The following is a 57,311-nucleotide window of genomic DNA, read 5'->3' on the forward strand; positions in this document are numbered from 1 at the left end:
TGTCAAGTGATTATTTTCAGAAGTTTTCGAAGAATTCTTCAACAACTTCAACCACTTGCGCTTCCGATCTCTCGTTAGCGGGAGGCGAATTCTACAGCGTTAATCGCTGCTGTCAACACCTCTTTTTCCCCGCTTTCGACCGAGAAGATCGAACCGTTAAAAGAGCTACACATCACTGCTCTTTCAACTCCTTCCAGGCTTCGATAATCTGAAGCAAGCCGCTGTCGAAAACCGCGTAACTCTTTGAATCTCAAGGAGTTTTCCGTTTCGACTGCGCCGGAAGTGGGGCGAATTATAGACCTCTGGAATCTGCCGTCAACCGTTAATTTCGCTTTTCTTGCAGATTCTGCTTTTTAGCCATTAAACGCGGGATTCGCCTCATCACCGGCGGCACACGAAGCAGCAAGAGCACAGCGCCTATAAAGGCATAAATCGCCCACTCCTCTAGATCGGCCCGCACGATCCAGAGCATATGCAGCAAACCCAGCCCAAGTATCACGTAAACCAAGCGATGCAGCTTCTTCCAGCGAGCACCCAAACGACGCTGACTATAACGATTCGACGTCACTGCCAGTATCAGCAATCCGAGAAAGCCGAGTGCACCGACAATGATGTAAGGCCGCTTGCGTAGCTCGACGCCCAACTGTGACCAGTCAAACCCGAGGATAAACGCCATATAGCTGAACAGATGTAGCGCTACATAAGCAAAACACCAAAGCCCCAACTGCCTGCGCACCGCGATCCACCCCGCCCAGCCGCTCAGCTTTTGCAACGGCGTCATGCTCAGCGTAATCAACAGAAACACCAGCGTGCCAAGCCCGAGACGATCAACCAGCACCTTGCCCGGATCAGGCCCGAGCAGATCGGCGAACGCCTGATAGAACCACAGCAATGGCCAGATCGCTGCCGCAATGAACACGCCCACTCGCCAGAACGGATAACGCATCAGTAGTTCTTCCGCAGATCGAGCCCTGTATATAAAGAAGCGACTTCATCCGAGTAGCCGTTGAACATCTGGGTATCGCGCACATTCGGTTTGAACAGACTGTTCGGCAGGCGCCGCTCGCGCGCCTGGGTCCAGCGCGGATGATCGACCGTAGGGTTCACGTTCGCATAAAAGCCATACTCATCGGCAGCAATGCTTTGCCAAGTGGTCTTCGGCTGCTCGCTGACCAGACTGATGCGCACAATGGATTTCACGCTTTTGAAGCCGTACTTCCACGGCACCACCAGACGCAAAGGCGCGCCGTTCTGGTTCGGCAGTTCGCGTCCATACATGCCCACCGCCAGAATCGCCAAAGGATTCATCGCCTCATCCAGACGCAAGCCTTCGACGTACGGCCAGTCGATCAAGGCAAAACCGGAGCGCTGGCCGGGCATGCTCTTGGGATCCTGCAGGGTTTCAAAGCGGATGTACTTGGCCTTGGAAGTCGGCTCGACCTGTTTGAGCAAGGCCGAGATGGGAAAGCCGATCCAGGGAATGACCATCGACCACGCCTCGACGCAGCGCAGACGATAAATACGTTCCTCCAGTTGATACGGCTTCATGAAGTCTTCCAGCGCATAACGCCCCGGCTTACCCACCTCCCCGTCAATGACCACGCTCCAGGGTTCGGTTTTCAGGTCGCCAGCGTTCCTCGCGGGATCGCCCTTGCCGGTACCGAATTCATAAAAGTTGTTGTAGTTCGTAGCGTCTTTATAAGGCGTGATCGCCTCGTCCTTGACATTGACCGCCCCCCATTGAGTAGAAGGAAGCTTTTCGGCAAACCAGGCCGGAGCCTTGCCGGATTCGACGTCAGAGTAGCGAGGGGTATCAGCGGCATTGGCCCAGCGCGGCAGGCTGCTCACGGCAATACCGGCAGCAGTGGCGCCGAGCAATTGGCGACGGGAGAGATAAATGGCTTCAGGCGTGACATCCGACTCATGGCAGTCGGATGCTTTGGGGATCTTGATCAACATGACAACTCCGCAGCTTTGGAGGACAGGTGCACCCATAGACTGCGGAGTATGCGGGAAATTACATCATTCGGCGTTTTTGTGACGACGAAGACGCAACAGATACTGCACCGGACCGGACGCCGCATAGGCGAGAAACACCAGCAGCAGAATGCGCGGCGGATCACTGAACACGACAGCGAATACCAGCACCACCGCGAGAATCGCCACGAACGGCACGCGACCTTTCAGATCCAGCTCCTTGAAGCTGTTGTACTTGATGTTGCTGACCATCAGCATGCCGGCCGCCGCCACCATCAACGCCACCAGGAACGACATCTTCGAACCCTGAATGCCGTAATCGCTGAACGCCCAGACAATGCCGGCCACAACGCCTGCCGCCGCCGGGCTGGCCAGACCGATGAAGTAACGTTTGTCCGCCGTGCCAACCTGGGTGTTGAAACGCGCCAGACGCAACGCCGCACCCGCTACATATATGAAGGCGACCATCCAGCCGACCTTGCCCATGTCTCCCAGCGCCCAGCCGAAGGCCAGCAATGCCGGCGCGACGCCGAAGGCGACCATGTCCGACAGCGAGTCGTACTCGGCGCCGAAGGCACTTTGCGTATTGGTCATGCGCGCCACGCGACCATCAAGACCGTCGAGCACCATCGCGACGAAAATCGCGATCGCAGCGAAGGCGAAGTACTTGCTCGCATTCACCGAGTCGCCGGCGCTCAACGCGGCCTGCGCGCTCATCGAGTTGATGATGGAATAGAAGCCTGCGAACAGGTTGGCGGTGGTGAACAGGTTCGGCAGCAGATAGATACCACGATGCCGGACTTTACGACCTTCGGCGTCGTGCCCTTCTTCGATGTGTTCATCGATGGGCAGCAGGCTTTCGGCGTCGGAAGCCTTGTTCGGCTCTTCGGGACGTTCGCTCATGGACATTACCTTGCAACGGTTTGGAAAAAATTCGACAGAGGCTTGAGGACGACAGTTCGGCCACAAACGATGCAGCTTTATACCAGAAGCACCGGCCCAAACGAAAAAACGCGGCCTAGGCCGCGTTTTTCGTACAAGGGACGACGACTTAGTTTTTGGCTTTGTCGACGATCTTGTTGGCACCGATCCACGGCATCATGGAGCGCAGTTGCTCGCCGATGATTTCGATACCGTGAGCGGCGTTGTTACGACGCTTGGCGGTCATCGAAGGGTAGCCGGTTGCGCCTTCGCTGATGAACATTTTGGCGTATTCGCCGTCCTGAATACGTTTCAGGGCGTTGCGCATGGCCTGACGGGATTCGGCGTTGATCACTTCCGGGCCAGTCACGTACTCGCCGTACTCGGCGTTGTTGGAGATCGAGTAGTTCATGTTGGCGATACCGCCTTCGTACATGAGGTCAACGATCAGCTTCAGTTCGTGCAGGCACTCGAAGTAGGCCATTTCCGGCGCGTAGCCAGCTTCAACCAGGGTTTCGAAACCGGCTTTTACCAGTTCAACGGTACCGCCGCACAGAACGGCTTGTTCGCCGAACAGGTCAGTTTCGGTCTCGTCCTTGAAGGTGGTTTCGATGATGCCGGTACGACCGCCACCGACGCCAGCGGCGTAGGACAGTGCAACGTTTTTGGCGTTGCCCGAGGCGTCCTGGTAGATCGCGATCAGGTCAGGGATACCGCCGCCTTTGACGAACTCGGAACGCACAGTGTGGCCCGGGGCTTTCGGCGCGATCATGATCACGTCGAGGTCGGCACGCGGAACAACCTGGTTGTAGTGAATCGCGAAGCCGTGGGAGAAGGCCAGAGTGGCGCCTTTCTTGATGTTCGGCTCGATTTCGTTCTTGTACAGCGAGGACTGGAACTCGTCCGGGGTCAGGATCATGACCAGGTCGGCAGCGGCAACAGCGGAAGCAACGTCGGTCACTTTCAGGCCGTGAGCTTCGGCTTTGGCAACGGTGGCCGAACCTTTACGCAGACCGACGGTAACGTCGACACCGGAGTCTTTGAGGTTGCACGCCTGAGCGTGGCCCTGGGAGCCGTAACCGATGATGGCAACTTTCTTGCCCTGGATGATCGACAGGTCGCAGTCTTTATCGTAGAAAACTTTCATGAATTTCCCCTTATATCCGGCCGTTCAGGCCATGCGCTAATTTGGTTTAGATGCTGAGAACTTTGTCGCCGCGAGCAATGCCGGTCACGCCGCTACGGACGGTTTCCAGAATCGATGCGGTGCCGATGGACTGAATGAAGCTGTCGAGCTTGTCGCTGGTACCGGTCAACTGAACGGTATACACGCTGGCGCTGACATCGACGATCTGCCCACGGTAGATATCGGTAGTGCGTTTGATCTCGGCGCGCTGGGCGCCAGTGGCCTTGACCTTGACCAGCATCAGTTCACGCTCGATGTGAGCGCTTTCCGACAGGTCCACCAGCTTGACCACTTCGATCAGCTTGTTCAGGTTTTTGGTGATCTGCTCGATGACTTCATCGTGACCCACGGTGGTCAGCGTCAGACGCGACAGGGTCGGGTCTTCGGTCGGCGCCACGGTCAGGCTTTCGATGTTGTAGTTGCGCTGCGAGAACAGGCCGACTACACGAGACAGAGCGCCGGGTTCGTTTTCCAGAAGCAGGGAAATAATGTGCCGCATGATTAAGTACGCTCCGTCTTGCTCAGCCACATATCGCGCATGGAGCCGTCTTTGATCTGCATCGGGTAGACGTGCTCGCTGGTGTCGACCGCAACATCGATGATCACCAGGCGATCCTTCATGGCGAACGCTTCGGCCATCTTCGACTTCAAATCTTTCGATTCGGTGATGCGTACGCCCACATGGCCGTAGGCTTCAGCCAGCTTGATGAAGTCGGGCAGCGATTCCATGTAGGAGTGCGAGTGACGGCTGCCGTAGCTCATGTCCTGCCACTGGCGAACCATGCCCAGCACACCGTTGTTGAGGATGACGATCTTCACCGGCAAGCCGTATTGCAGGCAGGTCGACAGCTCCTGGATGTTCATCTGGATACTGCCTTCGCCGGTGACGCAGGCAACGTCGTCGTCCGGAAAGCTCAGCTTGATGCCCATCGCTGCTGGCAGACCGAAGCCCATCGTGCCCAGACCACCGGAGTTGATCCAGCGGTTAGGCTTGTTGAACGTGTAGTACTGCGCAGCGAACATCTGGTGCTGACCCACGTCGGAGGTCACAAAGGCGTCGCCCTTGGTCACTTCGCAGAGGGTTTCGATCACGGTCTGCGGTTTGATCTTGCTGCCGTCGCCCTTTTCATAAGGGAACAGGCCGCGATCGCCACGCCATTCATCGACCTGCTTCCACCAACTGGCCACGGACTCCTTGTTCGGGGTCTCGCCGATTTCCTTGAGGATCGCGACCATTTCGGTCAGGACGCTCTCGACCGGACCCACGATTGGCACGTCAGCCTTGATGGTCTTGGAGATCGACGCCGGGTCGATGTCGATGTGGATGATCTTGGCGTTCGGGCAGAATTTCGCCGGGCCGTTGATCACCCGATCGTCGAAGCGTGCGCCGACGGCGAGGATCACATCGGCATGGTGCATCGCCAGGTTCGCGGTGTAGCTGCCGTGCATGCCGAGCATGCCGATGAACTGACGGTCAGTGCCAGGGAAAGCGCCCAGACCCATCAAGGTGTTGGTCACCGGCAGGTTGAGCATTTTCGCCAGCTCGGTCAGTTGCGCGGAGCCATTGCCGAGAATCACGCCGCCGCCGGAGTACAGCACCGGGCGCTTGGCCGCCAACAACATTTCTGCTGCTTTGCGGATCTGCCCGGAGTGACCGCGAACGGCCGGGCTGTAGGAGCGCAGCTTGGCTTTCTTCGGGAAAACGTATTCGAATTTCTCGGCCGGATTGGTCATGTCTTTCGGGATGTCGACCACGACCGGGCCCGGACGACCGGACTGCGCCAGGTAGAAGGCCTTCTTCATGACTTCCGGGATTTCCGAAGCGTGCTTGATCATGAAGCTGTGCTTCACGATCGGCCGGGAGATACCGATCATGTCGGTTTCCTGGAACGCGTCGGTGCCGACCATGGTGCTTGGCACCTGACCGGAAATGATCACCATCGGAATCGAGTCCATATAGGCGGTGGCGATACCGGTGATGGCGTTTGTGGCGCCTGGACCGGATGTCACCAATACCACGCCGGCTTTACCGGTGGCACGGGCGTAGCCGTCAGCCATATGGGTAGCCGCTTGTTCGTGACGAACCAGGATGTGGGTCACTTCCGGTTCTTTGAACAGGGCATCGTAAACATGCAGGAGAGCACCACCCGGGTACCCGTAGATATATTTGACGCCTTCGTCACGCAAAAAGCGGACGAGCATCTCACCGCCAGATAAAAGCTCCACGTTGTTCACCTCTAAAACGCCAGAATACCGTCCACAAAAAAGGGGCGGGTCTTAATAGGTTTACTTCTCGGCAGAGCATGAGCGACGGTGGTCGCCGACTACGTCAGCACTGACTGAGCAAGTATTGGGATCGTCCCAAGTGTTGCGGGCCTTTCCCACCCAGCGCGAGGTAACGCGTTGCGGGTGTAACAGGTCGGCGCGGATGTGCGCCTCATGATCTACCGAGTGGGTCTGCTTCTGGCAGTCCCTCTACAGCGGACTTTGGATTCTTCTGTTTCGCCCTCTGCAAGTCAAGTCGTCTGTGGGGTTAATTGTGGGTAAGCACATGAGAACGCAAGAAAAAACCTGAAAAGCGCTACTCTGTTAGCGTCAATTGCGCATTTTTGCCAAGGAATCAGCATGCGAACGCTCCTCCTCACTTTGCTGATCGGTCTCAGCCCATGGTGCTCGGCCGCTCAAATCTACAAATGGGTCGATGCCCAAGGCGTCACACATTTCGATGCACAACCGCCGCAGGGCCAACCGGCGACGACCCTGCAAACGCCCTCCTCACCCGCGCCGAAAGCCGCGCCGCTGCCGGGCGGCGGCGTACTCGGCGATCAGAAAGCCATTGATGCCAAGGTGAAGAAACAGGTCGCCGAGCAGCAGGCGCAGCTCAAGGCCTTTTGCGAACAGGCACGCACGAACCTGGCGCAACTGCAGAACAATCCGCGCTTGCGTGAGGAGGTCGAGGGGGATTTGCGCAGGCTCGATGATACACAGCGTCAGGAACGCATCGTCGAAGCGAAGAAGCAGATTGCCGAGAATTGCTCGTAATCGCGACGTGGGAACTTGTAGGAGCTGACGAGTGCAACGAGGCTGCGATCTTTTGATCCTGCTCGTCTAAAGTCAAAAGATCGCAGCCTTCGGCAGCTCCTACAAAGCTCCTACACAACCGCGCTCAGCGGGAGGCAGTGATCAGCCGGTCAAACTCTTTGAGCAGCACCTGCAACTGCCGATCCTTGCCGCCAAGGTTGCGCTGGGCGAAGACCATTTCCGCCATTTCCTGAATGCCCGAGGCGTTCGGCAAGGGCAGATCCTGTTCGAGGATCATCTTCATGCGCGGCAGGAAGATCCATTGCAGCCATTGCTCGAAGTCCAGCGTGTCGACCGAGAACGGCTCGACACTGCTCAGGGCTTCGACCGACGGCTGAACCTCATCCCACCAGCCCTGGGTGCGCAGCTCGCGTTCAATCAACAACAGCTGATCGGCGATTTTCGGGAAACGCACGTCCATCACAGGGAAACCTTGGCCTTCTGACGGGCCAGCGCGGCGCCGGCGGAATCGCCTTGTTTCTCACGAGATTGAGCGATGATTTCCCACAGGCTGGCTTGCAGATCCGGACGACCGTTGGCCATGGTCAACGCGCGACGGGCAAATTGCTCGGCTTGCGGCGCATCGCCCTGGGCCATGCGCACCTGCGCCAGACGGTAAAGCACTTGTGGCTCCCGGGGGGCGACACGTTGCGCCCGCTCCAGGCTGGAAGAGGCACCGTTGAGGTCGCCGCCGGCCTGCTGCTGTTGCGCGGTGGTCAGCAAGGCGAGTACCGGACCGTCCAGTTGCTCATCCGCCGACAGCCCGCCACCGCTGCTGGCCGAAGGAATGCCACTTGGCGTCGACGGCATGCTGTAGCTGCCGGAGTTGATCGGTGCCGACTCAACCGCCGATGGGTTGTAAGGCCCCGACGTGATACCGCCAGATGCAGGCCCCGGGACGATCGGCGAAGAACTGATCGGTGTTGACACCGCAGCACCGCCGCCCGGCACCATCACCACCACGCCGGTATCGCCTTGCGGAATCGCCTGAGTCTGGCCCTGCGCCGGGCGCTTGACCGTGGTCTGGCGGAAACCGCCATTGGCGCCGATGCGTTCGCTATTGGACACGGCCGTACCCGAATCCACTACCGGAATCGAACCACGCTGTACGGTGGAGCAGCCGCTGAGCAAAGCCACGGCGGTCACCGCTGGAATCAACCACTTGTTCACTTGAAACCCTCTTTGCTTAATTCATCCAGCCCTTGACCCAGTCCATCACCGATTCCGGCGAGGCAGGTGTTTCGCTTGCACACGCGGCGCCGGGTGGCGGCTCGCTGCCGCGAATATACGGCATCTGTACCGCGCCGGGGCAGTTGGCATCGGAACCCTGGCCGGTGCGCGAATCGACCCACGCTTGCACGACGTTGTCCGGCTGCGGCATGTCCAGCGGCAGCGGATCGGCCTTGCGCATGAAACTGGTCCAGACCTGCAGCGCACCGGTGGCCCCGGTGAACGGCGTCTTGCCGTTGTCGTCGCGACCCAGCCAGACCACTGCCAGCAGATCCTGACTGAAACCGGCAAACCAGCTGTCGCGCGAATCGTTACTGGTACCGGTCTTGCCCGCCAGTGTCAGGGTCTTGGGCAGCACGTTATAAACCGAACTGCCTGTACCTTCACGCATCACCCGCTGCATGGCGTTCTGGATCAGGTAAATCGAGGCAGGGTCGAAGCGCTGTTCGATCTGGAACGGATAACGCTTGAGCGGCTCGCCCTCGGCGGTCAGCACGCTGCGAATGCCGCGCATCGGCGTATTGAAACCACCGTTGGCCAGCGTCTGGTACATGGTCGCCACTTCGATCGGCGTCATACCGCCAGCACCGAGCAGCATCGACGGGAACGCCGGGAATTCACGGGTAACTCCCAGACGACCTACGGTCTTGAGCACGTTCGGCACGCCGACTTCCAGGCCCAGGCGCGAGGTCGACAGGTTGTAGGAATGCGCCAGGCCCTGATAGAGGAACACCGTACCGTGGGAGCGGCGATCGTAGTTCTGCGGCTTCCACACCTGACCGTTGGCGCCTTTGACTGACAGCGGATCGTCCGACAGCCAACTGGTCAGCGTGTACTGGCTCGGTTTCTCAAGCGCGGTCAGATACACCGCCGGTTTGATCAGCGAGCCGATCGGGCGTACCGCATCGAGTGCGCGGTTGAAACCGGCGTAACTGGCCTGACGGCTGCCGATCATCGCCTGGACTTCGCCGGTTTCCGGGTTGGTCACGACCATCGCCGCTTCGACGTCATCCGAGCCCTTGCGCCCGGCCAGACGCTTGAATGTGTCGTTGACCGAGGCTTCGGCTTTCATCTGCAGAATCGGGTCGAAACTGGTGAAGATGCGCAGCCCTTCTTCGGTCAAGTCTTCGTCGCGGTAGTCTTCGCGCAACTGGCGTTTGACCAGGTCGATAAAGCCCGGGAACGAGCTGTCGGCGAGCTTGCCGCGAGTCGTCACACCGAGCGGCATTTTCTTCGCCGCCTCGACCTGTTCGGGGGTTGCCACGCCTTGCTGCGCCAGCACGTCGAGGACCAGATTGCGCCGCTCCAGCGCGCGCTCCGGGTTGCGACGCGGGTTGTAGTAGGACGGCCCCTTGACCATGCCGACCAGCAACGCTACCTGATGCAGTTTCAGCTCGGACAATGGCTGGCCGAAGAAGAACTGACTGGCCAGACCAAAACCGTGCACCGCACGCTGACCGTCCTGACCGACGAAGACTTCGTTGAGGTAGGCCTCAAGAATTTCCTTCTTGTCGTAATGCAGTTCCAGCAGCAACGCCATCATCGCTTCGGTGAGCTTGCGGGTCAGGCTGCGTTCGCTGGTCAGGTAGAAGTTCTTCACCAACTGCTGGGTCAGCGTACTGCCGCCCTGGGTCATCTTGCCGCCGGAGGTGTTGATCCACACGGCGCGGGCGATCGATTTCGGCGACACGCCCCAATGGCTGTAGAAGTCGCGGTCTTCGACGGCGATCAGGGTTTCGAGCAGGTACGGCGGCACCTGATCGAGTTTGATCAGGATGCGGTCTTCGAGATTTTTCGGGTAAATGCCGCCGATCATCAGCGGCTCGAGGCGCACCACCGACAGTTTCGAACCGTTGGTCGAGGACAGTTCGGCGACGTAATCGCCGGAGAAGCGCACACGCACCGGCTGCGGCTTTTCCAGACCTTCATAGAACTGGAAGCCACGGGTGTTCAGGTCAACCGTATTGCCGCTGACGGCGGCGGCGCCGGGGCCATTGCTCACGGCTTCGCGGCGATAGCCGAGGGCATCGAGTTCGGTGAGGAAATCGTCCTTGCTGAGCTTCTGTCCGACGAACAGCTCAAGCGGGCGCGCGTACACCTTGGCCGGGATGGTCCAGCGCTTGCCGGAGAACTTCTCCTGCACCACGGCATCGAGGTAAACGGCAAAGCCGGCCAGCACTACAAGGCCGACCAGGCTGAGTTTAATGGCCCAGCTCAACCATGGGCTGAGGCCCTTGGCTGGTGGTTTTTTCTTGGTACGGGGGGATCGGGATCGAGTCATGGCGGCGGATTATACGCACTTTATCGATCCTCAACAGGCACGCGCGGAGGTTTGCGTCAGGCGGGCAAGCAGCCATAATGGCCGCCTCGAATTCCCCCGCCTCTGAAGGATCGCCCGTGAGCCAGTCCCTGATCGCTGCCCTGCAAAACCCGGCCCTCTACCCGCATCCCGTCGAAGGGTTTCAGGTCATCGAAACCCACATCTCGTGGGTGATTCTCACCGGGCCCTTTGCCTATAAAGTGAAGAAGCCGGTGAATTTCGGCTTCCTCGACTTCACCAGCCTCGACGCACGTGCGCATTTCTGCGCTGAAGAGCTGCGGCTGAACCAGCGTCTGACCGATGATTTGTATCTGGACGTGTTGCCGGTCACCGGCAGCGTCGAGGCACCGCAACTGGGCGGCGACGGCCCGGCTATCGAATACGTGCTGAAAATGCGCCAGTTCCCGCAGAGCGGCTTGCTCAGCACCCTGCAAGCCAATGGCGAACTGACCACTCAGCACATCGACGCGTTGGCCGAGCAGATCGCCCATTTCCATCTCAACGCCCCGAAAGTCCCGGCCGAACACGACGCCGGTACACCGGACAGCGTGATGGCGCCGGTCGCGCAAAATTTCGAGCAGATCCTGCCGTTCCTCAGCGACAAGAACGACTTGCTGCAACTTGAGGCATTGAAAGCCTGGGCCGAAAGCAGCTTCGAGCGCCTCAAGCCCCTGTTCGCCCAGCGCAAGACACAAGGTTTCACCCGTGAATGCCACGGCGACATTCACCTGGGCAACGCCACGGTCATCGACGGCAATGTGGTGATCTTCGACTGCATCGAGTTCAACGAGCCATTCCGTTTCACTGATGTCTGGGCCGACACCGGCTTCCTCGCCATGGACCTGGAAGACCGTGGCCTGAAATCGTTGGCGCGTCGCCTCATCAGCCAGTATCTGGAACTGACCGGCGACTATGAGGGCCTGGAAGTGCTGAACTTCTATAAAGCCTACCGCGCGCTGGTGCGGGCCAAGGTGGCACTGTTCAGCATGCCGGCGGACGCGACTGCGGTGCAGCGCGCCACCACCCTGCGCCAGTACCGCAACTACGCCAACCTGGCGGAAAGCTACAGCACCATTCCTTCGCGCTTCATGGCCATTACCCACGGTGTTTCCGCAGTCGGCAAGAGCCATGTGGCCATGCGCCTGGTCGAAGCGCTGGGCGCAATTCGCCTGCGTTCCGATGTCGAACGCAAGCGCCTGTTTGGCGAGCAGACCGTCGCCAACGATGTGCAGGCCGGCATTTACAGTGCCGACGCCAGCACCGCGACCTACGCACGTCTGCATGAAATCGCCGAGGTGATTTTGCACGCCGGGTTCCCGGTAGTGATCGACGCGACCTATCTCAAACGCGAGCAGCGCGATAACGCGGCGAAGATTGCCGAAGCCACTGGCACGCCGTTCCTGATCCTCGACTGCAATGCCCCGCAAGCCGTGATCGAGAGCTGGCTGGCGATGCGCCAGGCCGATCAGAAGGATCCGTCCGACGCCACCCTGGCAGTGATCGAAGCGCAGCAGGCCAACCGCGAAGCGCTGACCCCGGAGGAGATTCTGCGCAGCAAACGCGTGCAGACCAATGAATCCGGCACGCTGGACACTGTGGTCGCGCAGATCCGTCAGCGCCTGCCGGGCCTGTAAAAAACTATTTCGGCCGTGAAGCCCTCGCTCGCTTCACGGCCGGCAAATAGTGGCACTATACTGGCGTCATAAAACCAACAGGTGATCTGACATGAGCCAGCCTAAACTGCTCGACACTCCGCTTTACGCCCTGCTGCACAAAGATGACGTTGCAGGCTTCAACAAAGAACGTCCACAGGATGATCTGATCGACATGGTCGGCGGCGATTTCCGTGGCCTCGACCTGCGTGAACTGAACGCCGATAACGTGGATTTCCGGGATGCGTATTTCCGCTCCGCCGATTTGCGCGGCATCGATTTCCGCAAGGCTTCGCTCGAAGGCGCCAGCCTGGCCCATGCACAGATTTCCGGTGCGTACTTTCCGCCGGAGCTGAGTGCCGACGAGATCCTGATGTCGATGAATTTCGGCACACGGTTGCGCTATCGCACCCGCTGATATCCGGAAATCTTCCTGACACCACGCCTTGCCCCTATGGGAGCGAGCCCGCTCGCGACGGCGTAGTGTCAGTCGATATTGATTGTGTCTGATACGCCCTCTTCGCGAGCAGGCTCGCTCCCACATTGATAATCGTTTACCTCCCTTCCCTCTGCGTTCGCAGGTCCTTTATCCCCCTTTCTTAGAAGCTTTTGCGTCGAATCCGACCAAACAACCACGCTTTTCCTACTGATGGCTACACTGCTGAGAAGCTCGCCCACGCACCATTCGGCCGTCGCAAGGAGGCTTGATGAATGATGAACTGCAACACCTGAAAAATCTTGGCAAGACATCGGCGCAATGGCTGCATGCCGTGGGCATCCACAGCGCCTCGGACTTGCGTCGCCTCGGTGCAGTGGATGCCTACCGGGCCGTGCGTACTCGAGGCTTTCGCGCTTCAAAGGTGTTGTTGTATGCGATCGAAGGGGCGTTGATGGACGTGCACTGGAACGACATCCCTGCCGAGCGCAAGGACGCCTTGAACAAGCAGCTCGAAGCCATTTCCGCGCGCCATAAAAACTGAACAGGCGCTGACGCCATGTATTTACTGGGGGAACAATCGGCCCACGCCGACGCATTGATCAATCGCTTGCAGAGTCTTCCCGGGCAGTGGCTGCAGGATTTGTCGCCGTGCGCGCCTGTTGTCGAACTGGAGGCCACGGATGATTTGTATACGCAGTTGCCGGACGATCAGCTGTTTTTGCTGAGCGAGGGCGTGGTACATGGCTGCATCGCGGGCCGTGCGCTGTTCTACTGGCAGGAAGGTGATCTGCTCGGCCTGCAACGTGGCGAGCAATGGAGCGACTGTCGCGTATGCAGCGACAGCACTGTGCGCCTGCTGCCCTATGGTCGCGCAGAGGTTTTGCAGCATTTGTATGCCGACCCTGATCGAGCCGAGCAGCTTCTGAGCTATCTGCTCGGGCAAATGGCGCTGCTCGCCCACGCTGTGGCCGAGTTGAAACCCCGGGAGTTCCGCAGCACCAACGGCTTCAAACGGGTCGAGGCCGGCGCCGTGCTGATTCAACAGGGCGATGCAGCGGACCATGTTTTCGTGATTATCGATGGGCATGCTGAGGCATTTGTTGACGGGCACAAGGTCGGTGACGTGCCGAAGGACGAGATTTTCGGCGCCATGGCGTTGTTTACCGGCGAGCCGCGCAACGCCACGGTAGTGACTTCCGAGCCGAGCACGGTGATGTTGATTCCCGGTGATCAATTTTTGAGCATGACCCGCAGCAACCCGAAGATCGCCCATGGCCTGATTGAGGGTATGGCTCGGCGCATCGGACAGTTGAATCGCCAGATCACGCAGTTGACGACGCAGCGCACCTAGCGCATAGCCCTTTATTCACAGGGCCTCACCACCACTCGCAAAACTAAATTACAGATTTGCAAAAACAGCGGTTGACGCGGTAATGAGAATCGCTATGATTATCACAACTGGTCGCGAGATCAGTCGATATTCTGAAAAGCCCTTGGTTCGGACTCTCAGATTATCTCCTCATCAGGCTAATCACGGTTATTTGACCCGGTTTTTACCGGGTCTTTTTTTGCCTGCCGAAAAGTCATTTGGCGAATTGCTGACGCATCTGCTCGCAGTAATCCGGCGTCGGCGTGGCCGGCGTGTACCAGACGTAATCGGCCATCGCCGCCGTTACCGCAGCGCCCTGCTCGGCCAGCATCAATACGATCGGTGGCTTGCCAGCGCCGAGATCCAACAGATGCAGCGGCACGCCGACATCCTTGCGCGCATGCCAGGCACCGGCCAGCAGGATCGAAGGCATTGGCGCCGCCAGCATGCGTTCGGCCATGCGTCGATCACGCTGTTGCTGAATTGCCAGCATCGCCGGCATCCGTGATTCGGGCAGCAGGCCGCAGTGGGATTCACTGACTTGTCCAAGCAACGTGTTCTGCACGGACAACGCATTACTGCGAGAACCGTTCAGCGCAGGTGGATTTCGATAAAACGCACGGATTTCCCTGTCATCGAGATTGGCCGCCAGCAGCGGATATGGCTGTGTCAGAGCGAAACGCACGATCGGCCCGTAAAGATTCCAGTCCCAGCCCTCCTGCCAGGCCAATGCCGCAGGCAAATCAGCCGCAACGGAATTCGACTGGCGCAACGCATCGACTTTCGCTTGTTGATCCGGCGTGAGCATTTCCAGCAGCAGACTGCCTTGCGCCCGGCGCTTGCCCAGCGACTGCAACAGCCACAATTGCGCAGCATGATGATCGGCATTGTCGTGCTGCTCACCGATGATCAAACGCTCAGGTTCAGCGAGACGCACCAGCAGTTGCTGCGCGGTGAGCATCTCGCCGCTGCGCAGATCGCGGATATCGCCGCCCACCGGTGGAGCCGCCACGTGCTGACACCCCGCGAGCAACACCAGCGCCAACAACCACAATCCACGCATGCGACACCTCGATGATTGATCAGCGGGCGATGATCAGCGGATGCCCACGCTCCGGGTGCGGCTGCACCAAAACCTCCAGGCCGAACACCGCTTTGAGCGTATCCGGACGCAGCACCTGCTGCGGGGTATCCAGCGCAACCGGGCGCCCCTCCTCCAGCAACAGCACGCGATCACAATAGCGCGCCGCAAGATTCAGATCATGCAGGATCACCAGCACCGCCGCGCCGCGATCGGCGAACTCGCGCACCGCTTGCAAGGTGGTGTGCTGATGCAGCGGATCGAGCATCGATGTCGGTTCGTCGAGCAACAAGGTTTGCCCGGCCTGACCCGGCCAGAGTTGCGCCAGCACCCGCGCCAGATGCACGCGCTGACGCTCGCCACCTGACAACGCCAGATAGCTGCGCCCACTCAGGTGCCCGGCATCGGCGGCGGCCAGCGCTGCCGCGACGATTTCGTCATCACGTACGCGCCCGGTCTGGTACGGCAAACGGCCCATGCCGACGACCTCTTCGACGGCGAAGGCAAAATCCAGCGTCGACACCTGCGGCAACACCGCCAGTCGTTGTGCCCGCTGTGTTCCGCTCCAATAGCTCAATGCCTGACCATCGAGCGAAACGTTGCCGTCACTGGCGAGCAACTCCCCGCACAAGGCGCCAAGTAACGTGCTTTTCCCGGCGCCGTTCGGCCCCAGCACCCCAAGCACCTCGCCGGGTTCGAGCCCGAGCGTAACCCCACTGAGCACCGCTTTGCGGCCACGGCGGACATGCAGATCGTGCGCGGACAACATCAGGCACGCCCTCGCAGCAGCAGATAAAGGAAGAACGGCGCGCCGATAAACGCGGTGACAATGCCGATCGGCAACTCCGCCGGCGCCAGCGCCAGGCGCGCCACCAGATCGGCGAGCAATAACAGGCTCGCACCCGCCAGCACCGAGGCTGGCAATAGCACTTTGTGATCCGGGCCGGCCAGCAGGCGCACCAGATGCGGCACCACAAGCCCGACAAAACCGATCATGCCCGCAGCGGCCACCGCCGCGCCGACACCCAGCGCGGTGCAGAACACCAGTTCGCGCTTGAGCCGTTCGACATCGATGCCCAGATGACCGGCCTCGGATTCACCGAGCAACAAGGCATTCAATGCCTTGGCCCGACGCGGCAGCCACAGCGCCACGCCGATGGTGATGATCAGCAAGGGCCACAACCGCGCGTAACTGGCGCCGTTGAGGCTGCCCAGGTTCCAGAAGGTCAGGGTGCGCAGCGTGGCGTCATCGGCCAGGTAAGTGAACAGACCGACCGCCGAACTGGCCAGCGCCGTCAGCGCGATACCGGCCAGCAACATGGTCGCCACGTGGGTCTGACCGTTGCGCCTGCCCAGCCGATAGACCAGCGCCGTCACCCCGAGCCCGCCAAGAAACGCGCACACCGACAACAGATACGGCCCGAACCACTCCGGCAGGCCGCCAAAGAACGAGCCGCCGACAATCGCAATCGCCGCGCCAAGTGCCGCGCCACTGGACACCCCGACCAGCCCCGGGTCCGCCAGCGGATTACGAAACAGACCCTGCATCGCCACGCCGGACAGCGCCAGCACGCCACCGACCGCCAAGCCGAGCAAGGTTCGCGGCAGGCGGATCTGGCCGAGAATCAGCTCGGCCTGCTCCAGCCCCTCCGGCGCCAGCGGCACGCCAACCAGACGCAGCGCGGCGCGCAAAGTGTCAAACAGCGGCAGGCTCACCGGCCCCAATGCCAGCGACAGCCAGATCGCCAGCAGACACAACAATGTCAGGCCGATGAACAAGCCACGGGGTTTGACCAGTGTGGTCATTGGCCGCCCTTGGCCGGGTAGAAATTGTCCGTCAGGGTTTGCAAAGCAGCCGGCAACCGTGGCCCGAGACCGCCAACCAGCAGCGTCGGGTCCAGCTCCATCACCCGCCCGCTCTTGGCCGCGCGGCTGGAATTGAGGATGGGGTTTTCCTTGAACAACGCGGCTTTTGCCGCTTCGCCGGTCAACGCTCGGTCAGCGAACACCAGTACTTCGGGATCGAGGCTGGCGAGGGATTCGACAGAAAACGGTTTGTAGCCGGTATGCGTCGCGAGGTTGTGCCCGCCCGCCTGTTGCAGCAGCCAATCGGCGGCAGTGTCCTTGCCGGCGATCAACGGCTTGCCGCCGGCGTGCCCGAGCAGCAGCAACACACCGGGGGCTTTCTGTGTGGTTTGCACTTGGGCAACTCGCACTGTCTGCGCCTGGAGCTGCTGTTGATAATTCTCCAGCAACTGCGCAGCCTTCTCTTGCGCACCGAGCAACTGGCCCAGATGAGTGACATTCTTTTCCAGCGTCGGCAGATCAGGCTGGGCTGAAAACAACTCGACCTGTACCTTGGCTGCTTTGACTTGCGCCAGAACCGGCGGCGGCCCCATTTCTTCGGTACCGATCAGAATGTCCGGACGCAGGCTCAAGATGCCTTCGGCCGACAGGCTGCGCTGATAACCAATACTCGGCAGCGCCTGCAACGATTCGGGATGCTGGCTGGTGGTATCGACCCCCACCAGCTTCGACTCGCCGCCCAGTGCGCTGACCCATTCCGACAGCGCGCCACCGGCGCTGACCCAGCGTTGCGGTAAATCCGCCGCAGCCGCCTGATGGCAGAGCAAAAGGCCGGCGCACAGCACGGCAACGCGGGTTTTCAGGCGCATACACAGCTTCCTTGAACAAGGTTTCCCGGGCATCGGCGCAGCGAGCCAAGTATCCTCGGCAACGGCCAGACTCCCTGTGGGAGAAGGTCGCCATTTGATAATTGTTTGCATTTGAACGTCAAGCTCGGACATATCCAGACACGAGCGGACATTAGAGGATAGCCATGAAGTTTCTCTGCGCCGGCAGTGATCTGGCCGAAGCCGGCAGTCGCGGTTTCGAAATTGAAGGCAAAAAGCTTTTCGCCGTGCGTCGTGGCGGGCAGGTCTATGTCTACTTCAATCGCTGCCCGCATCGCGGCGTCGGGCTGGAATGGCAGCCCGACCAGTTTCTCGACCCCAGCAACAGTCTGATCCAGTGCGCCACCCATGGCGCACTGTTTCTGATCGAGAACGGCGAATGCGTCGCCGGCCCCTGCGCCGGGCAGTCACTCACGGCAATTGAATGCCGGGAAGATACACGAGGCGTGTGGGTCGACGTTTAACCGTTGAGCCGCACATCGAGTCGGCGGTCGATGACCATCTCTTCATGGTCCAGGCGCACGCCGTACGCCAACACCTCGACACCGCACGCGACCGCCTCACGCAGCGCCTCGGCGTAAGCCCAATCGATTTCCTCGGCCGGGCGCACGGCATCGATGCCGGTGAGGTTCACGCAGTACAACTGCACCGCCCGAATGCCGTCGCGCGCCAGATGCGCCAGCTCGCGCAGATGTTTGGCGCCGCGCTGGGTCACCGCATCGGGAAACGCCGCCACCGCCGTGCCGTCGAAGCCGAGGGTGACGCTTTTGACTTCGACATACGCCGGGCCGCTGGGGTATTCGAGGCGGAAGTCGATGCGGCTTTTTTCCTGTCCGTAGGCAACCTCACGCTTCAACGCGGTAAAGCCGTTCAACTCGGTAATCACCCCAGCCTGCAAGGCTTCCTCAACCAAACCGTTGGCGCGCCCGGTGTTGACACAAAACAGCCGGCCCTGCGGTGTTTCGCCAATCTCCCAAGTGCCGGGCAACTTGCGTTTAGGGTCGTTGGAGCGGCTGAACCAGACCTGCCCGCCCTCGACCTGGCAATTGAGCATCGAGCCGGTGTTGGGGCAGTGAATGGTCAGCAACTCGCCGCTAACGGTCTCGATATCGGCGAGAAACCGCTTGTAACGTCGAATCAGCCGCGCTTCTTCCAGAGCAGGATAAAAGCGCATCAGCCTTGCCAGCTCTTCAAGCCGCGCGCGATGCGCTCCACGGCTTCCTGCAAACGTGCGAGGTTTTGTGTGTAAGCGAAGCGCACGTGATGACCGGCCTGATAACGACCGAAATCCAGTCCCGGCGTAAAGGCGACGTGCTCGGTTTCGAGGAAATGCCGGCAGAACGCGAAGGCATCGCCGCCGAAACGGCTGATATCGGCGTACAGATAAAACGCACCTTCAGGCTCAACGGCAATGTTGAAACCGAGTTCACGCAGCGCCGGCAGGAGGAAGTCGCGACGGCGCGCAAACTCGGCGCGGCGCTCTTCGAGAATCGCAATGGTGGCTGGCTCGAAACAGGCCAGCGCAGCGTATTGCGCCATGCTCGGCGCGCTGATGTAGAGGTTCTGCGCAAGCTTTTCCAATTCGCTGACCGCCGCGTCTGGCGCCACCAGCCAGCCCAGGCGCCAACCGGTCATGCCGAAATACTTGGAGAAACTGTTGAGGACAAAAGCGCCGTCATCGACTTCCAGCACACTGGCAGCATCAGTACCGTAGGTCAGGCCGTGGTAGATCTCATCCACCACCAAGTGCCCGTGCCGGGCCTTGATGGCTGTGGATAATCCGCCCAGTTCATCGCGGGTCAGCAGGGTTCCGGTCGGGTTGGCCGGCGAAGCGACGAGGGCGCCGACACTGTCGTGGTCCCAGTGCCGCGCCACCAGATCCGGGGTCAGTTGATAACGCACCTCCGGCCCGACCGGCACCAATTGCGCCGCGCCTTCGACCAGCCGCAAGAAATGCCGATTGCACGGGTAGCCCGGGTCGGCGAGCAGCCAGTGTTTACCCGGATCGACCAACAGGGCACTGGCCAGCAACAACGCGCCGGAGCCGCCCGGCGTGATCAGAATCCGCCGTGGGTCGATATTCAGGCCATAACGCGATTGGTAGAAACCGGCGATCGCCTCGCGCAGTTCGGGAATGCCACGGGCGGCGGTGTAGCGGGTCTTGCCCGCCGTCAACGCAGCTTGTCCGGCGCGAATGATCGGCTCGGCGGTGGTGAAGTCCGGCTCACCGATTTCCAGATGGATCACGTCGTGGCCTTCGGCCTGCAATTCATTGGCCCGCGCCAGCAGCGCCATCACATGGAACGGTTCGATCGCACGACTGCGCGCACTGTAGGGGGCCATTGGAATGCCTTCGACGGAAAAAAGAGACGATTCTACCTGTCTGCCGGAACGAGCGAGAACCCGTGAAGGTCACAGCCTCAAGAACGCTGGACTGTAACGATCTGAACGTACGCTCCAGGATTGACTAAAATCAGTGATTGAACAGGTCTCCCTTCCCACAGACACGGCTTGTCAGACATCTGCAAGCGCCACCCGCCGGGGGCTCGACATCCGGGAGTAGCGCAGGCTGATTTGATCTGGTAAGTTCGCCCGCTTGCAGCCGCAGGGCCGGCAGGTGTCGGTGATGGAGCAATCCTGCGCAATGGATTACAAGAGTAGAGGCGGTCCATTTCATGCCCACCCAAGCAAAGCAACAGCAGCAAACGTCGATCAGCGGCTTCGAACCTTACGTTCAGAAGGCGGGTGAAGAGTACATGGGCGCTCCGATGCGCGCGCACTTCACCAAGATCCTGAACAAGTGGAAACTGGACTTGATGCAGGAAGTCGACCGTACGGTTGATCACATGAAAGACGAAGCGGCCAACTTCCCTGACCCGGCCGACCGTGCCAGCCAGGAAGAAGAGTTCTCCCTCGAACTGCGCGCCCGCGACCGCGAGCGCAAGCTGATCAAAAAAATCGACAAGACCCTGCAGTTGATCGAAGACGAAGAGTACGGCTGGTGCGAGTCCTGCGGCATCGAGATTGGCGTCAAGCGCCTCGAAGCCCGTCCGACCGCGGATCTGTGCATCGACTGCAAGACCCTGGCGGAAATCAAGGAAAAGCAGGTCGGCAAGTAATCTCGGCCTGAACGAAAAACGGAGCGTGTGAACGCTCCGTTTTTGTTTCTGTGTTTTGCCCGCGGAACCTGCGTCTGCCTCTGTGGGAGCGAGCCTGCTCGCGAAAGCGTCCTCTCAGATAACTCTTTCATGACTGACACAGCTTTCACGAGCAGGCTCGCTCCCACAGAGGTAACCTGCTCAAATTCTGAATAGCCTTTATCGCCTCCATGACTGCCAAATCCCCCGCCTACATCGGCCGCTTCGCCCCTACCCCCAGTGGCCACCTGCACTTCGGTTCGCTGGTCGCTGCGTTGGCGTCTTACCTCGACGCCCGCTCCGTCGGTGGGCGCTGGCTGGTGCGCATGGAAGATCTCGATCCGCCGCGCGAAGAGCCCGGTGCGCAAGCGGCGATTCTCAAGGCGCTGGAAAGCTACGGTTTCGAATGGGACGGCGAAATGGTCCGCCAGAGCGATCGGCACGCTGCCTACGCCGAAGTGCTCAACAGCCTGTTCAACCATGGCCTTGCCTACGCCTGCACCTGCTCGCGCAAACAACTGGAGCCCTATCACGGGATTTATCCGGGGTTTTGCCGCAATGCCGGGCATGATCAGCACGACGCCGCGATCCGCCTGCGCGTGCCGGAGCTGGAATACCACTTCATCGATCGCGTGCAGGGCGAATACCGTCAGCACCTGGGCCGCGACGTCGGCGACTTCGTCATTCGTCGGCGCGATGGTCTCTACGCTTATCAATTGGCGGTGGTGCTCGACGACGCCTGGCAAGGCATTACCGATATTGTGCGCGGCGCCGATCTGCTCGATTCGACGCCGCGTCAGCTGTACCTGCAAGAACTGCTCGGCCTGAAACAGCCGCGCTATCTGCACCTGCCACTGATCACCCAGCCGGATGGCAACAAACTCGGCAAGTCCTACCGTTCGCCGCCGCTTGAGGCTGATCAGGCCACACCGTTGCTGCTGCGGGCCTTGCGCGCGCTGGGGCAGCATCCCGGCACCGAACTGGCTCACGCTTCGCCGCGCGAACTGCTGGCCTGGGGCAGCGCACATTGGGATGCTGCCAAGATCCCGCGCACACTGACCCTGCCCGAAGCGCAACTGCAATGACGACACTTGCAGTCGCGCGCCCATCCGTTACCATCGCCGCACGTTTTCGGGCACGCGCATAAAAAAGAGAGGCCGGGATGTACATCTATCGCTTGGTCCTGCTTTTGGTCGTCGGGATCTACCTGTTCTCCCCCGCCATCATGGATTGGTGGATCGACGCGACGGGCGCCTGGTATCGCCCTTATCTGCTCTGGCTGATCCTGATTGTCGTGACCTTCATCCTGCAGAGCCAAAAAGATGCCGATGAGCTTTAGCCTGACCCAGATGATCCTGATCAGCGCCGCGTACCTGGCGGCGCTGTTCGGCGTTGCCTGGGTCAGCGAACGGGGCATGATCCCGCGCGCGATCATTCGCCACCCGTTGACCTACACCCTGTCGCTGGGGGTTTACGCCAGTGCCTGGGCGTTCTACGGCACGGTGGGCCTGGCCTATCAGTACGGTTACGGCTTTCTGTCCAGCTATCTCGGCGTGTCCGGTGCATTTCTGCTGGCGCCGGTGCTGCTCTATCCGATCCTGAAGATCACCCGCACCTATCAACTGTCGTCGCTGGCCGACCTGTTTGCCTTCCGCTTTCGCAGCACCTGGGCCGGCGCGCTGACCACGATTTTCATGCTGATTGGCGTCTTGCCATTGCTTGCCCTGCAGATTCAGGCAGTGGCCGACTCGATCGGCATCCTCACCGGCGAACGCGTGCAGAGCCGCGTGGCGCTGGCGTTCTGTGCGCTGATCATTCTGTTCACGATTTTCTTCGGTTCCCGGCATATCGCCACGCGCGAGAAACACGAAGGGCTGGTGTTCGCGATTGCCTTTGAGTCGATCATCAAACTGATCGCCCTCGGCGGCGTTGGCCTGTATGCGCTGTATGGTGTGTTCGACGGCCCGCAACAGCTCGAACTGTGGCTGCTGCAAAACCAGACGGCCCTCGCCGCCCTGCACACGCCGTTGCAGGAAGGCCCGTGGCGCACGCTGCTGCTGGTGTTCTTCGCCTCGGCGATCGTGATGCCGCACATGTATCACATGACCTTTACGGAAAACCTCAACCCGCGCTCGCTGGTCAGCGCCAGTTGGGGCCTGCCGCTGTTTCTGCTGCTGATGAGTCTCGCCGTACCGCTGATTCTCTGGGCCGGACTGAAACTCGGCGCCACCACAGACCCGGAATATTTCACCCTCGGCATCGGCATCGCCGCCAACAGCAAACCGTTGGCCTTGCTTGCCTACGTCGGTGGCCTGTCCGCCGCCAGTGGCCTGATCATCGTCACCACCCTGGCCTTGTCGGGCATGGCGCTGAACCATCTGGTGCTGCCGCTCTATCAGCCGCCGGCCGAAGGCAACATCTACCGCTGGCTGAAATGGACGCGTCGGGCGCTGATCGTGGCGATTATCATGGCCGGTTTCGGTTTCTATCTGATGCTCGGCGTCGAGCAGGATCTGGCCAATCTCGGCATCGTCGCGTTCGTTGCGACCCTGCAATTTCTGCCCGGGGTGTTGTCGGTGCTGTACTGGCCGACCGCCAACCGCCGTGGTTTCATCGCCGGTCTGCTGGCGGGGATCACGGTCTGGGTGGTGACCATGCTGCTGCCGCTGGTCGGCAATCTGCAGGGTTTCTATATCCCGCTGCTGAACATGATCTACGTGCTCGACGACACCAGTTGGCACATGGCGGCCATCGCCTCGCTGGCCGCCAACGTCCTGATGTTCACTTTGATCTCGCTGTTCACCAACGCCAGCCCGGAAGAAGCCAGCGCCGCCGAAGCCTGTGCGGTGGATAACGTGCGCCGCCCGCAACGCCGCGAACTGCACGCCGCCTCGCCGCAGGAGTTCGCCACGCAACTGGCCAAGCCGCTGGGTGCCAAGGCTGCGCAGAAAGAAGTCGAGCAAGCGCTGCGCGACTTGTATCTGCCCTTCGATGAACGCCGGCCGTATGCCTTGCGCCGGTTGCGCGACCGCATCGAGGCCAACCTGTCCGGCCTGATGGGTCCGAGCGTTGCGCAGGATATGGTGGAAACCTTCCTGCCCTACAAGGCTGGCGGCGAAAACTACGTCACCGAAGACATTCACTTCATTGAAAGCCGTCTCGAGGATTACCACTCGCGCCTCACCGGCCTGGCCGCCGAACTCGACGCCCTGCGCCGCTACCACCGCCAGACCTTGCAGGAACTGCCGATGGGCGTCTGCTCGCTGGCCAAGGATCAGGAGATCCTGATGTGGAACAAGGCCATGGAAGAGCTGACCGGCATCGCTGCGCAGCGAGTGGTCGGTTCGCGTCTGAGTACCATCGCCAACCCGTGGAAAGAGCTGCTGCAAGGCTTCATCAACCTGCCCGACGAGCATTTGCACAAACAGCATCTGGCCCTCGATGGTCAGACCCGCTGGCTGAATCTGCACAAAGCGGCAATCGACGAGCCGTTGGCCCCGGGTAACAGTGGCCTGGTGTTACTGGTCGAGGATTTGACCGAAACGCAGATGCTCGAAGATAAACTGGTGCATTCCGAACGGCTGGCCAGCATCGGTCGACTCGCAGCGGGTGTGGCCCACGAAATCGGCAACCCGATCACCGGCATCGCCTGCCTGGCGCAGAACCTGCGCGAAGAGCGCGAAGACGACGGCGAGCTGACGGAAATCAGCGGGCAGATTCTCGAGCAGACCAAACGCGTCTCGCGCATCGTCCAGTCGCTGATGAGCTTCGCCCATGCCGGCAGTCATCAGCACAACGACGAACCGGTGTGTCTGGCCGAAGTCGCGCAGGATGCCATCGGCCTGCTGGCGCTGAACCGGCGCAATTTCGAAGTGCAGTTCTACAACCTGTGCGATCCCGATCATTGGGTCGAAGGCGACCCGCAACGGCTTGCCCAGGTGCTGATCAATCTGCTCTCCAACGCCCGCGACGCCTCGCCGCCGCACAGTGCGGTACGGGTCAAGAGCGAAGCCGGCGAACACACGGTCGATCTGATCGTCGAAGACGAAGGCAGCGGTATTCCGTCGAGCATCATGGACCGATTGTTCGAACCTTTCTTCACCACCAAGGATCCGGGTGAAGGCACCGGTCTGGGCCTTGCACTGGTCTATTCCATCGTTGAAGAGCATTATGGACAAATCACCATCGACAGCCCGGCTGATGTACAAAGCCAACGCGGCACCCGTATCCGGGTGACCTTACCGCGTCATGTCGAAGCGACGTCCGCTGTGAACTGAGACCGTCGAGAGTATCGAATCAATGCCGCACATTTTGATCGTCGAAGACGAAACCATTATCCGCTCCGCCTTGCGCCGCCTGCTGGAACGCAACCAGTACCAGGTCAGCGAAGCCGGATCAGTGCAGGAAGCACAAGAACGCTTCACCATTCCTACGTTCGATCTGATCGTCAGCGACCTGCGCCTGCCGGGCGCTCCGGGCACCGAGCTGATCAAGCTCGGGCAAGGCACACCGGTGCTGATCATGACCAGTTACGCCAGCCTGCGCTCGGCGGTCGACTCGATGAAAATGGGCGCGGTAGATTACATCGCCAAGCCGTTTGACCACGATGAAATGCTCCAGGCGGTTGCGCGGATCCTGCGTGATCGTCAGTCGGCGCCAGCTGCCGGCGAAGCCACGGCGAGCAAGCCTGCCGCCGGCAATGGCAAAGCCGCTGTGGATAACAGCAATGGCGAAATCGGCATCATCGGCTCCTGCCCGCCGATGCAAGACCTGTACAGCAAGATCCGCAAGGTCGCGCCAACCGATTCCAACGTATTGATTCAGGGTGAGTCCGGCACCGGTAAAGAACTGGTGGCCCGCGCCCTGCACAATCTGTCGAAACGCGCCAAGGCGCCGATGATTTCGGTGAACTGCGCAGCCATTCCGGAAAGCCTGATCGAGTCCGAACTGTTCGGCCACGAGAAAGGCGCGTTCACCGGGGCCAGCGCCGGTCGCGCCGGTCTGGTCGAAGCGGCGGACGGCGGCACCTTGTTTCTCGATGAGATCGGCGAACTGCCCCTCGAAGCCCAGGCTCGCTTGCTGCGGGTTCTGCAGGAGGGCGAGATCCGCCGCGTAGGTTCGGTACAGTCGCAGAAAGTCGATGTGCGGCTGATCGCTGCAACTCACCGCGATCTGAAGAGCCTGGCGAAAATCGGCCAGTTCCGTGAAGACCTTTATTACCGTCTGCACGTGATTGCCCTGAAGCTGCCGCCGCTGCGCGAGCGTGGCGCCGACGTCAACGAAATCGCCAATGCCTTCCTCGCTCGCCAGAGCGCGCGGATCAATCGCACCGACCTGAAATTCGCTGCCGACGCTGAACAGGCGATCCGGCACTATTCGTGGCCCGGTAACGTGCGTGAGCTGGAAAACGCGGTTGAGCGCGCGGTGATTCTCAGCGAAAGCCCGGAGATTTCGGCCGACCTGCTGGGCATCGACATCGAGCTGAGCGATCTGGAAGACGACGAGTTCATCGGTCTGCCGCCGCAAACCGGCGGTAACGCCAGCAACAGCAGCCATGAGCCGACCGAGGATCTGTCGCTGGAAGACTATTTCCAGCACTTCGTCCTCGAGCATCAGGACCACATGACCGAGACCGAACTGGCACGCAAACTGGGCGTCAGCCGCAAATGCCTGTGGGAACGCCGCCAGCGTCTGGGCATTCCACGACGCAAGACCGGGGTCGCCAGCGAAAGCTGAGCGTTACCCACAGCGTGCGCGGGTAACGCATGACAATGTGAAAAAACTGTTACCGCAGTCGATTCACGTAACAGAAGCCGGGGTTATCGGTAACGAAACCCCGGCTTTTTTTCGCCCCTGCAAAACGGTTATATCGACCTAACCCCTTGTTTTACTGGGCTTGGCAAAAGTTGGCACGCACCCTGCTATATGTTTGGTACAAGAACAATAACAAGCAATGCACAAGACAACAAAAATAAGACGAATCGACTCACGCACAATAAAAACAAGACGGCGAGAGGCGCAGCTAACTGATTCTTTTGGAGAGGCGTTGTATTTGGGGCTTGCCCCACGACCAGGCCGAGAACAACAAAAACTGTCCTAAGACAGAGCCTGTACTGGTTGGATCGACAGATCACTGCAATTCAGCGACCAAAGCAATCCGTTTGCTCTTGGCTCCCGATTGGGAGGGTCACGAAGGAAACACTTCGTGGCGAGGGCACTCAACAAAAACAAGAAGCCCGAATCAATAATAAAAAGAGCACGCAACTACTTCTTGGGGAGCTTCGGCTCCCCTTGTAGTTTCTCCCCTCCGTGAAATTCCCCTGCTTTCCCGCGTTCGACCCTTGCAGCTTGCGGCTTGCAGCTCATATCTGCTGCGTCCTACACCATCCCCCGACTAAATGCTAGAATCTGCGCCCATCATGCGGTCATTCTTTTGGTATGGCCGAACATTCCTTCAAACAGTGCATCCCATGCTGAAGAAGCTGTTCCAGTCATTCCGAACTCCCGTGCGTCGTACGCAACACATCCGCAGCACCCCTGAAGTGCTCAACAGCGGCCAACATTCGCTGCAGAAAACGCAGTTCAGCCGCTATGCGGTGAATATCGTCGAACGCCTGCAAGGTGCCGGTTACCAGGCTTATCTGGTCGGTGGCTGCGTGCGTGACATGCTGTTGGGCATCACGCCCAAGGATTTCGACGTCGCCACCAGCGCCACCCCCGAGCAGGTCCGTGCCGAATTCCGCAATGCGCGGATCATCGGTCGCCGGTTCAAACTGGTGCACATCCATTTCGGTCGCGAAATCATTGAAGTCGCGACCTTCCGCGCCAATCACCCGATCAACGAAGACGAGGAAGACAGCAACCAGTCTTCGCGCAACGAGAGCGGGCGGATTCTGCGCGACAACGTCTACGGCACCCTGGAAGAAGACGCGCAACGCCGCGACTTCACCATCAATGCTCTGTATTACGATCCGGTCAGCGAGCGCATTCTCGATTATGCGAATGGCGTGCACGACATCCGCAATCACCTGATCCGTCTGATCGGCGACCCGAAGCAGCGTTACCAGGAAGACCCGGTGCGCATGCTGCGGGCCGTGCGTTTCGCCGCCAAGCTCAACTTCGGCATCGAGAAGCACACCGTGCAGCCGATCCGTGAGCTGGCGCCGATGCTGCGCGAGATTCCGTCGGCGCGGCTGTTCGAAGAAGTGCTCAAGCTGTTCCTCTCCGGGCACGGCGCGATCACCTTTGAAATGCTGGTTGATCTGCAACTGTTCGCCCCGCTGTTCCCGGCCAGTGCCGAGGCGCTGGAATACAACCCGGAATACACCCACACGCTGATCAGCGAAGCGCTGACCAACACCGACCTGCGCATCAAGCAGAACAAACCGGTGACCCCGGCGTTCCTGTTTGCCGCCCTGCTCTGGCCGGCACTGCCGGCCCGCGTGTTGCGTCTGCAGGAACGTGGCATGCCGCCGATTCCGGCGATGCAGGAAGCCGCTCACGAGCTGATTGCCGAACAGTGCCAGCGCATCGCGATTCCGAAGCGCTTCACCATGCCGATCCGCGAAATCTGGGACATGCAGGAACGCCTGCCACGGCGCAGTGGCAAACGCGCCGATCTGTTGCTGGACAACCCGCGCTTCCGCGCCGGCTACGATTTCCTCCTGCTGCGTGAAAGCGCCGGCGAGGAGACCGATGGCCTCGGCGAATGGTGGACCGATTATCAGGACGCCAACGACAGCGAGCGTCGCGACATGATCCGCGACCTCAGCGGCAAGGGTGACGATGCCAGCGGCGCGCCACGCAAACGTCGCCGCAGTGGCGGTTCCAAGCGCAAGCGCGCCGGCGCTTCGAGCGCGACGGGCGAGTAAGCGATGGAACGCATCTACATTGGTCTGGGCAGCAACCTCGCTGACCCGGCCGACCAGTTGCGCAGCGCCATCGCGGCGCTGGGGCAATTGCCGCAGACGAGTCTTGCCGGCGTTTCAGCCTTTTATCAAAGCGATTCACTGTTGCCGGGCCAGCCGCGCTACACCAACGCTGTCGCCGCCCTCGACAGCTCGCTCGCACCGATCGAGTTGCTCGACGCCTTGCAGGCGATCGAAAACGCTCAGGGCCGCGAACGTCTGGAACGCTGGGGACCACGCACGCTGGATCTGGATATTCTGCTGTTCGGCGATCGCCAGATCGATGAGCCACGGCTGAAAGTCCCGCATTACCAGATTCAGGAGCGGGCGTTCGTTCTCTATCCCCTCGCTGAACTGGCACCGCAGGATCTGCGTCTTGCCGATGGCCGCACGCTGACAGACCTGCTGGCCGCCTGCCCGTTCGTCGGCCTCGAACGCATCTCCCAGCCCTGACAAAAATCTTCTGTGAAATGTGGTTATGTGGCGAGGGGACTTATCCCCGCTGGACTGCGAAGCAGGCCCAAATCTGACCAAGCCGTATACAAACATGGGGCCGCTCCGCGACCCAACGGGGATAAATCCCCTCGCCACAGGTCACCTGCCAATCTCCAGTTTTTGTCAGACAAAGATCCCCCCAATCAGGCCCGCCGCGCCGCTGAATCGCATCAGTAACGCCGGTAACACCGCCCGCGTAACAAGGCGGTAACACACGCAATTGACTTCCTGTTGGCTCATCACGACTATAGGCGTCCCGCTGCCGCCAACCCGGCATGAACGGGCGCAATCCAGGCCTTTCAAAGCACGACACAAGACCGTGCGCCTGAGTAGATGAAGAATCACGCGCGTGACTCGCAGCAGTTTCCAGAGCGCCTGAACGAGGATTTTTTACATGCCAGCCATCACCCTGACCACGCTCCAGAGCCTCAAGCAGAAAGGTGAAAAAATCACCATGCTGACCTGCTATGACGCGACCTTCGCCCATGCCTGCAATGAGGCCGGTGTCGAAGTGCTGCTGGTCGGCGACTCCCTCGGCATGGTCCTGCAGGGGCACGACAGCACCCTGCCAGTGACCACGGCGGAAATGGCCTATCACGTCGCCAGCGTCAAGCGTGGCAATGGCGATGCCCTGATCCTCGCCGACCTGCCGTTCATGGCCAACGCCACCCTCGAACAGACCATGAACAACAGCGCCATGCTGATGCAGGCCGGCGCGCACATGGTCAAGGTTGAAGGTCAGCTGTGGCTGGCGGAGTCGATCCGTCTGCTCGCCGAACGCGGTGTGCCGGTGTGTGCGCACATGGGCCTGACCCCGCAAGCAGTGAACATTCTCGGTGGCTATAAAGTGCAGGGCCGCAATGAGAACCAGGCGCGGCAGATGCGTGCCGATGCGATCGCGCTGGAGCAGGCCGGTGCGGCCATGCTCTTGCTCGAGTGCGTGCCGAGCGAACTGGCGGCAGAAATCAGCCAGGCCGTGGGCATTCCGGTGATCGGTATCGGTGCCGGCAACGCCACCGACGGCCAGGTACTGGTATTGCACGACATGCTCGGCCTGTCGATCACCGGCCGCGTCCCCAAATTCGTCAAGAACTTCATGCAAGGTCAGGACAGCATCCAGGCCGCGCTGAAGGCTTACGTCAGTGAAGTCAAAGCCACCACGTTTCCCGGCATCGAACACGGATTCTCTGCATGAACACCGTCAAAACCGTACGCGAACTGCGTGCCGCCGTCGCTCGCGCGCGCAGTGAAGGCAAGCGCATCGGCTTCGTGCCGACCATGGGCAACCTGCACAGCGGCCACGTCGCATTGATCACCAAGGCTACGCAGCGAGTCGATTTCGTCGTCGCGAGTATTTTCGTCAACCCGCTGCAGTTCGGCGCCGGCGAAGACCTCGACAAATACCCGCGCACCCTCGCCGCCGATCAGGAAAAGCTCCTCGAAGCCGGTTGCGACCTGCTGTTCGCGCCGACGGTTGAAGAGATGTACCCGGACGGCATGGCCGGCCAAACCAGGGTCAGCGTGCCGCAATTGTCCGAAGGCCTGTGTGGTGCCAGCCGTCCGGGGCACTTCGAAGGTGTGGCGACCGTAGTCAGCAAGCTGTTCAACATGGTCCAACCGGACCTGGCGATCTTCGGCCAGAAGGATTACCAGCAACTGGCGGTGATCCGCGCACTGGTGCATGACCTGAACATGCCGATCCAGATCATCGGCGAGCCGACCGTGCGTGCAGCGGACGGTCTGGCGCTGTCGTCGCGCAACGGCTTCCTCAGTGAAGACCAGCGCGCCGTGGCACCGGTGGTGTATCGCGTGCTGAGCAGCATCGCCGAATCGATCAAACAAGGTGAGCGTGATTACCCAGCGCTGATCGCTGCGCAGTTGCAGGTGCTGGAAGCGGCGGGGCTGCGTCCGGACTATCTGGAGATCCGTCATGGCCTGACCTTGCGTCCGGCGACGGCGGAAGACCGCGATCTGGTGATTCTGGTAGCGGCGTTCCTCGGCACCACGCGGTTGATCGACAACCTGCACCTGAATCTCGATAGCCCGATTTAAGCAAGCAACGAATTTCCCTGTGGGAGCGAGCCTGCTCGCGAAGGCGGTGTATCAGCGACTTATAAGTTGCCTGACACCACGCCTTCGCGAGCAGGCTCGCTCCCACATGTGTTTCCGGTGCATGCCGGTTGGGCGAAAGTCTTCCGGGCACCTCCGTTTGTCGGCCAGATTCCTCTGCGGATGTTAAAAAAGTACAGGGATCTGGTCAGACAAAGTCAAGACAGAACGCAGCGCGAGGTTTACTGTATTCGCCCTGTGTCCAGATCTCGTGTCGACGCAGTTGATCCCATGCGCTAAAACCCGTGGTTGATCTGTACCGTGTTCAAAAGGCCGTTCAAGTAAAAAGGAAAACCGCAGCGATGGCGTACTACCGCACTCCTCACGACGTTACCGCTCTGCCCGCCTGGCAAGCGTTGAAAGATCACCGCCAAGCCATGCAGGATTTCAGCATGCGCGAAGCCTTCAACGCCGATCCGCAGCGTTTCAATCAGTTCACCCTCAGTAGCTGCGGTCTGTTTCTCGATTATTCGAAGAATTTGATCAACGCCGAGACCCGCAACCTGCTCGTGGGCCTGGCCAATGAAGTCGATCTGAAGGGCGCGATCAAGGCGCTGTTCGACGGCGAAATCGTCAACGCCTCCGAAGGCCGCCCGGCACTGCACACCGCCCTGCGCCGCCCGGTCGGCGACAAATTGTCGGTCAACGGCGTCAACGTGATGCCGGAAGTGCACAAAGTGCTGAACCAGATCACCGATCTGGTTGGCCGAATTCATGATGGCTTGTGGCGCGGTTACACCGAGAAGCCGATCACCGACGTGGTCAACATCGGTATCGGTGGTTCGTTCCTCGGTCCTGAGCTGGTGTCCGAAGCACTGCTGTCCTACGCGCAGAAAGGCGTACGTTGCCACTATCTGGCAAACATCGACGGCAGCGAGTTCCATGAGCTGACGCAGAAACTGCGCGCCGAGACCACGCTGTTCATCGTTTCGTCGAAGTCGTTCAACACCCTCGAAACGTTGAAAAACGCACAGGCTGCACGCGCCTGGTACCTGGCGCAGGGCGGCTCGGAAGCCGAGCTGTATCGCCACTTCATCGCCGTATCGAGCAACAACGCCGCAGCGGTGGCCTTCGGTATCCGCGAAGAAAACATCTTCCCGATGTGGGACTGGGTCGGCGGGCGTTATTCGCTGTGGTCGGCGATCGGTTTGCCGATCGCCCTGGCCATCGGCATGTCCAACTTCAAGGAATTGCTGTCCGGTGCCTACACCATGGACCAGCATTTCCAGACCGCGCCGTTCGAACAGAACATGCCGGTGCTGCTGGCCCTGCTCGGCGTCTGGTACGGCAACTTCTGGGGTGCGCAGAGCCACGCGATCCTGCCGTACGACCACTACCTGCGCAACATCACCAAGCACTTGCAACAGCTGGACATGGAGTCCAACGGCAAGAGCGTGCGTCAGGACGGCACCTCGGTGTCGACCGATACCGGCCCGGTGATCTGGGGCGGCGTCGGCTGCAATGGTCAGCACGCTTATCACCAGCTGCTGCACCAGGGCACCCAATTGATCCCGGCCGACTTCATCGTGCCGATCGTCAGCTTCAACCCGGTTTCCGACCATCACCAGTGGCTGTACGCCAACTGCCTGTCGCAGAGCCAGGCGCTGATGCTCGGCAAGACCCTGCCGGAAGCCGAAGCCGAACTGCGCGACAAAGGCATGGGCGAAGACGACGTGCGCAAACTGGCGCCGCACAAGGTGATCCCGGGCAATCGCCCGAGCAACACCTTGGTGGTGGAACGCATCAGCCCGCGTCGCCTTGGCGCCCTGGTGGCGATGTATGAGCACAAAGTGTTCGTGCAAAGCGTGGTCTGGGGCATCAACGCCTTCGACCAATGGGGTGTGGAACTGGGCAAGGAATTGGGCAAAGGCGTATACAACCGTCTGGTCGGCAGCGACGAGACCGTGGCTGACGATGCCTCGACTCAAGGCCTGATCAACTACTTCCGCGGGCGCCATCGCGGCTGATAAAAGCCTTCGGGCACAACGCTGTTCCCCTGTGGGAGCGAGCCTTCTCGCGAAAGCGGTTCTTCATTCAACACCTTCGTTGACTGACATTCCGCCTTCGCGAGCAGGCTCGCTCCCACAGTTGTTTTGGCACATGACTTGAACCTGTGCAGCGCTCGGCGCATCTTTATTCGTGTCGCACCACAAGAATAAGGAACCGTCATGTTCGATATCAGCACGCTCCCCAAAGCCGATGCCGTGCGCCAGGCCGCTCAGTTGAGCCAGGACGAGTATCGGCGCCTGTACCGCGAATCGATTGAACACCCCAGTGCCTTCTGGGCCGAGCAGGCCACGCGTTTTCTCGATTGGAGCACGCCGTGGCAGACCGTCCAGCGCTATGACCTGAAAACCGGTGAAGCGGCGTGGTTTGCCGGCGGCAAGCTCAACGTCAGCTACAACTGCATCGACCGTCACCTCGAACAACGCGGCGAGCAGACCGCCCTCCTCTGGGAAGGCGACGATCCTGCCGAATCGGCGCAGATCACTTACAACAAACTCCATCACCACGTCTGCCGTCTGGCCAACGTACTGAAAAGCCGTGGCGTGAAGAAAGGCGATCGGGTGTGCATCTACATGCCGATGATCCCCGAAGCCGCCTACGCCATGCTCGCCTGCGCGCGAATCGGTGCGATCCATTCGGTAGTGTTTGGCGGATTTTCCCCGGATTCCTTGCGTGATCGAATCCTCGACGCCGACTGCCGTACCGTGATCACGGCCGATGAAGGCGTGCGCGGCGGCCGCTTCGTGCCGCTGAAAAACAACGTCGACAAAGCCCTGCAAAGTTGCCCGAAGGTCAGCACCGTGGTGGTGGTCGAGCGCACGCAGGGCCAGGTCGATTGGGTCGAGGGCCGTGACCTCTGGTACCACCAGGCCGTGCGTGAGGTCAGCGACGACTGCCCGCCGGAACCGATGGACGCTGAAGACCCGCTGTTCATCCTCTACACCTCCGGCAGCACCGGCAAACCCAAAGGCGTGCTGCACACTACCGGCGGCTATCTGCTGCAAGCGGCGATGACCTTCAAATACGTGCTGGATTACCGCGATGGCGAAGTGTTCTGGTGCACCGCCGATGTCGGTTGGGTCACCGGCCACAGTTACATCGTCTACGGGCCGCTGGCCAACGGTGCGACCACACTGATGTTCGAAGGCGTGCCGAGCTACCCGAGCAGTTCGCGCTTCTGGCAGGTCATCGACAAGCACAAGGTCAACATTTTCTACACCGCGCCCACCGCCCTGCGCGCGCTGATGCGCGAAGGCGCCGGACCATTGAAGGAAACTTCGCGCGCCAGCCTCAGATTGCTCGGCAGCGTCGGTGAGCCGATCAACCCGGAAGCGTGGGAATGGTATTTCAATGCCGTCGGTGAACAGCGCTGCCCGATCGTCGACACCTGGTGGCAGACCGAAACCGGCGGCATCATGCTCAGCCCGCTGGTCAGCGCGCAACGGATCAAACCGGGCTGCGCGACGCAACCGATGTTTGGCGTGCAACCGGTGCTGCTTGACGAAGTCGGCAAGGAAATCAAAGGCGCCGGCAGTGGCGTGCTGGCGATCAAATCGAGCTGGCCGGCGCAGATTCGCAGCGTCTACGGCGATCCGCAGCGGATGATCGACACCTACTTCAAACCCTACCCAGGCTATTACTTCACCGGCGACGGCGCCCGCCGCGACGAGGACGGCGATTACTGGATCACCGGACGCATCGACGACGTGATCAACGTTTCCGGCCACCGCATCGGCACCGCCGAAGTGGAAAGCGCCCTGGTGCTGCACGACAGCATCGCCGAGGCCGCCGTGGTCGGTTATCCCCACGACGTCAAAGGTCAGGGCATCTACGCGTTCGTCACGCCAATGAACGGCACCGAGGCCAACGAAGAGCTGAAGAAAGACCTGCTGGCGCATGTCAGCAAGGAGATCGGCAGCTTCGCCAAACCGGACCTGATCCAGTGGGCGCCGGCGCTGCCAAAGACCCGCTCGGGCAAGATCATGCGGCGTATTCTGCGCAAGATTGCCTGCAATGAGCTCGACAGCCTTGGCGATACTTCGACGCTGGCTGATCCGAGTGTGGTGCAGGACCTCGTCGACAAGCGGCTCAATACTTGAGAGCTGCAAGTTTCTAGCTACAAGCTGCAAGCTAAAGCGGTCCGCGCAGCTTTTCGCTTTTAGCTTGCAGCTAGAAACTTGCCGCTTGTAGCTCCCCGACTGCTAAGCTTCGCGTTTTTTCAGCAAGGCGCCCGCATGTCTTCCTTGAATCAGGCGCTGCGCGCCGCCCTCGATCAACGCCAGGACCTGCTCGCTGCGCTGCACAGCCAGGGCACCGATTGCTATCGGCTGTTCCACGGCAGCCAGGAAGGCGCCGGCGGCCTGACCATCGACCGCTACGGCCCGCAACTGCTGGTGCAGAGTTTTCACCGGACGCTAGAACGTGATGATCTGTTGCAACTGCACGCCATGGTCAACCAGACGCTGGGCTTCGACAGCCTGCTGGTCTACAACGACCGCTCTCGGGGCAATTCGCGGATCGATCGCGAGGACAGCGTCTATAAAGCCGACGACGCCGCACTGGCGGATCTGGTCGGGCGTGAATGGGGCCTGAACTACCGCGTGCGCGGGCGTCATGCCGGGCAGGATCCGCTGCTGTTCCTCGACCTGCGCAACACCCGTGGCTGGGTCAAGGATCACGCGCAAGGCAAAAGCGTGCTCAACCTGTTCGCTTACACCTGTGGTGTTGGCCTCAGTGCAGCGGCCGGCGGTGCACGTGAGGTGTGCAACCTCGATTTTGCCGAGGGCAACCTGGCGGTCGGTCGCGAGAATGGTTTGCTCAACCCGCAACTGCCGCCGATGCAATTCATTCAGTCCGATTACTTCCCGGCAATCCGCCAGCTCGCCGGCCTGCCGATCAGCGTGCGGCGCGGGCAGAAGTTGCCGAGCTATCAGCGCCTCGAACAGCGCCAATACGATCTGGTCCTGCTCGATCCGCCGGCGTGGGCCAAAAGTGCGTTCGGCACCGTCGATCTGCTACGCGATTATCAGAGCCTGCTCAAACCGGCGCTGCTGACCACCGCCGACAATGGCGTGCTGATCTGCTGCAACAACCTGGCGAAAGTCAGCATGGACGACTGGCGCGAACAAGTGTTGCGCTGCGCCGAAAAGGCCGGCCGCCCGGTGCGCGAATGGAGCGTGATGACCCCGGGTGCGGACTTCCCCTCGCGGGACCAGCAGCCACCGTTGAAGACACTGATTTTGCAGCTCTAATCCCTCAAGCATGAGCGATTACATTTCCCTGTGGGAGCGAGCCTGCTCGCGAAAGCGCAGTGTCAGTCGACTTGTTTTTCACTGAACCAGCGCATTCGCGAGCAGGCTCGCTCCCACAATGGATATCTGTTCCTACAGAAATTTCTGAACAATCCTGTCCCACATCAAGCACTTCGGAACCAGAATCGCGTGCCATACTCCAAGGCACTCCGATTCAGACAGATGAAGCCGCACATGCCCAAAGGATTGATTCGCGCGATTGGCGCACTGCTGACAGCCCTGGCCCTCTACAGCCTGCTGGGGTTTCTGATCCTGCCGGGCATTGCCTTGCGCGTGGCCAACCAGCAACTGGCGAACTACGCGACGGTGCCGGCGCATCTGCAGCGCATCGAACTCAACCCGTTCAGCCTTGAGGTCACCCTGTGGGGTTTGATCATCGGCGAACCGGGCAAGGAGCAGGTCGGCTTCGATCGCCTCTATGCCAACCTGCAAATCGACAGCCTGTGGACCAAAGCGCTGCATCTGTCCGACATCGAACTGGACAAACCCAAAAGCGAAATCCTCTTCGCCAAGGACGGCAAGCTCAACCTGCTGGGCCTGTTCAACGTGCCGCCGAGCGAGCCGACACCCGCCGATCCCGACGCCAAGCCATTCCCGCTGCGTATCGACAACATCAAACTGGCCGGCGGCGTGGTGCATTTCGAGGATATGCGGCCCAGCGAGCCGATCGAATTTCTTTACGACGACCTCAGTTTCGAGCTGAAAAACCTCAGCACCCTGCCCGAGGACAGCGCCGACATGACCCTCGTCGCCATCGGCCCCGCTGGCGGGCGGATCGACTGGACCGGCAATTTCAGCCTGATCCCGTTCACCTCCGAAGGCACCCTGAAAGTCACCGATGGCCAGATGAAATCCTTCTGGCCCTACGTGCGCGACGCCGTGCCGCTAGTGCTGGAAAACGGCGTGGTCAGCCTCAGCACCGAGTACAAACTCAACCTGTCGAAACAGACCGAACTGCTGCTGAACAACGTCGCGGTGAGCATTGCGCCATTCGCCATCAAGGCTCCGGACGGACGTCCGCTGGCCAGGCTCGAACGCCTCGACGTCAGCGAAACCTCGCTGGACCTGGCCAAGCAGCAAGTGGTGGTCGGCAAGATCCGCAGCAACAAACTGGAAACCTGGGCGGCGCTGGAAGCCGACGGCCAACTGGACTGGCAGAAGCTGTTCGCCAGCCAGCCGTCGAAACCGGCTGCCAAAGCCGCTGCCGAACCGGCGGATACACCGGCCGCCGCCGACTCGCCGAAACCTGAGCCAAGCGCCCCGAGCAAGCCATGGCAGGTGCTGGTCAAGGATGTGCAACTGCGCAACTACACGGTCCATCTCGCTGACCGCTCGGCGCAACCGGCGGTGGCGCTGGACATCACCCCGCTGAACGTCGACCTGCGGGATTTCGACAGCCTCAACGGCTCGCCTTTCAAGCTCAAACTCGACAGCGGCCTGGGCAAGCAAGGCAAGATCAGCGCCGACGGCACGGTCAATCTGGCCCCGGTCAACGCGCAGCTGAACGTGAAAACCCAGGACGTCGACTTGCGTGTCGCGCAGTCCTATATCAACCCGTTCATTCGTCTGGAACTGCGCAGCGGCATGCTCGGCAGTGACCTCAAGGTCAACCTGAAAAGCACCGAACCACTGGCCCTCAGCGTCACCGGCCGCGCGCAGATCGATCAACTGCACACCCTCGATACGCTCAAGACCCGCGATTTTCTCAAATGGCAGCAAGTAGTGGTCGACGGCATCAACTATCAGCACGGCGACAGCCTGTCGATCGACAAGGTCAACCTGTTGCAGCCGTATGTGCGCTTCATGATCAACGACGATCGCACCACCAACGTCGACGACCTGCTGATCCCGCAACCGGCCGACAGCGGTGCCAAACCTGCCGGAGCCAAACCGCCCGGCAAGGACAAACCACTGGGCATTCACATCGGTGCGATTGCGATCAACGACGGCTCGGCCAACTTCGCCGACTTCAGCCTGACGCCGAATTTCGCCACCGCCGTGCAGCAGCTCAACGGCCAGATCGGCACCATCGACAGTCGTCAGGCGAAACCGGCCAGCGTCGACATCAAAGGCAAGGTCGACCGTTATGCGCCGGTGACCATCAAGGGTGCGGTCAATCCGTTCGACCCGATGGCCAGCCTCGACATCGCCACCAGTTTCAAGCGCGTCGAACTGACGACCCTGACGCCCTACTCCGGCAAATTCGCCGGCTACCGCATCCGCAAGGGCCGGCTCAACCTAGATCTGCACTACCTGATTACCAAGGGCCAATTGAAAGCCGAGAACAAAGTCGTCGTCGAGCAGCTGCAACTGGGCGAGAAGGTCGACAGCCCTGATGCAGTGAGTCTGCCGCTGAAACTGGCGATCGCCCTGCTCAAGGACGTCGACGGCAAGATCTCCATCGAATTGCCGGTGACCGGCGACCTGAATAATCCACAGTTCAGCGTGATGCCGATCGTCTGGCAAACCCTGCGCAATCTGATCGTCAAAGCCGCCGCCGCGCCGTTCAAGATGATCGGCGGGCTGGTCAGTGGCGGCGGCTCCGAAGACCTCGGCACGGTGTCCTTCGCGCCGGGCTCCAGCGATCTGAGCAAGGACGCCGAAGCGGCGCTGGTGAAACTGTCGCAGGCACTCAAGGAACGGCCGGCGCTGCGCCTGGAGATCGAAGGCACTGCTGCGAAGAGCAGCGATGGGCCACTGCTCGCCGAACAACGTCTGGAACGCGAATACCAATACAACTACTACAAGATGCTCCAGCGCCGTGGCGACAAAGTCCCGGCCCAGGCCTCGCTGTTGCAAGTGCCCGAAAGCGAGAAAGGCGCGTTGCTCGAAGGCATCTACCGCACCCGCCTGAAAACCCAGCCACCGGCAGAATGGAAAGATCTGGGCAAGGAAGAACGCACGGCGAAAATGCGCCAGGGCGTGATCGCATTTTGGAGTGGCAGCGAGGTGCTGTTGCGACAGTTGGGCCAGGATCGCGCCAGCACCATCAAGGATTACCTGGTCGACAAGGGCAAGCTGGAGGATGACCGCGTGTACTTCATCGACGCCAACCTCGGCGAGGCCGAAAGCGACGGCCGCGTGGTCACGCAAATGCACCTGGATGCCGAATGACCGTGCGTAACTGGCTGGCTGTGCTCGCTCTGACCTGCGCCGCCGGCCACGCATCGGCTTCGGATACATTGCGCTGCGGCAGCCAGTTGATCAGCCTCGGCGACCGCGCTAGCGAGGTGCTGCAAAAATGCGGCGAGCCGGTCAGCCGCGATGTGCTCGGCTACAAGCGCAGCGCCAATCGCCGCGAAGAGTTTCAGGTCGAGGAATGGACCTACGGCCCGAACAACGGCATGTACCAGTACCTGCGCTTCGAAGGTAATCGCTTGCGGCAGATCAACAGCAAACGCGGTAACTAAGCCGAACGAAATTCGCCCTGTGGGAGCGAGCCTGCTCGCGAATACGGTCTGTCTACTGACGAACTTGTCGGCTGACACTACGCATTCGCGAGCAGGCTCGCTCCCACATTGGTATTGCCCAAAATAGAACAGGCCCCGACACAAGTGCCGGGGCCTGTAATGGTCACATCCGTGTGACCGTTCGCATGAACTCTAAAGTTGCGGCAGACGTATTGCTCGGCCCGTCTGTCGCGTCTTCTCCCGGTTCAGGCGAGAAGTCTTGCCTTACTCGGCTTTCAGGCCGTCAGCGGAGACCGCTTTAACGCCTTTGATTTTCTTGGCAATGCCAACGGCGACTTCTTTCTGCGACTCGGTTACCGCAGTGGTCGACGACAGGGAAACTACACCCTTGTTGGTTTCGACTTTGATGTCGGTGCCTGGAATGCCTTTTTCGGTAACCAGGTCAGCTTTGACCTTGGTGGTGATCCAGGTGTCGTTGGTATCTTGTTTCATTTCGGTAACTTCACCGGCAGCCAGAACCATTGGCGCCTGGGTAGCCTGAGCGGACTGGGCGAAAGCGCCACCAGCCATGGTCAGGGTCAGAGCGGTAGCAGCGGCAGTGATAGCGAACTTCTTCATACGAGTAACTCCTGTTTTTACTGGAAGTCTGCTGTAACGCTTGTCAGCAGGGTTACCGGAGATATTGCGAACGCTGTGCCAACTTTTTCGACCGCATAAAATCGTTTAAAAACAAACAGTTATGAAAAACGCTGATTTTCATTTTCATGCAAAATGCATGACGTGCGTGAAAATCACATGCAAGTTGCGGTTTTTTGGAAAGTTCATAAGCTGCTGAAATTATTGGAGCTTTTAAAAACCGTTGCGTAATAAAAAGCTCCGCAATTGCGGAGCTTTTTAAGTTGCAGGTGCGTGTCAAACGCCCGGGCAGCTCGTAGTTGTATATTCTTTCGAGCCGGAGAACTTACAGGTCCAGCCAGTGGTAGGACTGCGTGTCAGCGTTACGGTCTGGCCGAGAACAGGCGCTGGAGCGTTGAGCAGCGTACAAGTAATAGTACCCGTCCCATCGGCGACTTTTCCGGAGGCCGCCAACGTGCAATTCTGCGTGGCCGCTGTGCCGCCGTTCACGTTGGTAATGCTCGGGTCAGTCGATCCGGCATTGATCACGTCTTCAAAATTGACCTTAAGAGCTGATGCTTCCGCAATCCCAGCGGTCACCTTCGACCGCGCCTGATACTTCGAATACTGCGGCAGGGCGATAGTCGCCAGAATGCCGATGATCGCCACAACGATCAGCAGCTCGATCAATGTGAAACCTTGTTGTTTTTTCATAGACACGCTCCATGCATGAGTCGAAATCTCATGATCTGAACAAGGCTCAGCACAGCCCATGCCAACGCCTTTCAGACCCCGCCTGCTGGGCGCGCGCAATTTCCTGCGCCGTTTCCTACAACCCGCAACCGCACTATCTGACACTTTTTGTCACCTGCACCGGCCGTGTTTGGCGCTGTCACTTGACTAGGCTATAAGTCATGAACGGCACACGTGCGGAATCCCCATGAATGACATCGCTCTGAGCGGTCTGGCCAAGCAATTGGTCCAGGCCGAACTGCTCACGGAAACAAGTGCCCGGCAATCCTGGGCGCAGGCCCAGCGCAATCGCGTGTCGCTGGTCAATTACCTGGTGCACAACAAACTGGTCAACAGCCGGCAAATTGCCGAGATCGCCTCGGAACATTTCGGCATGGCCCTGCTCGATCTGCATTGCCTCGACAAGGAGACTCAGCCCAAGGGGCTGGTCAGTGAAAAACTGGTTCGTCAGCACTGCGCCCTGCCCTTGTGGCGGCGCGGTAACAAATTGTTCGTGGGCCTTTCCGACCCGAGCAATCAGCAGGCGATCAGCGACATCCAGTTCAGCACCGGCCTGAGCACCGAAGCGATTCTGGTGGAGGACGACAAGCTCAGCGACGCCATCGACAAGTTCTTCGACAGCCATGCCTCGGGCCTGGAGGAAATGGCCGATGTCGATCTCGACGGCCTCGACGTCGAGTCCATTGATGACAACAAACAGGACGTGATCGGCGGCCTCGATGCCGACGACGCCCCGGTCGTACGTTTTGTGCACAAGATGCTGCTCGATGCGATCAAAAGCGGCTCTTCCGACCTGCATTTCGAACCCTACGAAAAAAACTATCGGGTGCGCATGCGCACCGACGGCATGCTGCGCGAGGTGGCCAAGCCGCCGATCCAGTTGGCCGGGCGCATTGCCGCGCGCTTGAAGGTAATGGCCAGTCTGGATATCTCGGAACGGCGCAAACCTCAGGACGGCCGCATCAAAATGCGCCTGTCGAAAAGCAAATCCATCGATTTTCGCGTGAACACCCTGCCGACTCTGTGGGGCGAAAAAGTGGTGATCCGGATTCTCGACCCGTCCAGTGCACAAATGGGCATCGATGCGCTGGGCTACGAGGCCGAACAAAAAGCCTTGTACCTGGCCGCGCTGAAACAGCCGCAAGGGATGATTCTGGTCACCGGCCCCACCGGCTCCGGTAAAACCGTGTCGCTGTACACCGGGCTGAACATCCTCAACACCGTCGACATCAATATTTCCACCGCCGAAGATCCGGTGGAAATCAACATGGAAGGTATCAATCAGGTCAACGTCAATCCTCGGCAAGGGCTGGACTTCGCCCAGGCGCTGCGCTCGTTTCTGCGTCAGGACCCGGACGTGATCATGGTCGGCGAGATCCGCGACCTGGAAACCGCCGAGATCGCGATAAAGGCTGCGCAGACCGGACACCTGGTGCTATCTACCCTGCACACCAATAGCGCGGCGGAAACCCTGACACGCCTGCACAACATGGGCATTCCCGGTTTCAACATTGCCACCTCGGTCAGCCTGATCATCGCCCAGCGGCTGGCGCGCAAATTGTGCGCGCACTGCAAGCGGCCGCTGGAAATCCCGCACGAGACCTTGCTCAAGGAAGGCTTCCCCGAGGAACGCATCGGCCATTTCACGATCTACGAGCCGGTCGGTTGCGATCACTGCAACGGCGGTTACAAAGGACGCGTGGGGATTTATGAAGTGGTAAAGAACACACCGGACCTGCAACGGTTGATCATGGCCGAAGGCAATTCGCTGGAAATCGACATTCAGATGCGCCGCGACGGTTTCGCCGATCTGCGCACTTCCGGGCTGCACAAGGCCATGCAAGGCATCACCAGCCTTGAGGAAATCAACCGGGTCACCAAGGATTGAACATGGCGGTCAAGGCAGCGAAAGTCAGCGTTTACGCCTGGGAAGGCACCGACCGCAAAGGCAGTAAAGTCAGCGGCGAGTTGAGCGGACAGAACCCCGCACTGATCAAGGCGCAACTGCGCAAACAGGGGATCAACCCGGGCAAGGTGCGCAAGAAATCCGCGTCCCTGCTGACCTTCGGCAAACGCATCAAACCGCAGGACATCGCCCTGTTCACCCGGCAGATGGCAACGATGATGAAGGCCGGTGTACCGCTGTTGCAGTCCTTCGACATCATCGGCGAAGGCTTCGAAAACCCGGCCATGCGCAAACTGGTCGACGAGGTCAAACAGGAGGTCGCGGCCGGTAACAGCTTCGCTACGGCCCTGCGCAAGAAACCGCAATACTTCGACGAGTTGTACTGCAACCTGGTCGACGCCGGCGAACAGTCCGGTGCCCTCGACACTTTGCTCGAACGGGTCGCGACCTATAAGGAAAAAAGCGAAGCGCTCAAGGCCAAGATCAAAAAAGCCATGACTTACCCTACTGCGGTGGTGCTGGTGGCGGCGGTGGTGACCGGCATTCTGCTGGTCAAAGTGGTGCCGCAGTTCCAGTCGGTATTCTCCGGGTTCGGCGCCGAACTGCCGGGCTTTACCCTGATGATCATCAGCCTGTCGGAGTTCATGCAGCAGTGGTGGTGGGCGATTCTTTTTGCGCTGGTGGCAGCGTTTTTCGGCACTCGCCACGCGTTGAAGACATCCCAGGCCCTGCGCGACCGTCGCGATGCCTGGCTGCTGAAGCTGCCGCTGGTGGGCACCTTGATGTACAAGTCCGCCGTCGCACGTTTTGCCCGCACCCTGTCGACCACATTCGCAGCCGGTGTGCCGCTGGTGGAAGCACTGGATTCGGTCGCCGGTGCCACCGGCAATGTGGTGTTCAAGCGCGCGGTGTTGCGGGTGCGGCAGGACGTCTCGACCGGCATGCAACTGAATTTCTCCATGCGCAGCACCGCTGTGTTTCCCAACATGGCGGTGCAGATGACCGCCATCGGCGAGGAATCGGGCGCGCTGGATGACATGCTCGACAAGGTCGCCGGTTTTTATGAAGCGGAAGTCGATAACATGGTCGACAACCTCACCAGCCTGATGGAGCCGTTCATCATGGTGGTGCTGGGGGTCATCGTCGGTGGACTGGTGGTGGCCATGTACCTGCCGATCTTCCAGCTCGGCTCAGCGATCTGACATGCCTATCGATGAACTGTTTGCTGTGTATCCGCTGGCCTTTGTGGTCAGCGCGCTGCTGCTCGGGCTGGTGGTCGGCAGCTTCCTCAACGTAGTGGTCTGGCGCCTGCCGAAGATGCTCGAGCGCGACTGGCGCCAGCAGGCCCATGATGTGCTCGGCCTGCCCACTGAAACGCCTGTGCCGACCTACAACCTGATGCTGCCGCACTCCGCGTGCCCGCATTGCGGACACCGGATCCGCCCTTGGGAAAACATTCCGCTGCTCAGTTATCTGTGGCTGCGCGGGCGATGCTCAGGCTGCTCGGCGCCGATCAGCAAACGTTACCCGCTGACCGAAGTGGCCTGCGGCGTCCTCTCGGCATTCATTGCCTGGCATCTCGGCTTCAGTTGGCCGGCAGGTCTGCTGATCTTGCTGACATGGGGCTTGCTGGCGATGAGTCTGATCGACTGCGAACATCAACTGCTGCCCGATGTGCTGGTGCTGCCGCTGCTGTGGCTGGGGCTGATCGTCAACAGCTTCGGCGTGTTCGTGGCGTTGCCCGATGCGTTGTGGGGCGCGGTCGCGGGTTATCTGGCGCTGTGGTCGGTGTTCTGGCTGTTCAAACTGCTCACCGGCAAGGACGGTATCGGCCATGGCGATTTCAAGCTGTTGGCCTTGCTCGGCGCATGGGGTGGCTGGCAGATTCTGCCGCTGACGATTCTTCTATCTTCCCTGGTGGGGGCGATTTTGGGCGTTGTCATGCTGCGTCTGCGCGCCCAGGAAACCTCGACGCCGATCCCCTTCGGACCCTTTCTGGCGATTGCCGGCTGGATTGCCTTGCTCTGGGGTGGTCAAATAACCGACTTCTATTGGCAGTCTGTCGGTTTGAAATGAATACCCCTGTGGAAAAACCCTGGATCCTCGGCCTGACCGGCGGCATCGGCAGCGGCAAAAGTGCGGCGGCGCAGCACTTCATCGATCTCGGTGTGCATGTGGTGGATGCCGATCATGCGGCGCGCTGGGTAGTCGAACCGGGGCGTCCGGCGCTGGCGAAAATCGCCGAGCATTTCGGTTCCGGCGTGTTGCAGGCCGACGGCACACTGGACCGCGCCGCCCTGCGCAAACTGATTTTTGAAGACCCCGAACAGCGACGTTGGCTCGAAGCGCTGCTGCATCCGTTGATCGGCGAGGAAATCGCTCATCATCTGGCGCAGGCAAAATCGCCTTACGCGATTCTGGTTTCACCGCTGCTGATCGAGTCCGGGCAATACGCGATGACCCAGCGCATCCTGGTCATCGATGCGCCGCAACAACTGCAGATCGAACGCACCTTGCAGCGTGACCAGACCAGCGAAGCGCAGGTGCAGGCGATCCTCAAGGCGCAATCGAGCCGTGAAGATCGCGTGAGCCGTGCCGACGACGTGATCGTCAATGACCGCGACCTCGACTGGCTGCACAGCGAGGTCGAGCGTCTGCATCACTTTTATCTGACTTTATCCGGAGGCCAAGCATGAGCCAGATTCCAACCGTTGAATGCCCAACTTGCGGCGCCCCCGTCGAATTCACCCCGGCGAACAAATTCCGTCCGTTCTGCTCCGACCGCTGCAAATTGATCGACCTCGGCGCCTGGGCCTCGGAAGAGCACAAGATTCCGGTCGCCCCGGATGCCGAAGACGAGCTGTTTTCCGGCGATTTCGATCCGCGTCACTGATCGCTGATCAGGGCCGCATAAAGCCGTAGTCCTGACTGTCGTCGAGGTTCTCCGCGAGAAAGCGCAACTCGTCGGCCAGGTCTTCGACATTGCGCACTGCCTTGCTCTGCTGCACCACGGCGCTGAGCAGGGCGCGCAAACTCAGGCCCGGATCAAAGCCCACTTCCTGCGCCAGCTCCAGACTCTGCCGGGTTTCCTGCCGCGCCCATTCGTACACGCCCATGCCACTGCTCCTGAAGGAATTTGCGCGAGCATGAAATCTCTGCTGCCTGGCCGGTTTGATGTGGATCAAGACTTCGGATCGTCGTCCTTCCACGGCGCCGAAAGGTAACGGGTGCGGTTGAAGGTCTCCAGCCACTCCGGGCAGAACACCACCAATGCACTGACGACCATGCCGTTGATAAAAGCCTCGGGAAACAGCAGCAACCACAGGTAGCCGACGAAATCTTCCAGCCATTCCGGCATGGCGAAGAGGCCGTCGTACCACAGCAGCGTCAGGCTGAGGATCAGGCACAACAGGCCGGACAACGCGGCGGCGAAGAAACCGGAACAGAAGATGTAAACGAACGGATTTCGTGGCTGCGCACGCTCGACCAGAATCGCCACGCATTCGGTGATCAGCACTGGCAGCAGAATCAGCAACGCGCCATTGACGCCGACCGCTGCGAGATCCTGTCGCCCCAACAACACCAGGCCAATCTGCGCAACCAGCCCGCCGACAATCGCCAGCGGCCAATCGAGCAGCAGCGTCACCGCGGTCATGCCGATGAAGTGATACGACACGCCGGTGTCGAAATCCCTGCGCACCAGCCACAGCAGAAACAGCGCGAACACCGTGCCGAACAGCAAGTGCTGCCGGCGACTGTCGCTGAACAGCTCGACCCATGGCGCACGCATGATCGCCCAGAGCAGCGCCGGCAGATAAATCAGCCAGCCGAGTGTCAGGCTTGCCGTTGAAAGCAGTTCGGCACCGATCATGATTCCCTCACCTGCTACTCGACACGCTTTTTTGTAGGAGCTGCCGAAGGCTGCGATCTTTTGATCTTGTTTATAAAAGCAAAAGATCGCAGCCTTCGGCAGCTCCTACAAGGGCGCAATCGCGCGACGTTTATGTCTGAGCCGATGCAAAGCTATCTGCTTGTCGCATTTGGACGCTAAGCTTGGGCTTATGGATGATTCAGATTATTTACGCCTGCTGACCATCGCGGCCGAGCAAGCCAACGCGTTCCTGTCCAATGCCCGCAAATGGGAGCGTGAGCGTTGGGTCTGCCAGCGCCTGCTGCAAGGTCTGAACATCCCCTACCGCGCCGACGAATTCGCCCCGGCCGGTGAGCCGCCGGACGTGTTGTTTCGCGATGCCAATTTCGAAGTTTTTTTCGTCCTCGATGAAGGCCGCCGTCTCAATGATGAATGGCGCGACGAATTGCAGCGTCGGCGCAGCGCGTTTTCCCTGAGCCAACTGGTGCGCCGCGAAGCCAAGCCCAAACGCATCCCGGCCAATGAATTTCTCCTGCGTCTGGCGCCAACCCTGCGCAAGAAGGCGCACAACTACAAGGAACGCGGCATGGATCTGGGTGAACTGGACATCATCGCCTTCGCCAGCCTCAAGCGCGAAGTGCTCGATCTCAACAGTCATTTCCCGCCACCGACCGAATATCTGCGTCAGGGCTGGCGCTCGCTGTCGCTGGTCGGCCCGACATTCGCCCGCGTGCTGTTCGCCCACCCCGACGCACCGGACTTTCTGCGCAGTAACCTCGGCCGCAGCATTGTGTTCGACGTGGGTATCAGCCTGTGACGCCGCTGCAGCAGTTGATCGCTGAGGTTCCGCAAACAGGTCGTGTGCGCTGGATCGGCGTGCGTCCAGAGTCCCGTGGGCCGATGCTTGAGCTCGAGGCGGTCGAGGCGCGGCTGGAAGCCGGGCTCACCGGCGACCACGCCCGCCCGGGCGTTCGCAATGCGCGACAGGTGACGCTGATTCAGTGGGAGCACTTGGCGGTGATCAATGCATTGATGGGCCGTCCCGATGACGAGCCGGTCCGGCCTGAAGATCTGCGGCGCAATCTCGTTATAAGCGGAATCAATTTGTTTAGCCTGAAGGGGCGGCGCTTTCGCATCGGGCAAGCGATACTCGAAACCACTGGCTGGTGTCAGCCCTGCGCACGCTTGCAGAACAATCTCGGCCCGGGCACGTTTCAAGCCGTGCGCGGGCATGGCGGGATCACCGCGCGGGTGTTACAAAGCGGCATCATTCGCCTCGACGATAGCGTGTGCGTCGAACCGGTCCCGGACAGCGGCTACGCTGCGTTCAATCCGGGCTGAAAACCGCTGTAGCCTGTGCTCATTCAGTAACGTCTACCTGACGAGGCAAATATGACCAGCCGCCTGAACCCCGAAGACCAAAAGCATGTCGAAGAGTACCTGCAATTGTCCCAACACCGTGTCGAGCGCCGGCCTTTCCGGCCGTGGATGCTCCTGGTGCTGGTGCTGGCAGTGACCATTGGTCTGGGCCTGTTGAGCCGATTTATCAGTTATCTGACGCTATGAGCTGCCTGGCGCTCGCTTGGGTAACTGCGAAAAAGATTTCCTTTAAAAACCTTGCGAGTTATCCCTATGTCCCATCGTATTGTCATTGTCGGCGGCGGCGCCGGCGGTCTGGAGTTGGCTACCCGTCTGGGTAAGACTCTGGGCAAGCGCGGTACGGCCAGCGTGATGCTGGTCGACGCGAACCTGACCCACATCTGGAAACCGCTGCTGCACGAAGTGGCCGCCGGTTCCCTGAACTCCTCCGAAGACGAACTCAACTATGTCGCCCAGGCGAAATGGAACCACTTCGAGTTCCAGCTCGGGCGCATGAGCGGTCTCGATCGCGCACAGAAGAAAATCCAGCTGGCGGCAACCTATGACGAAAACGGCGTCGAACTGGTGCCGGCGCGTGAAGTGGCTTATGACTCGCTGGTGATCAGCGTCGGCAGCACCACCAACGATTTCGGCACCCAGGGCGCGGCGCAGCATTGCCTGTTTCTTGATACGCGCAAACAGGCCGAGCGCTTCCATCAGCAATTGCTCAACCATTATCTGCGCGCCCACGCCGGGCAGACCGACGTGGTCGAGCAGATCAGCGTAGCGATCGTCGGCGCTGGCGCCACTGGCGTCGAACTGGCGGCCGAGTTGCACAACGCCGCCCATGAACTGGCGGCTTATGGTCTGGACCGGATCAAGCCGGAAAACATGCACATCACTCTGATCGAAGCCGGCCCACGGGTGCTGCCTGCCCTGCCGGAGCGCATCAGCGGGCCGGTGCACAAGACCCTGGAGAAGCTCGGGGTCAATGTGATGACCAACGCAGCAGTCAGCGAAGTGACTGCCGACAGCCTGATCACCGCCGATGGCAACGAGATCAAGGCCAGCCTGAAGGTCTGGGCTGCCGGCATTCGCGCACCGGGTTTCCTCAAGGACATCGACGGTCTGGAGACCAACCGCATCAATCAGCTGCAAGTGCTGCCGACTCTGCAAACCACTCGCGACGAAAACATCTTTGCCTTCGGTGACTGCGCGGCCTGTCCGCAACCGGGCACCGATCGCAACGTGCCGCCACGGGCACAAGCGGCGCATCAACAAGCCTCGTTGCTGGCCAAGTCGCTGAAACTGCGCATCGAAGGCAAGACCCTGCCGGAGTACAAGTACACCGACTACGGCTCGCTGATTTCACTGTCGCGTTTTTCTGCTGTGGGTAACTTGATGGGTAACCTGACCGGCAGCGTCATGCTCGAAGGCTGGCTGGCGCGGATGTTCTATGTGTCGCTGTACCGCATGCACCAGATGGCGCTGTACGGGCCGTTCCGCACGGCGATGTTGATGCTGGGCAGCAAGATTGGTCGTGGCACCGAACCGCGTCTGAAACTGCACTAAAGCGCCAACCTGTGGGAGCGAGCCTGCTCGCGAAAGCGGTGGGTCTGTCAACACTGTCGTTGAATGATCCGGCCCCTTCGCGAGCAGGCTCGCTCCCACATTGTTTCGTGTTGTGCGCAAATCAGCAGGCGAAGGCCTGCAATTGATCTCTGTTCATCAGAGCTGAAAGCGTCGCACCATGCCCTGTAGCGCATTGGCCAGTTGCGAAAGCTCATGGCTCGATGCGCTGGTCTGATCAGCCCCCGCAGCCGAACGCACCGACAGGTCGCGAATGTTCACCAGATTGCGATCCACTTCCCGCGCAACCTGCGCCTGCTCCTCAGCAGCGCTGGCGATCACGAGGTTGCGCTCGTGAATCTCGTGCACCGACGCCGTGATCGTCACCAACGCCTCACCTGCCCGCTCTGCGAGAACCAGCGTGCTCGCCGCACGAGATGCGCTGGCCTGCATTGACTCCAGCGCCAGGCTCGAGCCGCTGCGCATGCCTTGCACCATCTGCTCGATTTCCTGCGTCGATTGCTGGGTGCGATACGCCAGCGCGCGCACCTCGTCGGCCACCACCGCAAAGCCGCGACCGCTTTCGCCCGCACGAGCCGCTTCGATGGCAGCGTTGAGCGCCAGCAGATTGGTCTGCTCAGCGATTGCGCGAATCACGTCCAGAACCTTGCCGATGTCTTGCGATTGATTGGCCAGCGACTGCACCAGTTCGCCGGTGTTCTGTACATCACTGGCCAGGGCGTTGATCGCACTGGCGGTTTCGCTGACGCGCTCCTGGCCCAATTGCGCTGATTGACTGGACTGGCGCGTGGCATCGGACGTCGACACCGCGTTGCGCGCGACCTCCTCCACCGCAGCGGTCATCTCGTTGACCGCAGTGGCAGCTTGTTCGATTTCGTTGTTCTGCTCTTGCAGGCCTTGGGTGCTGTCGACGGTGACGGCGCTCAGTTCGTCAGCGGCGGTGGCCAGTTGTGTGGCTGAGCCGCTGATACCTTGCAGCGTCTCGCGCAGGTTCTGTTGCATCGTCGCCAAGGCCTTGAGCAAGCGGCTGACTTCGTCGTTGCCATGGGTTTCGATCGGCCGCGTGAGATCGCCCTCGGCGACACTTTCTGCGGCATCCACAGCGCTGCTCAGCGGGCGCACGATACTGCGCGTAAGCAACATCGCCAGCGCCACAGTGGCCAGCGCTGCCAGACCAATGAACAGGCTGACGATGGTCCGCGAGGTTTCATAATGCGCGGCGGACTTCTCGCTTTCGGCGGCGACCTGGCGGGCGAACAGATCGGCGAGATCGTTGAGTTGCTTGCCGGAGCCGTCGACCACGGTCTTCATGTCAACCAGCAACAATTTGGTCAACTCGTCACGCTTGCCTTGCTCGGCGAGGGTGAATGACTGGGCGATGCCGGTGCGATAGGCGGCGAAGGTTTTCTTGAACTGGTCATACAGCTGCTGACCTTCGGCAGTGTCGACCAGTTTGTCGTAGGCGGCGATTTTCTCGCTCAGTTCCTTGTCGCGGGTGTCCATCTGGCCGCGATAGGTGGCGATATTGGCCGGATCCTGATCGAGCGCCATGCGCAGGGAGATGGTGCGGATGCGCAGCATCAGTTCGCGGATCTCGTCGCCGCCACGGATGCTCGGCAACCAGCGGTTCTCCACCGCCACCTCGCTGTCGCGGATGCTCGACATCTGCCCCAGCGCAAACACGCCGAGCAAGGCCACCAGCACCGCGATCAGGGCAAATCCCAGGGCAGCCCGGGGAGCAATATTCAACTGACGAAGCAACATGACGAACGCCCTTATTCTTGTAATGGCCAGATCAAGGGGCGAAGCGTTGGCAGTCCCCTCGTGTTAGCGGGCTATCGGCAGGTTGTATGACGACTTGAAGGGATTCAGCTTTCGGCAGGCAAAAAAAATCCCCGTATCTTTCGATACGAGGATTTTCAATATGGTCGGGGTAAGGGGATTCGAACTCCTGACATCCTGCTCCCAAAGCAGGCGCGCTACCGGACTGCGCTATACCCCGGTAAAAAAAAGGCGACCTTTCAAAGATCGCCTTCTTCGATCAGCGCTTTTGGCCTCTGATCTTAAGATTCGATCCCAGCGCAAACTGGTTTCAAAAATGGTGGGTCGTGTGGGATTCGAACCTACGACCAATTGGTTAAAAGCCAACTGCTCTACCAACTGAGCTAACGACCCAAATATGGTCGGGGTAAGGGGATTCGAACTCCTGACATCCTGCTCCCAAAGCAGGCGCGCTACCGGACTGCGCTATACCCCGGTTTGAAATTGGCTCCGTGACCAGGACTCGAACCTGGGACCCAATGATTAACAGTCATTTGCTCTACCGACTGAGCTATCACGGAACTACACATTTCAATTTACAACGGTGAAGCTTTGTTGCATCTCGCCACCCGTTCGCATCGCTGCGTTCGTGTGTCTGAGGCGCGCTATTCTACAACCTAGAACACCTCTGTCAACCCCCTAAATTGCTTTCAAGTTAATGATTTGCAACTTATTTCAGATTCCAACCCGGTGGGTTGAAACGCTGCCGGTGACTGACTGCGGGGCGCACTTTACAAGCCTTTTCCTTTGAGTTCAACAGCCTGGCGAAAAAAAGGCCTCGCAATGCGAGGCCTTCCCGGTTTCATTGCCGCTGAGGCTTAGCCGAAAACGATTTCGTCGTTCTCGACCTTGCCGGTGGCGGTGTCGCCCGGCATGAAATGACCCGACAGGATCAACTGCGCCAGCGGGTTTTCGATCCAGCGCTGGATCGCCCGTTTCAAAGGACGTGCGCCATACACCGGGTCGTAACCGACGGCGATCAGCTTGTCCATCGCCTCCGGGCTCAGCTCCAGCTTCAGCTCGCGCTCGGCCAGGCGGCTGCGCAGGCGGCCCAACTGGATCTCGGTAATGCCGGCGATCTGATCCCGCGCCAGCGGCTCGAAGATCACCACTTCGTCAACGCGGTTGATGAACTCAGGACGGAAGTGCGAGGTCAGCGCGTCCATCACAGCAGCACGCTGCGCCTCACGATCACCGACCAGTTCCTGGATCTGCATCGACCCGAGGTTGGACGTCATCACGATCACCGTGTTGCGGAAGTCCACCGTACGCCCGTGACTGTCGGTCAGACGGCCATCCTCAAGCACTTGCAGGAGGATGTTGAACACATCCGGGTGCGCCTTCTCGACTTCGTCCATGAGGATCACCGAGTACGGCTTGCGACGCACCGCTTCGGTCAGGTAACCGCCCTCTTCATAGCCGACGTAGCCTGGTGGCGCACCGATCAGACGAGCCACGGAATGTTTCTCCATGAACTCGGACATGTCGATCCGCACCATCGCCTCTTCAGTATCGAAAAGGAATTCGGCCAGCGCCTTGCACAGCTCGGTTTTACCGACACCGGTCGGGCCGAGGAACATGAACGAGCCGCTCGGACGATTCGGGTCGGACAGTCCGGCGCGGGAACGCCGCACGGCATTGGCCACAGCCACGACCGCTTCTTCCTGACCGATTACCCGTTTGTGCAACAGGCTCTCCATTTTCATCAGCTTGTCGCGCTCGCCTTCGAGCATTTTCGACACCGGGATGCCGGTCCACTTCGACACGACTTCGGCAATCTCTTCTTCAGTCACCTTGCTGCGCAGCAACTGGTTCTCGCTCTTGCCGTGCTGGTCGACCATTTGCAGGCTGCGTTCCAGATCGGGGATCACCCCGTATTGCAACTCGGCCATGCGATTCAGGTCGCCTTTACGGCGCGCGGCTTCCAGTTCCTGGCGCGACTGTTCGATCTTCTGCTGAATCTGCGCAGAACCCTGCACCTCGGCTTTCTCCGAGTTCCAGATTTCCTCCAGATCGGAATACTCACGCTCGTGACGCTCGATTTCTTCCTGGAGTTTTTCCAGGCGTTTTTTCGCTGCGTCGTCGCTTTCTTTCTTCAGCGCCTGGGATTCCACTTTCAACTGAATCAGGCGCCGCTCCAGACGATCGAGTACTTCCGGTTTGGAGTCGATCTCCATACGGATACGGCTGGCAGCCTCGTCGATCAAGTCGATGGCCTTGTCCGGCAGCTGCCGGTCAGTGATGTAGCGATGGCTGAGCTTGGCCGCAGCGATGATCGCGCCGTCGGTGATCGCCACCTTGTGGTGAACCTCGTAACGTTCCTTGAGGCCACGCAGAATCGCAATGGTGTCTTCTTCGCTCGGCTCGTCCACCAGAACTTTCTGGAAACGCCGCTCGAGCGCCGCGTCCTTCTCTATATATTGGCGGTACTCGTTGAGCGTGGTCGCGCCGACGCAGTGCAACTCGCCGCGAGCCAGCGCAGGCTTGAGCATGTTGCCGGCGTCCATCGAGCCTTCGCCCTTACCAGCGCCGACCATGGTGTGCAGTTCGTCGATGAACAGAATGATCTGCCCTTCCTGCTTCGACAGTTCGTTGAGCAACGATTTCAGGCGCTCTTCGAACTCACCGCGATACTTGGCGCCGGCAATCAGCGCGCCCATGTCCAGCGACAGCAGACGCTTGCCTTTAAGGCCGTCCGGCACTTCGCCGTTGATGATGCGCTGCGCCAGCCCCTCGGCGATCGCGGTTTTACCCACGCCAGGTTCACCGATCAGCACCGGGTTGTTCTTGGTGCGGCGTTGCAGAACCTGAATGGTGCGACGGATTTCGTCGTCGCGGCCGATCACCGGATCAAGCTTGCCTTCTTCGGCGCGTTTGGTCAGGTCGACTGTGTACTTGTCCAGCGCCTGCCGCGACTCTTCGTGGTTGGCGTCATTTACCGCTTCGCCACCACGCAGGTTGTTGATCGCGTTTTCCAGGGCTTTCTTGCTCACGCCTTGGCCGAGCAGCAACTTGCCGAGCTTGCTGTTCTCGTCCATCGCGGCGAGCAGCACCAGTTCGCTGGAAATGAACTGGTCGCCCTTCTGCTGAGCCAGACGGTCAGCCTGATTGAGCAGGCGCGCCAGATCCTGCGACATGTTGACGTCGCCGGTCGGGTTCTGGATTTTCGGTAGTTGATCGAGCTCTTTGGTCAGCTCTTTACGCAAGCTGTTGACGTCGAAGCCGACTTGCATCAGCAGCGGCTTGATCGAACCGCCCTGCTGTTCAAGCATGGCCTGCATCAAGTGCGCCGGCTCGATGGCCGGATGATCGTGGCCAACCGCCAACGACTGGGCGTCGGACAGGGCCAACTGTAATTTGCTGGTTAAACGGTCAATACGCATGGGTCACCTTCCTTTTGAGCAGGCCGGACCTAAGAAACCATCCTGAATAAAGAAACCTGCCAGATACCACTGTAGATGCGGTCGATTCTGGGAGATTCAAGCGTCGGAGAGTTGATGCAGATCAGAGAGTTTAGCGGGTGAGCCAAACAAGGGAGGCGAAACGACCGGTCCGCGACGCACGGCGATAGGAGAAGAAGCGCGGATCGGTCACGGTGCAGAAACCGCCACCATAAACAGCCGTGACACCCCGTTCAGCCAGACGCAGGCGCGCCAGCAGATAGATATCAGCCATGAACTTGCCGGCATTGTTGCTCGGTACGAACGCTTCTGCTGCTTCAGGCAGTTGATTGATGAAGACTTCCCGTACTTCCGGACCGACTTCAAAGGCTTTGGGGCCAATGGCCGGGCCGAGCCAGACCAGTACCTCGTCAGCAGGAACATCGAGGCTGTCGAGAGTTGCCTCAAGCACGCCCGCCGCCAGACCCCGCCAACCGGCATGAGCGGCCGCGACACGCGTGCCGGCACGATCGCAGAACAATGCCGGCAAACAGTCTGCCGTCATCGCCGCGCAGGCAATACCCGGCGCTGCCGTCCAACTGGCATCTGCAGTCGCAACGACGCCCGGATCAGCATGGGCAACGGTGATCCCGTGCACTTGCTGCAACCAGGCAGGCTGTATGGAGAAGTGATCGGTCAAGCGTCGACGGTTCTCAGCGACGTCCTGCGGACGATCATCGACATGATCGCCCAGATTCAGGCTGTCGAACGGCGCCTCGCTGACACCACCCTCGCGGGTGGTGACACAGGCCCTGACGCTGGCCGGCGCAGGCCAGTCCGGCGTCAGCCAGTTCATCCGACGAAGGCCTCGCGATCCTGCTTGAGCAGGGTCAGCAGCCAGACGAAATCTTCCGGCAGCGGCGATTCCCAGCTCATGCGCTCACCGCTCGTCGGGTGATCGAGTTCAAGGAAGCGCGCGTGCAGCGCCTGACGCGGGAAGTGCTTGAGCGATTCCACCATGGTCGGGTTGGCCGCAGGCGGAATGCGGAAACGCCCGCCGTACGCCGGATCGCCGACCAACGGGAAGTTGATGTGCGCCATGTGCACGCGGATCTGGTGGGTCCGACCGGTTTCCAGTTTCACCCGCACGTGGGTGTGCGAACGGAAACGTTCGAGCACGCGGTAGTGGCTGACGGCAGGCTTGCCGCCTTCCATCACTGCCATGCGCTGGCGTTGCTGGCCGTGACGACCGATCGGCGCGTTGATCTTGCCACCGGCGGTGACCACGCCAATGACGATGCACTCATAGATGCGGCTGACACTGCGGCTCTGCAATTGCGCAACCAGTTTGGTCTGCGCCTGAATGGTCTTGGCCACCACCATCAGACCGGTGGTGTCCTTGTCCAGACGATGCACGATACCGGCGCGCGGGACATTGATGATGTCCGGCACATGGTGCAACAAAGCGTTGAGCAGGGTGCCATCGGCGTGACCGGCGGCCGGGTGCACCACCAGGCCCGCAGGCTTGTTGATCACCAGGATGTCGTCGTCTTCATAGACGATGTCGAGCTCGATGTCCTGGGCGATCCACTCGCCCTGGGCTTCCTGCTCGGCAGTCAGCTCAAGGACGGCACCGCCATGCACAATGTCGCGCGGGCGGATCACCGCCCCGTCCACAGTCAGGCGACCTT

The 57,311-nt window shown here is 60.2% G+C and carries 52 protein-coding genes and 4 tRNA genes (1 of these 56 running past the window's edge); 29 read left to right on the forward strand and 27 right to left on the reverse strand.

What is annotated here, in order from left to right; translation table 11 throughout:
• Positions 1-322 precede the first annotated feature (322 nt).
• The 6 genes from msrQ to ASG55_RS22120 form a co-directional block, all read right to left on the reverse strand.
• Entirely contained in the window at positions 323-946 is a 624-nt protein-coding gene (gene msrQ, locus ASG55_RS22095) for a protein-methionine-sulfoxide reductase heme-binding subunit MsrQ (protein ID WP_056790374.1), read from the reverse strand.
• Positions 946-1,959, reverse strand: a complete 1,014-nt coding sequence (gene msrP, locus ASG55_RS22100; RefSeq protein WP_056790377.1) for a protein-methionine-sulfoxide reductase catalytic subunit MsrP — start codon at positions 1,957-1,959, stop codon at positions 946-948. The genes msrQ and msrP overlap by 1 nt, the downstream gene beginning before the upstream one ends.
• A gap of 63 nt (positions 1,960-2,022) precedes the next feature.
• On the reverse strand, positions 2,023-2,880 hold the full coding sequence (gene pssA, locus ASG55_RS22105; protein ID WP_016773182.1) for a CDP-diacylglycerol--serine O-phosphatidyltransferase: 858 nt from the start codon (positions 2,878-2,880) through the stop codon (positions 2,023-2,025).
• Between the two features lie 148 nt (positions 2,881-3,028).
• The gene (ilvC, locus tag ASG55_RS22110; protein WP_003228216.1) at positions 3,029-4,045 is read right to left on the reverse strand and encodes a ketol-acid reductoisomerase; all 1,017 of its coding nucleotides are present in this window, start codon (positions 4,043-4,045) and stop codon (positions 3,029-3,031) included.
• A gap of 46 nt (positions 4,046-4,091) precedes the next feature.
• Entirely contained in the window at positions 4,092-4,583 is a 492-nt protein-coding gene (gene ilvN, locus ASG55_RS22115; protein ID WP_003176102.1) for an acetolactate synthase small subunit, read from the reverse strand.
• 2 nt (positions 4,584-4,585) lie between these two features.
• Positions 4,586-6,310, reverse strand: a complete 1,725-nt coding sequence (locus ASG55_RS22120) for an acetolactate synthase 3 large subunit (RefSeq protein ID WP_039761986.1) — start codon at positions 6,308-6,310, stop codon at positions 4,586-4,588.
• A 399-nt stretch (positions 6,311-6,709) separates the two neighbouring features.
• On the opposite strand from ASG55_RS22120, the gene ASG55_RS22125 reads away from it, so the two are divergent.
• Positions 6,710-7,126 carry a DUF4124 domain-containing protein gene (locus ASG55_RS22125; protein ID WP_056790380.1) on the forward strand — a complete coding sequence of 139 codons (417 nt, stop codon included), beginning with the start codon at positions 6,710-6,712 and terminating at the stop codon, positions 7,124-7,126.
• Between the two features lie 124 nt (positions 7,127-7,250).
• On the opposite strand, the gene ASG55_RS22130 is transcribed toward ASG55_RS22125, so the two are convergent.
• Genes ASG55_RS22130 through mrcB form a run of 3 tightly spaced genes read right to left on the reverse strand, consistent with a single transcriptional unit; the run spans position 7,251 to position 10,676 of the window.
• On the reverse strand, positions 7,251-7,586 hold the full coding sequence (locus ASG55_RS22130; protein ID WP_056790386.1) for a YqcC family protein: 336 nt from the start codon (positions 7,584-7,586) through the stop codon (positions 7,251-7,253).
• The gene (locus ASG55_RS22135) at positions 7,586-8,335 is read right to left on the reverse strand and encodes a tetratricopeptide repeat protein (protein WP_041477844.1); all 750 of its coding nucleotides are present in this window, start codon (positions 8,333-8,335) and stop codon (positions 7,586-7,588) included. The genes ASG55_RS22130 and ASG55_RS22135 overlap by 1 nt, the downstream gene beginning before the upstream one ends.
• A 16-nt stretch (positions 8,336-8,351) precedes the next feature.
• Positions 8,352-10,676 carry a penicillin-binding protein 1B gene (mrcB, locus tag ASG55_RS22140; RefSeq protein WP_056790389.1) on the reverse strand — a complete coding sequence of 775 codons (2,325 nt, stop codon included), beginning with the start codon at positions 10,674-10,676 and terminating at the stop codon, positions 8,352-8,354.
• A 116-nt stretch (positions 10,677-10,792) separates the two neighbouring features.
• On the opposite strand from mrcB, the gene ASG55_RS22145 reads away from it, so the two are divergent.
• From ASG55_RS22145 to ASG55_RS22160, 4 genes are all read left to right on the forward strand, one after another.
• A complete protein-coding gene (locus tag ASG55_RS22145; protein WP_056790394.1) occupies positions 10,793-12,349 on the forward strand; it encodes a bifunctional aminoglycoside phosphotransferase/ATP-binding protein in 1,557 nt (518 codons plus the stop codon).
• Between the two features lie 91 nt (positions 12,350-12,440).
• Entirely contained in the window at positions 12,441-12,785 is a 345-nt protein-coding gene (locus ASG55_RS22150) for a pentapeptide repeat-containing protein (RefSeq protein ID WP_056790397.1), read from the forward strand.
• Between the two features lie 289 nt (positions 12,786-13,074).
• Positions 13,075-13,347 (forward strand): TfoX/Sxy family protein, encoded by a 273-nt coding sequence (locus ASG55_RS22155; protein WP_016773175.1) that lies wholly within the window; start codon positions 13,075-13,077, stop codon positions 13,345-13,347.
• Between the two features lie 15 nt (positions 13,348-13,362).
• Positions 13,363-14,157 carry a Crp/Fnr family transcriptional regulator gene (locus ASG55_RS22160; RefSeq protein WP_056790400.1) on the forward strand — a complete coding sequence of 265 codons (795 nt, stop codon included), beginning with the start codon at positions 13,363-13,365 and terminating at the stop codon, positions 14,155-14,157.
• Positions 14,158-14,389: 232 nt separating this feature from the next.
• On the opposite strand, the gene ASG55_RS22165 is transcribed toward ASG55_RS22160, so the two are convergent.
• Genes ASG55_RS22165 through ASG55_RS22180 form a run of 4 tightly spaced genes read right to left on the reverse strand, consistent with a single transcriptional unit; the run spans position 14,390 to position 17,931 of the window.
• A complete protein-coding gene (locus tag ASG55_RS22165; protein WP_056790403.1) occupies positions 14,390-15,238 on the reverse strand; it encodes a ChaN family lipoprotein in 849 nt (282 codons plus the stop codon).
• A gap of 19 nt (positions 15,239-15,257) precedes the next feature.
• The gene (locus ASG55_RS22170) at positions 15,258-16,025 is read right to left on the reverse strand and encodes a heme ABC transporter ATP-binding protein (RefSeq protein ID WP_056790406.1); all 768 of its coding nucleotides are present in this window, start codon (positions 16,023-16,025) and stop codon (positions 15,258-15,260) included.
• Positions 16,025-17,008 (reverse strand): FecCD family ABC transporter permease, encoded by a 984-nt coding sequence (locus ASG55_RS22175; RefSeq protein ID WP_162999784.1) that lies wholly within the window; start codon positions 17,006-17,008, stop codon positions 16,025-16,027. The genes ASG55_RS22170 and ASG55_RS22175 overlap by 1 nt, the downstream gene beginning before the upstream one ends.
• Positions 17,009-17,058: 50 nt before the next feature.
• On the reverse strand, positions 17,059-17,931 hold the full coding sequence (locus ASG55_RS22180; RefSeq protein ID WP_056790407.1) for a heme/hemin ABC transporter substrate-binding protein: 873 nt from the start codon (positions 17,929-17,931) through the stop codon (positions 17,059-17,061).
• A 164-nt stretch (positions 17,932-18,095) separates the two neighbouring features.
• Here ASG55_RS22180 and ASG55_RS22185 point away from each other — a divergent pair, with 164 nt between their 5' ends.
• A complete protein-coding gene (locus ASG55_RS22185) occupies positions 18,096-18,413 on the forward strand; it encodes a Rieske (2Fe-2S) protein (protein WP_056790410.1) in 318 nt (105 codons plus the stop codon).
• On the opposite strand, the gene sfsA is transcribed toward ASG55_RS22185, so the two are convergent.
• Positions 18,410-19,123, reverse strand: a complete 714-nt coding sequence (sfsA, locus tag ASG55_RS22190; RefSeq protein WP_024014329.1) for a DNA/RNA nuclease SfsA — start codon at positions 19,121-19,123, stop codon at positions 18,410-18,412. The two genes, ASG55_RS22185 and sfsA, sit on opposite strands and share 4 nt — an antisense overlap.
• Positions 19,123-20,292: a pyridoxal phosphate-dependent aminotransferase gene (locus ASG55_RS22195; RefSeq protein ID WP_056790414.1), complete on the reverse strand. Its 1,170-nt coding sequence runs from the start codon at positions 20,290-20,292 to the stop codon at positions 19,123-19,125. Before ASG55_RS22195 ends, sfsA begins: the two co-directional genes overlap by 1 nt.
• A gap of 332 nt (positions 20,293-20,624) precedes the next feature.
• Between ASG55_RS22195 and dksA the strand changes: the two genes are divergently transcribed.
• From dksA to ASG55_RS22265, 14 genes are all read left to right on the forward strand, one after another.
• Positions 20,625-21,068 carry an RNA polymerase-binding protein DksA gene (dksA, locus tag ASG55_RS22200; RefSeq protein WP_041477831.1) on the forward strand — a complete coding sequence of 148 codons (444 nt, stop codon included), beginning with the start codon at positions 20,625-20,627 and terminating at the stop codon, positions 21,066-21,068.
• A 209-nt stretch (positions 21,069-21,277) separates the two neighbouring features.
• On the forward strand, positions 21,278-22,171 hold the full coding sequence (gene gluQRS / locus ASG55_RS22205; RefSeq protein ID WP_041477830.1) for a tRNA glutamyl-Q(34) synthetase GluQRS: 894 nt from the start codon (positions 21,278-21,280) through the stop codon (positions 22,169-22,171).
• 77 nt (positions 22,172-22,248) lie between these two features.
• On the forward strand, positions 22,249-22,425 hold the full coding sequence (locus ASG55_RS26900; protein ID WP_003176118.1) for a hypothetical protein: 177 nt from the start codon (positions 22,249-22,251) through the stop codon (positions 22,423-22,425).
• The gene (locus ASG55_RS22215) at positions 22,409-25,363 is read left to right on the forward strand and encodes a sensor histidine kinase (RefSeq protein ID WP_024014332.1); all 2,955 of its coding nucleotides are present in this window, start codon (positions 22,409-22,411) and stop codon (positions 25,361-25,363) included. The genes ASG55_RS26900 and ASG55_RS22215 overlap by 17 nt, the downstream gene beginning before the upstream one ends.
• A gap of 22 nt (positions 25,364-25,385) precedes the next feature.
• Positions 25,386-26,822 carry a sigma-54-dependent transcriptional regulator gene (locus ASG55_RS22220; RefSeq protein ID WP_039761623.1) on the forward strand — a complete coding sequence of 479 codons (1,437 nt, stop codon included), beginning with the start codon at positions 25,386-25,388 and terminating at the stop codon, positions 26,820-26,822.
• 734 nt (positions 26,823-27,556) lie between these two features.
• Positions 27,557-28,957, forward strand: coding sequence for a polynucleotide adenylyltransferase PcnB (locus ASG55_RS22225; RefSeq protein WP_056790418.1), 1,401 nt, complete (start codon positions 27,557-27,559; stop codon positions 28,955-28,957).
• A 3-nt stretch (positions 28,958-28,960) separates the two neighbouring features.
• Positions 28,961-29,446 (forward strand): 2-amino-4-hydroxy-6-hydroxymethyldihydropteridine diphosphokinase, encoded by a 486-nt coding sequence (gene folK / locus ASG55_RS22230; RefSeq protein WP_056790420.1) that lies wholly within the window; start codon positions 28,961-28,963, stop codon positions 29,444-29,446.
• A 436-nt stretch (positions 29,447-29,882) separates the two neighbouring features.
• Positions 29,883-30,683 (forward strand): 3-methyl-2-oxobutanoate hydroxymethyltransferase, encoded by an 801-nt coding sequence (gene panB / locus ASG55_RS22235; protein ID WP_041477826.1) that lies wholly within the window; start codon positions 29,883-29,885, stop codon positions 30,681-30,683.
• Positions 30,680-31,540, forward strand: coding sequence for a pantoate--beta-alanine ligase (panC, locus tag ASG55_RS22240; protein ID WP_056790423.1), 861 nt, complete (start codon positions 30,680-30,682; stop codon positions 31,538-31,540). Before panB ends, panC begins: the two co-directional genes overlap by 4 nt.
• Before the next feature lie 359 nt (positions 31,541-31,899).
• Positions 31,900-33,564 carry a glucose-6-phosphate isomerase gene (pgi, locus tag ASG55_RS22245; protein WP_016773160.1) on the forward strand — a complete coding sequence of 555 codons (1,665 nt, stop codon included), beginning with the start codon at positions 31,900-31,902 and terminating at the stop codon, positions 33,562-33,564.
• A 201-nt stretch (positions 33,565-33,765) separates the two neighbouring features.
• Positions 33,766-35,703: an acetate--CoA ligase gene (acs, locus tag ASG55_RS22250; protein WP_056790425.1), complete on the forward strand. Its 1,938-nt coding sequence runs from the start codon at positions 33,766-33,768 to the stop codon at positions 35,701-35,703.
• Between the two features lie 135 nt (positions 35,704-35,838).
• Positions 35,839-36,855: a class I SAM-dependent rRNA methyltransferase gene (locus ASG55_RS22255; RefSeq protein ID WP_056790428.1), complete on the forward strand. Its 1,017-nt coding sequence runs from the start codon at positions 35,839-35,841 to the stop codon at positions 36,853-36,855.
• 222 nt (positions 36,856-37,077) lie between these two features.
• Positions 37,078-40,029 (forward strand): DUF748 domain-containing protein, encoded by a 2,952-nt coding sequence (locus tag ASG55_RS22260; protein WP_056790431.1) that lies wholly within the window; start codon positions 37,078-37,080, stop codon positions 40,027-40,029.
• Positions 40,026-40,325, forward strand: coding sequence for a DUF2845 domain-containing protein (locus ASG55_RS22265; protein ID WP_039761633.1), 300 nt, complete (start codon positions 40,026-40,028; stop codon positions 40,323-40,325). Before ASG55_RS22260 ends, ASG55_RS22265 begins: the two co-directional genes overlap by 4 nt.
• Before the next feature lie 264 nt (positions 40,326-40,589).
• Here the strand turns inward: ASG55_RS22265 and ASG55_RS22270 are convergent, their stop codons facing one another.
• Together ASG55_RS22270 and ASG55_RS22275 are read right to left on the reverse strand one after the other, a co-directional pair.
• Complete coding sequence (locus tag ASG55_RS22270) at positions 40,590-40,943, reverse strand: BON domain-containing protein (RefSeq protein WP_056790434.1); 354 nt, start codon at positions 40,941-40,943, stop codon at positions 40,590-40,592.
• A gap of 294 nt (positions 40,944-41,237) precedes the next feature.
• Positions 41,238-41,654, reverse strand: coding sequence for a pilin (locus ASG55_RS22275; protein WP_056790436.1), 417 nt, complete (start codon positions 41,652-41,654; stop codon positions 41,238-41,240).
• Positions 41,655-41,880: 226 nt separating this feature from the next.
• Between ASG55_RS22275 and pilB the strand changes: the two genes are divergently transcribed.
• From pilB to yacG, 5 genes are read left to right on the forward strand one after another with little or no spacing between them, the layout of a single operon-like run.
• A complete protein-coding gene (gene pilB, locus ASG55_RS22280; RefSeq protein WP_056790439.1) occupies positions 41,881-43,581 on the forward strand; it encodes a type IV-A pilus assembly ATPase PilB in 1,701 nt (566 codons plus the stop codon).
• A gap of 2 nt (positions 43,582-43,583) precedes the next feature.
• Positions 43,584-44,801 (forward strand): type II secretion system F family protein, encoded by a 1,218-nt coding sequence (locus ASG55_RS22285; protein ID WP_056790442.1) that lies wholly within the window; start codon positions 43,584-43,586, stop codon positions 44,799-44,801.
• Position 44,802: 1 nt separating this feature from the next.
• A complete protein-coding gene (locus ASG55_RS22290) occupies positions 44,803-45,675 on the forward strand; it encodes a prepilin peptidase (protein ID WP_056790445.1) in 873 nt (290 codons plus the stop codon).
• A complete protein-coding gene (coaE, locus tag ASG55_RS22295) occupies positions 45,672-46,295 on the forward strand; it encodes a dephospho-CoA kinase (protein WP_056790448.1) in 624 nt (207 codons plus the stop codon). Before ASG55_RS22290 ends, coaE begins: the two co-directional genes overlap by 4 nt.
• Complete coding sequence (yacG, locus tag ASG55_RS22300) at positions 46,292-46,492, forward strand: DNA gyrase inhibitor YacG (protein ID WP_016773149.1); 201 nt, start codon at positions 46,292-46,294, stop codon at positions 46,490-46,492. Before coaE ends, yacG begins: the two co-directional genes overlap by 4 nt.
• 7 nt (positions 46,493-46,499) lie before the next feature.
• Here the strand turns inward: yacG and ASG55_RS22305 are convergent, their stop codons facing one another.
• Both ASG55_RS22305 and ASG55_RS22310 read right to left on the reverse strand, forming a co-directional pair.
• Positions 46,500-46,715 carry a hypothetical protein gene (locus tag ASG55_RS22305; RefSeq protein WP_056790451.1) on the reverse strand — a complete coding sequence of 72 codons (216 nt, stop codon included), beginning with the start codon at positions 46,713-46,715 and terminating at the stop codon, positions 46,500-46,502.
• A gap of 65 nt (positions 46,716-46,780) precedes the next feature.
• On the reverse strand, positions 46,781-47,470 hold the full coding sequence (locus ASG55_RS22310; protein WP_041477814.1) for an energy-coupling factor ABC transporter permease: 690 nt from the start codon (positions 47,468-47,470) through the stop codon (positions 46,781-46,783).
• A 190-nt stretch (positions 47,471-47,660) separates the two neighbouring features.
• Between ASG55_RS22310 and ASG55_RS22315 the strand changes: the two genes are divergently transcribed.
• From ASG55_RS22315 to ASG55_RS22330, 4 genes are all read left to right on the forward strand, one after another.
• Positions 47,661-48,287: a DUF1780 domain-containing protein gene (locus ASG55_RS22315; protein WP_007909887.1), complete on the forward strand. Its 627-nt coding sequence runs from the start codon at positions 47,661-47,663 to the stop codon at positions 48,285-48,287.
• The gene (locus ASG55_RS22320; protein ID WP_056790453.1) at positions 48,284-48,811 is read left to right on the forward strand and encodes an MOSC domain-containing protein; all 528 of its coding nucleotides are present in this window, start codon (positions 48,284-48,286) and stop codon (positions 48,809-48,811) included. The genes ASG55_RS22315 and ASG55_RS22320 overlap by 4 nt, the downstream gene beginning before the upstream one ends.
• Before the next feature lie 51 nt (positions 48,812-48,862).
• Positions 48,863-49,036 carry a DUF3094 domain-containing protein gene (locus tag ASG55_RS22325; protein WP_007909875.1) on the forward strand — a complete coding sequence of 58 codons (174 nt, stop codon included), beginning with the start codon at positions 48,863-48,865 and terminating at the stop codon, positions 49,034-49,036.
• Between the two features lie 66 nt (positions 49,037-49,102).
• On the forward strand, positions 49,103-50,401 hold the full coding sequence (locus ASG55_RS22330) for an NAD(P)/FAD-dependent oxidoreductase (protein WP_016773144.1): 1,299 nt from the start codon (positions 49,103-49,105) through the stop codon (positions 50,399-50,401).
• A gap of 156 nt (positions 50,402-50,557) precedes the next feature.
• Here ASG55_RS22330 and ASG55_RS22335 read toward each other — a convergent pair whose 3' ends face one another.
• The 8 genes from ASG55_RS22335 to rluD form a co-directional block, all read right to left on the reverse strand.
• The gene (locus tag ASG55_RS22335; RefSeq protein ID WP_056790456.1) at positions 50,558-52,183 is read right to left on the reverse strand and encodes a methyl-accepting chemotaxis protein; all 1,626 of its coding nucleotides are present in this window, start codon (positions 52,181-52,183) and stop codon (positions 50,558-50,560) included.
• Between the two features lie 161 nt (positions 52,184-52,344).
• Positions 52,345-52,421 (reverse strand) — tRNA-Pro (locus ASG55_RS22340).
• 97 nt (positions 52,422-52,518) lie between these two features.
• Positions 52,519-52,594, reverse strand: a tRNA-Lys gene (locus ASG55_RS22345).
• Between the two features lie 5 nt (positions 52,595-52,599).
• A tRNA-Pro gene (locus ASG55_RS22350) sits at positions 52,600-52,676 on the reverse strand.
• A gap of 9 nt (positions 52,677-52,685) precedes the next feature.
• Positions 52,686-52,761: transfer RNA gene (locus ASG55_RS22355), tRNA-Asn, on the reverse strand.
• A 297-nt stretch (positions 52,762-53,058) separates the two neighbouring features.
• Positions 53,059-55,623 carry an ATP-dependent chaperone ClpB gene (gene clpB, locus ASG55_RS22360; RefSeq protein WP_056790458.1) on the reverse strand — a complete coding sequence of 855 codons (2,565 nt, stop codon included), beginning with the start codon at positions 55,621-55,623 and terminating at the stop codon, positions 53,059-53,061.
• A gap of 130 nt (positions 55,624-55,753) precedes the next feature.
• Positions 55,754-56,476, reverse strand: coding sequence for a peptidoglycan editing factor PgeF (gene pgeF, locus ASG55_RS22365; protein WP_056790460.1), 723 nt, complete (start codon positions 56,474-56,476; stop codon positions 55,754-55,756).
• Positions 56,473-57,311 carry the 3' portion of a 23S rRNA pseudouridine(1911/1915/1917) synthase RluD gene (gene rluD / locus ASG55_RS22370; protein WP_016773140.1) on the reverse strand. It continues 124 nt past the right edge of the window, so only the last 839 of its 963 coding nucleotides appear in the window; its start codon lies off the right edge, out of view; the stop codon is at positions 56,473-56,475. Before rluD ends, pgeF begins: the two co-directional genes overlap by 4 nt.

The sequence above is a fragment of the Pseudomonas sp. Leaf434 genome, assembly GCF_001425545.1.
Classification (GTDB): Bacteria; Pseudomonadota; Gammaproteobacteria; order Pseudomonadales; family Pseudomonadaceae; genus Aquipseudomonas; species Aquipseudomonas siliginis.

Coding starts and splice junctions, on each gene's coding strand:
- msrQ (WP_056790374.1), bottom strand. CDS start 946: ATGCGTTATCCGTTCTGGCGAGTGGGCGTGTTCATTGCGGCAGCGATC.
- msrP (WP_056790377.1), bottom strand. CDS start 1,959: ATGTTGATCAAGATCCCCAAAGCATCCGACTGCCATGAGTCGGATGTC.
- pssA (WP_016773182.1), bottom strand. CDS start 2,880: ATGAGCGAACGTCCCGAAGAGCCGAACAAGGCTTCCGACGCCGAAAGC.
- ilvC (WP_003228216.1), bottom strand. CDS start 4,045: ATGAAAGTTTTCTACGATAAAGACTGCGACCTGTCGATCATCCAGGGC.
- ilvN (WP_003176102.1), bottom strand. CDS start 4,583: ATGCGGCACATTATTTCCCTGCTTCTGGAAAACGAACCCGGCGCTCTG.
- ASG55_RS22125 (WP_056790380.1), top strand. CDS start 6,710: ATGCGAACGCTCCTCCTCACTTTGCTGATCGGTCTCAGCCCATGGTGC.
- ASG55_RS22130 (WP_056790386.1), bottom strand. CDS start 7,586: ATGGACGTGCGTTTCCCGAAAATCGCCGATCAGCTGTTGTTGATTGAA.
- mrcB (WP_056790389.1), bottom strand. CDS start 10,676: ATGACTCGATCCCGATCCCCCCGTACCAAGAAAAAACCACCAGCCAAG.
- ASG55_RS22150 (WP_056790397.1), top strand. CDS start 12,441: ATGAGCCAGCCTAAACTGCTCGACACTCCGCTTTACGCCCTGCTGCAC.
- ASG55_RS22155 (WP_016773175.1), top strand. CDS start 13,075: ATGAATGATGAACTGCAACACCTGAAAAATCTTGGCAAGACATCGGCG.
- ASG55_RS22160 (WP_056790400.1), top strand. CDS start 13,363: ATGTATTTACTGGGGGAACAATCGGCCCACGCCGACGCATTGATCAAT.
- ASG55_RS22165 (WP_056790403.1), bottom strand. CDS start 15,238: ATGCGTGGATTGTGGTTGTTGGCGCTGGTGTTGCTCGCGGGGTGTCAG.
- ASG55_RS22170 (WP_056790406.1), bottom strand. CDS start 16,025: ATGTTGTCCGCGCACGATCTGCATGTCCGCCGTGGCCGCAAAGCGGTG.
- ASG55_RS22180 (WP_056790407.1), bottom strand. CDS start 17,931: ATGCGCCTGAAAACCCGCGTTGCCGTGCTGTGCGCCGGCCTTTTGCTC.
- ASG55_RS22185 (WP_056790410.1), top strand. CDS start 18,096: ATGAAGTTTCTCTGCGCCGGCAGTGATCTGGCCGAAGCCGGCAGTCGC.
- sfsA (WP_024014329.1), bottom strand. CDS start 19,123: ATGCGCTTTTATCCTGCTCTGGAAGAAGCGCGGCTGATTCGACGTTAC.
- ASG55_RS22195 (WP_056790414.1), bottom strand. CDS start 20,292: ATGGCCCCCTACAGTGCGCGCAGTCGTGCGATCGAACCGTTCCATGTG.
- dksA (WP_041477831.1), top strand. CDS start 20,625: ATGCCCACCCAAGCAAAGCAACAGCAGCAAACGTCGATCAGCGGCTTC.
- gluQRS (WP_041477830.1), top strand. CDS start 21,278: ATGACTGCCAAATCCCCCGCCTACATCGGCCGCTTCGCCCCTACCCCC.
- ASG55_RS26900 (WP_003176118.1), top strand. CDS start 22,249: ATGTACATCTATCGCTTGGTCCTGCTTTTGGTCGTCGGGATCTACCTG.
- ASG55_RS22215 (WP_024014332.1), top strand. CDS start 22,409: ATGCCGATGAGCTTTAGCCTGACCCAGATGATCCTGATCAGCGCCGCG.
- ASG55_RS22220 (WP_039761623.1), top strand. CDS start 25,386: ATGCCGCACATTTTGATCGTCGAAGACGAAACCATTATCCGCTCCGCC.
- ASG55_RS22225 (WP_056790418.1), top strand. CDS start 27,557: ATGCTGAAGAAGCTGTTCCAGTCATTCCGAACTCCCGTGCGTCGTACG.
- folK (WP_056790420.1), top strand. CDS start 28,961: ATGGAACGCATCTACATTGGTCTGGGCAGCAACCTCGCTGACCCGGCC.
- panB (WP_041477826.1), top strand. CDS start 29,883: ATGCCAGCCATCACCCTGACCACGCTCCAGAGCCTCAAGCAGAAAGGT.
- panC (WP_056790423.1), top strand. CDS start 30,680: ATGAACACCGTCAAAACCGTACGCGAACTGCGTGCCGCCGTCGCTCGC.
- pgi (WP_016773160.1), top strand. CDS start 31,900: ATGGCGTACTACCGCACTCCTCACGACGTTACCGCTCTGCCCGCCTGG.
- acs (WP_056790425.1), top strand. CDS start 33,766: ATGTTCGATATCAGCACGCTCCCCAAAGCCGATGCCGTGCGCCAGGCC.
- ASG55_RS22255 (WP_056790428.1), top strand. CDS start 35,839: ATGTCTTCCTTGAATCAGGCGCTGCGCGCCGCCCTCGATCAACGCCAG.
- ASG55_RS22260 (WP_056790431.1), top strand. CDS start 37,078: ATGAAGCCGCACATGCCCAAAGGATTGATTCGCGCGATTGGCGCACTG.
- ASG55_RS22265 (WP_039761633.1), top strand. CDS start 40,026: ATGACCGTGCGTAACTGGCTGGCTGTGCTCGCTCTGACCTGCGCCGCC.
- ASG55_RS22270 (WP_056790434.1), bottom strand. CDS start 40,943: ATGAAGAAGTTCGCTATCACTGCCGCTGCTACCGCTCTGACCCTGACC.
- ASG55_RS22275 (WP_056790436.1), bottom strand. CDS start 41,654: ATGAAAAAACAACAAGGTTTCACATTGATCGAGCTGCTGATCGTTGTG.
- pilB (WP_056790439.1), top strand. CDS start 41,881: ATGAATGACATCGCTCTGAGCGGTCTGGCCAAGCAATTGGTCCAGGCC.
- ASG55_RS22285 (WP_056790442.1), top strand. CDS start 43,584: ATGGCGGTCAAGGCAGCGAAAGTCAGCGTTTACGCCTGGGAAGGCACC.
- ASG55_RS22290 (WP_056790445.1), top strand. CDS start 44,803: ATGCCTATCGATGAACTGTTTGCTGTGTATCCGCTGGCCTTTGTGGTC.
- coaE (WP_056790448.1), top strand. CDS start 45,672: ATGAATACCCCTGTGGAAAAACCCTGGATCCTCGGCCTGACCGGCGGC.
- yacG (WP_016773149.1), top strand. CDS start 46,292: ATGAGCCAGATTCCAACCGTTGAATGCCCAACTTGCGGCGCCCCCGTC.
- ASG55_RS22305 (WP_056790451.1), bottom strand. CDS start 46,715: ATGGGCGTGTACGAATGGGCGCGGCAGGAAACCCGGCAGAGTCTGGAG.
- ASG55_RS22310 (WP_041477814.1), bottom strand. CDS start 47,470: ATGATCGGTGCCGAACTGCTTTCAACGGCAAGCCTGACACTCGGCTGG.
- ASG55_RS22315 (WP_007909887.1), top strand. CDS start 47,661: ATGGATGATTCAGATTATTTACGCCTGCTGACCATCGCGGCCGAGCAA.
- ASG55_RS22325 (WP_007909875.1), top strand. CDS start 48,863: ATGACCAGCCGCCTGAACCCCGAAGACCAAAAGCATGTCGAAGAGTAC.
- ASG55_RS22330 (WP_016773144.1), top strand. CDS start 49,103: ATGTCCCATCGTATTGTCATTGTCGGCGGCGGCGCCGGCGGTCTGGAG.
- ASG55_RS22335 (WP_056790456.1), bottom strand. CDS start 52,183: ATGTTGCTTCGTCAGTTGAATATTGCTCCCCGGGCTGCCCTGGGATTT.
- clpB (WP_056790458.1), bottom strand. CDS start 55,623: ATGCGTATTGACCGTTTAACCAGCAAATTACAGTTGGCCCTGTCCGAC.
- pgeF (WP_056790460.1), bottom strand. CDS start 56,476: ATGAACTGGCTGACGCCGGACTGGCCTGCGCCGGCCAGCGTCAGGGCC.